40 protein-coding genes (1 of these 40 running past the window's edge) are annotated in these 44991 nt (G+C 64.9%); 31 read left to right on the forward strand and 9 right to left on the reverse strand.

The window, feature by feature from the left end; all coding sequences use genetic code 11:
* The 6 genes from HOP59_RS15040 to HOP59_RS15065 form a co-directional block, all read left to right on the forward strand.
* On the forward strand, positions 1-419 hold the 3' portion of the coding sequence (locus tag HOP59_RS15040; protein ID WP_010626989.1) for a GntR family transcriptional regulator. 328 nt of this gene lie to the left of the window's left edge; the window shows 419 of its 747 coding nt (coding positions 329-747); its start codon lies off the left edge, out of view; the stop codon is at positions 417-419.
* Positions 420-727: 308 nt separating this feature from the next.
* Positions 728-2356 carry an ABC transporter substrate-binding protein gene (locus HOP59_RS15045; RefSeq protein ID WP_234254497.1) on the forward strand — a complete coding sequence of 543 codons (1629 nt, stop codon included), beginning with the start codon at positions 728-730 and terminating at the stop codon, positions 2354-2356.
* A gap of 52 nt (positions 2357-2408) precedes the next feature.
* The gene (locus HOP59_RS15050; RefSeq protein WP_010626991.1) at positions 2409-3362 is read left to right on the forward strand and encodes an ABC transporter permease; all 954 of its coding nucleotides are present in this window, start codon (positions 2409-2411) and stop codon (positions 3360-3362) included.
* 18 nt (positions 3363-3380) lie between these two features.
* Positions 3381-4271 (forward strand): ABC transporter permease, encoded by an 891-nt coding sequence (locus tag HOP59_RS15055; protein ID WP_234254498.1) that lies wholly within the window; start codon positions 3381-3383, stop codon positions 4269-4271.
* A 26-nt stretch (positions 4272-4297) separates the two neighbouring features.
* Entirely contained in the window at positions 4298-5371 is a 1074-nt protein-coding gene (locus tag HOP59_RS15060) for an ABC transporter ATP-binding protein (RefSeq protein WP_234254499.1), read from the forward strand.
* Entirely contained in the window at positions 5368-6396 is a 1029-nt protein-coding gene (locus HOP59_RS15065; protein ID WP_234254500.1) for an ABC transporter ATP-binding protein, read from the forward strand. Before HOP59_RS15060 ends, HOP59_RS15065 begins: the two co-directional genes overlap by 4 nt.
* Before the next feature lie 7 nt (positions 6397-6403).
* On the opposite strand, the gene HOP59_RS15070 is transcribed toward HOP59_RS15065, so the two are convergent.
* From HOP59_RS15070 to HOP59_RS15080, 3 genes are all read right to left on the reverse strand, one after another.
* Positions 6404-8362, reverse strand: coding sequence for a tripartite tricarboxylate transporter permease (locus tag HOP59_RS15070; protein WP_234254501.1), 1959 nt, complete (start codon positions 8360-8362; stop codon positions 6404-6406).
* A gap of 68 nt (positions 8363-8430) precedes the next feature.
* Positions 8431-9525 (reverse strand): Bug family tripartite tricarboxylate transporter substrate binding protein, encoded by a 1095-nt coding sequence (locus HOP59_RS15075; RefSeq protein ID WP_234254502.1) that lies wholly within the window; start codon positions 9523-9525, stop codon positions 8431-8433.
* A gap of 71 nt (positions 9526-9596) precedes the next feature.
* Positions 9597-10481 carry a fumarylacetoacetate hydrolase family protein gene (locus HOP59_RS15080; RefSeq protein WP_010626997.1) on the reverse strand — a complete coding sequence of 295 codons (885 nt, stop codon included), beginning with the start codon at positions 10479-10481 and terminating at the stop codon, positions 9597-9599.
* Between the two features lie 190 nt (positions 10482-10671).
* On the opposite strand from HOP59_RS15080, the gene HOP59_RS15085 reads away from it, so the two are divergent.
* Positions 10672-11436 (forward strand): FadR/GntR family transcriptional regulator, encoded by a 765-nt coding sequence (locus HOP59_RS15085; protein WP_202949066.1) that lies wholly within the window; start codon positions 10672-10674, stop codon positions 11434-11436.
* A 155-nt stretch (positions 11437-11591) separates the two neighbouring features.
* Here HOP59_RS15085 and HOP59_RS15090 read toward each other — a convergent pair whose 3' ends face one another.
* Together HOP59_RS15090 and HOP59_RS15095 are read right to left on the reverse strand one after the other, a co-directional pair.
* Positions 11592-12983 (reverse strand): NCS1 family transporter, encoded by a 1392-nt coding sequence (locus HOP59_RS15090; RefSeq protein ID WP_234254503.1) that lies wholly within the window; start codon positions 12981-12983, stop codon positions 11592-11594.
* Positions 12984-13136: 153 nt separating this feature from the next.
* Positions 13137-13883 carry an aspartate/glutamate racemase family protein gene (locus tag HOP59_RS15095; protein WP_234254504.1) on the reverse strand — a complete coding sequence of 249 codons (747 nt, stop codon included), beginning with the start codon at positions 13881-13883 and terminating at the stop codon, positions 13137-13139.
* A gap of 592 nt (positions 13884-14475) precedes the next feature.
* Here HOP59_RS15095 and puuE point away from each other — a divergent pair.
* Positions 14476-15402, forward strand: coding sequence for an allantoinase PuuE (gene puuE / locus HOP59_RS15100; protein ID WP_010627001.1), 927 nt, complete (start codon positions 14476-14478; stop codon positions 15400-15402).
* Between the two features lie 126 nt (positions 15403-15528).
* Here the strand turns inward: puuE and HOP59_RS15105 are convergent, their stop codons facing one another.
* Positions 15529-16977 carry a YfcC family protein gene (locus HOP59_RS15105; RefSeq protein ID WP_026037944.1) on the reverse strand — a complete coding sequence of 483 codons (1449 nt, stop codon included), beginning with the start codon at positions 16975-16977 and terminating at the stop codon, positions 15529-15531.
* A gap of 220 nt (positions 16978-17197) precedes the next feature.
* Here HOP59_RS15105 and HOP59_RS15110 point away from each other — a divergent pair, with 220 nt between their 5' ends.
* The 16 genes from HOP59_RS15110 (at position 17198) to HOP59_RS15185 (ending at position 34304) form a co-directional block, all read left to right on the forward strand.
* The gene (locus tag HOP59_RS15110) at positions 17198-18040 is read left to right on the forward strand and encodes a MurR/RpiR family transcriptional regulator (RefSeq protein ID WP_026037945.1); all 843 of its coding nucleotides are present in this window, start codon (positions 17198-17200) and stop codon (positions 18038-18040) included.
* 199 nt (positions 18041-18239) lie between these two features.
* Positions 18240-19073 carry a bifunctional allantoicase/(S)-ureidoglycine aminohydrolase gene (locus HOP59_RS15115; RefSeq protein ID WP_234254505.1) on the forward strand — a complete coding sequence of 278 codons (834 nt, stop codon included), beginning with the start codon at positions 18240-18242 and terminating at the stop codon, positions 19071-19073.
* Positions 19074-19281: 208 nt separating this feature from the next.
* Positions 19282-19767 (forward strand): ureidoglycolate lyase, encoded by a 486-nt coding sequence (locus HOP59_RS15120; protein ID WP_010627005.1) that lies wholly within the window; start codon positions 19282-19284, stop codon positions 19765-19767.
* Positions 19768-19951: 184 nt separating this feature from the next.
* The gene (gene gcl, locus HOP59_RS15125; protein WP_234254506.1) at positions 19952-21727 is read left to right on the forward strand and encodes a glyoxylate carboligase; all 1776 of its coding nucleotides are present in this window, start codon (positions 19952-19954) and stop codon (positions 21725-21727) included.
* Positions 21728-21928: 201 nt separating this feature from the next.
* Positions 21929-22708 carry a hydroxypyruvate isomerase gene (hyi, locus tag HOP59_RS15130; RefSeq protein WP_010627007.1) on the forward strand — a complete coding sequence of 260 codons (780 nt, stop codon included), beginning with the start codon at positions 21929-21931 and terminating at the stop codon, positions 22706-22708.
* A gap of 207 nt (positions 22709-22915) precedes the next feature.
* Positions 22916-23803 (forward strand): 2-hydroxy-3-oxopropionate reductase, encoded by an 888-nt coding sequence (locus HOP59_RS15135; protein WP_234254507.1) that lies wholly within the window; start codon positions 22916-22918, stop codon positions 23801-23803.
* A 220-nt stretch (positions 23804-24023) separates the two neighbouring features.
* A complete protein-coding gene (locus tag HOP59_RS15140; RefSeq protein WP_141638539.1) occupies positions 24024-25328 on the forward strand; it encodes a glycerate kinase type-2 family protein in 1305 nt (434 codons plus the stop codon).
* A complete protein-coding gene (pyk, locus tag HOP59_RS15145) occupies positions 25325-26809 on the forward strand; it encodes a pyruvate kinase (protein WP_234254508.1) in 1485 nt (494 codons plus the stop codon). The genes HOP59_RS15140 and pyk overlap by 4 nt, the downstream gene beginning before the upstream one ends.
* A 101-nt stretch (positions 26810-26910) precedes the next feature.
* Entirely contained in the window at positions 26911-27645 is a 735-nt protein-coding gene (locus tag HOP59_RS15150) for a GntR family transcriptional regulator (RefSeq protein WP_010627012.1), read from the forward strand.
* Positions 27642-28187 (forward strand): DUF192 domain-containing protein, encoded by a 546-nt coding sequence (locus HOP59_RS15155; protein WP_234254509.1) that lies wholly within the window; start codon positions 27642-27644, stop codon positions 28185-28187. The genes HOP59_RS15150 and HOP59_RS15155 overlap by 4 nt, the downstream gene beginning before the upstream one ends.
* Before the next feature lie 365 nt (positions 28188-28552).
* Positions 28553-29551: a TRAP transporter substrate-binding protein gene (locus tag HOP59_RS15160; protein WP_234254510.1), complete on the forward strand. Its 999-nt coding sequence runs from the start codon at positions 28553-28555 to the stop codon at positions 29549-29551.
* A gap of 58 nt (positions 29552-29609) precedes the next feature.
* Positions 29610-30113, forward strand: a complete 504-nt coding sequence (locus HOP59_RS15165) for a TRAP transporter small permease (protein WP_010627015.1) — start codon at positions 29610-29612, stop codon at positions 30111-30113.
* Entirely contained in the window at positions 30113-31384 is a 1272-nt protein-coding gene (locus HOP59_RS15170; protein ID WP_010627016.1) for a TRAP transporter large permease, read from the forward strand. Before HOP59_RS15165 ends, HOP59_RS15170 begins: the two co-directional genes overlap by 1 nt.
* A gap of 39 nt (positions 31385-31423) precedes the next feature.
* Positions 31424-32197, forward strand: a complete 774-nt coding sequence (locus HOP59_RS15175; RefSeq protein ID WP_234254511.1) for an SDR family oxidoreductase — start codon at positions 31424-31426, stop codon at positions 32195-32197.
* Between the two features lie 57 nt (positions 32198-32254).
* Complete coding sequence (gene kce / locus HOP59_RS15180; RefSeq protein ID WP_086510165.1) at positions 32255-33187, forward strand: 3,5-dioxohexanoate:acetyl-CoA acetone transferase; 933 nt, start codon at positions 32255-32257, stop codon at positions 33185-33187.
* 76 nt (positions 33188-33263) lie between these two features.
* A complete protein-coding gene (locus HOP59_RS15185; RefSeq protein WP_234254512.1) occupies positions 33264-34304 on the forward strand; it encodes a LacI family DNA-binding transcriptional regulator in 1041 nt (346 codons plus the stop codon).
* Between the two features lie 21 nt (positions 34305-34325).
* Here the strand turns inward: HOP59_RS15185 and HOP59_RS15190 are convergent, their stop codons facing one another.
* A complete protein-coding gene (locus tag HOP59_RS15190; RefSeq protein ID WP_234254513.1) occupies positions 34326-35183 on the reverse strand; it encodes a DMT family transporter in 858 nt (285 codons plus the stop codon).
* 190 nt (positions 35184-35373) lie between these two features.
* On the opposite strand from HOP59_RS15190, the gene HOP59_RS15195 reads away from it, so the two are divergent.
* From HOP59_RS15195 to HOP59_RS15205, 3 genes are read left to right on the forward strand one after another with little or no spacing between them, the layout of a single operon-like run.
* Positions 35374-36384: a DctP family TRAP transporter solute-binding subunit gene (locus tag HOP59_RS15195; RefSeq protein WP_234254514.1), complete on the forward strand. Its 1011-nt coding sequence runs from the start codon at positions 35374-35376 to the stop codon at positions 36382-36384.
* 59 nt (positions 36385-36443) lie between these two features.
* Complete coding sequence (locus HOP59_RS15200) at positions 36444-36923, forward strand: TRAP transporter small permease (protein WP_010627022.1); 480 nt, start codon at positions 36444-36446, stop codon at positions 36921-36923.
* Positions 36913-38217 carry a TRAP transporter large permease gene (locus HOP59_RS15205; protein ID WP_086510160.1) on the forward strand — a complete coding sequence of 435 codons (1305 nt, stop codon included), beginning with the start codon at positions 36913-36915 and terminating at the stop codon, positions 38215-38217. The genes HOP59_RS15200 and HOP59_RS15205 overlap by 11 nt, the downstream gene beginning before the upstream one ends.
* Here the strand turns inward: HOP59_RS15205 and HOP59_RS15210 are convergent.
* On the reverse strand, positions 38205-38729 hold the full coding sequence (locus HOP59_RS15210; protein WP_010627024.1) for a macro domain-containing protein: 525 nt from the start codon (positions 38727-38729) through the stop codon (positions 38205-38207). The genes HOP59_RS15205 and HOP59_RS15210 overlap by 13 nt on opposite strands.
* A 279-nt stretch (positions 38730-39008) precedes the next feature.
* On the opposite strand from HOP59_RS15210, the gene HOP59_RS15215 reads away from it, so the two are divergent.
* From HOP59_RS15215 to HOP59_RS15230, 4 genes are all read left to right on the forward strand, one after another.
* Positions 39009-40397 carry a KamA family radical SAM protein gene (locus tag HOP59_RS15215; protein ID WP_234254515.1) on the forward strand — a complete coding sequence of 463 codons (1389 nt, stop codon included), beginning with the start codon at positions 39009-39011 and terminating at the stop codon, positions 40395-40397.
* Between the two features lie 279 nt (positions 40398-40676).
* Positions 40677-41657 (forward strand): TAXI family TRAP transporter solute-binding subunit, encoded by a 981-nt coding sequence (locus HOP59_RS15220; protein WP_010627026.1) that lies wholly within the window; start codon positions 40677-40679, stop codon positions 41655-41657.
* Between the two features lie 132 nt (positions 41658-41789).
* Positions 41790-44387 (forward strand): TRAP transporter permease, encoded by a 2598-nt coding sequence (locus tag HOP59_RS15225; RefSeq protein WP_010627027.1) that lies wholly within the window; start codon positions 41790-41792, stop codon positions 44385-44387.
* Between the two features lie 13 nt (positions 44388-44400).
* On the forward strand, positions 44401-44829 hold the full coding sequence (locus HOP59_RS15230; RefSeq protein ID WP_010627028.1) for a universal stress protein: 429 nt from the start codon (positions 44401-44403) through the stop codon (positions 44827-44829).
* A gap of 74 nt (positions 44830-44903) precedes the next feature.
* Here HOP59_RS15230 and HOP59_RS15235 read toward each other — a convergent pair.
* The coding region (locus HOP59_RS15235) for an IS3 family transposase (RefSeq protein ID WP_234254523.1) at positions 44904-44991 on the reverse strand (88 nt) is incomplete at its 5' end.

Genomic DNA, 44991 nt, shown 5'->3' on the forward strand with positions numbered 1-44991 from the left:
TGGAGTGCGGTCTGATGCCGGAGGTCGCCCGTCGCATCAAACCCGACGACGTGCGCGAACTGCGCGACATGGCCCGGCGTGAGCGCGAGGCGCTCAAGTCGGGCGAGCAGAGCCGCGCGATCAAGCTCTCCGCCGCCTTCCACGAGCGTCTGGCCCAGCTGTCGGGCAATGCCACCCTGGCGGCCTTCGTCGGCCAGCTATGCTCGCGCTCTTCCTTGATTCTCGCCGTCTACGGCAGCTCGGGGCACCTGGGCTGCGAGTCCCACGACCACGACGATCTCATCGGCTTTCTCGAAGCGGGCGATGGCGAGCGGGCTACTGCCTTCATGGGACGCCACTTGAAGGCCATCGCGGCCTCGCTGTCCATCGTCGAGGAGGAGCAGGAGGCACCCGACCTGCACCAGATATTCAATCTTTGATGCACGTTGCCGGTGCGTCTCGTTATTTTGCCTGCACCGACTCGGTGCGCTCCTATGCTCTCATTCCTTGCCTGTCAGCACCGTGCTTGATCGCAGCACGGTGTTTTGCCGTGTTCTCCCGAACGAGCGGAAAATTTCCATCACCATGTTTGTATACTAAATTTCAGTAGCTTGTATTTTTTATTCACGCGTCTCTTCGCATTCTTGCGCGAATATCGCTTCCTTTGGCCTCGTAATTGCATTGGTCAGGAGGAGCTGAGCATCGACGATGCCCGGCATTTCGACCAAGAAGAGGGGGAGCGTGAAAAATGGTATACAAAAAAATCGCAGCAGCCCTGCGCCAGGCTCGCCGTGCGGCAGCGGTCACCGTCAGTCTGACGGTACTCTCCATGTCGGCCATGGCCGACGGTCAGGTGCTGCGCATCGCCATGACCGCCTCGGACATTCCGTTGACCACCGGCCAGCCCGATAGCGGCTTCGAGGGTTATCGCTTCCTGGGCTATACGGTCTACGACGCGCTCATCAACTGGGATCTTTCGTCTGCCGATGAGATCAGCGGCTTGACCCCCGGCCTGGCCGAGTCCTGGGAGGTCGACGAGGAGGATACGAGGGTGTGGACCTTCACCCTGCGCCAGGGAGTGAGTTTCCATGATGGCAGCGAGTGGAACGCCGACGCTGCGATCTGGAACCTCGACAAGGTCTACGATGAGGACTCGCCGCAGTTCGATGCTCGTCAGGCGGGCAACGTGCGCGGCCGAATTCCGGCCATGGACCAGTACGAGAAAGTCGACGACCATACCATCCGCTTCACCACGCGGGAGCCGGACGCCTGGTTCCCGTATCAGCTCACCTTCCTGCTGTTCTCGAGCCCGGCGCAGTGGGAGGCGCTCGGTGGCGACTGGGATGCCTTCGCCCGCGAGCCTTCCGGTACCGGGCCGTTCCGGTTGACGCGTCTGGTGCCGCGGGAGCGGGCCGTGCTCGAACCCAACGCCGATTACTGGGACGCCGACCGCGTACCGCGCATCGAGCGTATCGAGCTGATCCCCATGCCCGAGTCGAGCACCCGCACCTCGGCGCTGCTGTCGGACCAGGTGGACTGGATCGAGACCCCGGCACCCGACGCGATTCCGCGCATGCAATCCCGGGGCATGACCATCACCAGCAACCCCTATCCGCACACCTGGCCCTACCAGTTCTCCATGCTCGAGGGCAGCCCGTGGCGTGACATCAACGTGCGCAAGGCGGCCAACCTGGCGGTGGACCGGGAAGGGCTCGAGGCCCTGCTGGGCGGTCTGATGGTGCCCGCGGCGGGTATCGTCACGCCGGATCACCCCTGGTACGGCGAGCCCGAGTTCGAGACCCGCTACGACCCGGAGGAGGCCATGCGCCTGCTGGCGGAGAGCGGCTATGGCCCGGACAACCCGGTTGAGATCAAGGTGCTGATCTCCACCTCCGGTTCCGGCCAGATGCAGCCCCTGGCCATGAACGAGTACATCCAGCAGAACCTGGCCGAGGTCGGCATCGCCCTCGACTTCGAGGTGCTCGACTGGGAGTCGCTGTTCCCCAACTGGCGGCGCGGCGCGGAAGACCCGAGCAGCCGCGGCGCCCATGCCACCAACATCACCTTCGGCTGGCTCGATCCGTTCGCCGCCTTCTATCGCTTCATGCATTCGAGCATGGCGCCGCCCAACGGCTTCAACTGGGGCTACATGGACGACCCCGAGTACGACCGCCTACTCGATGAGGCACGGGTGACCTTCGATCAGGAGGCGCAGGATGCCATCCTGGCCGAGTTCCACACCCGCATGGTCGACGACGCCGCCTGGCTGTGGGTGGCCCATGACGTGGGCCCCCGCGCCATGCAGCCGCGGGTCAAGGGCTTCGTCCAGGCCAAGAACTGGTTCCAGGACCTGACCCCGGTTTACATCGAGGAGTGAGTCGTAGCGCGGCAGGTGAGAGTTTGCCTGCCGCCGCCGGCCTGGAGGCAAGATGAGTACCTATTTCCTCAAGCGCATTCTCTATGTGGTGCCGATCACCCTGGCGGTGAGCTTCTTCTGCTTCTCGCTGGTGCACCTTTCGCCTGGCGATCCCATGGATGCGGTGGTGTCGGCCGATGCCCCGCGTGAGGTGGTGGCCATGGTGGAGCGCGCCTACGGCTTCGATCGTCCGCTGCCCGAGCAGTTTGCCCTGTGGGTGAGTCGTGCGTTGCAGGGCGACCTGGGGCTGTCGGCGGCCAACGGGCGGGCGGTTACCACGGAGGTGTTCGCCGCGCTCAAGAACACCCTGCTGCTGGCCCTGGCGGCCTCGCTGATCGGCTTCACCCTGGGGTGCACCTTCGGCCTGTTGGCCGGCTACTGGCAGGGTTCGCTGCTCGACCGTCTCGTCACCGGTTTTGCCGTGGGCGGGGTCAGCGTGCCCCATTACTGGCTGGGCATGCTGCTGGTGATCGTGTTCTCGGTGGAGCTCAATTGGCTGCCCTCCTCCGGGGCGGGGCCGGGAAGCTCGAACGACTGGGCCTTCGAGTGGGCCTACCTGCGCCATTTGATCCTGCCGGCCGTGACCCTGTCGGTGATCCCCATGGGGGTGGTGACCCGCACCGTGCGTGCCATGGTGGCCGAGATCCTGGCCCATGAGTTCGTCGAGGCGCTGCGGGCCAAGGGGCTGGCCGAGAAGCGCGTGTTCCTGCACGTGGTCAAGAACGTGGCGCCCACGGCGCTGGCGGTGATGGGGCTGCAGCTGGGTTACCTGCTCGGCGGCTCGATCCTGGTGGAGACGGTGTTCTCCTGGCCGGGCACGGGGCTTCTGCTCAACAACGCCATCTTTCAGCGCGACCTGCCGATCCTACAGGGGACCATCCTGGTGCTGGCGCTGTTCTTCGTGCTGCTCAACCTCATCGTCGATCTGGCCCAGGCCAGGCTGGACCCGCGCATTCAGCGCAGCTGATCGCAAGGAGACACGCCCATGTCGCTCACTCTCGATACCGCCGTGTCGCCCATGGCGGCACCGCCCGCGGAGCAAGGCTACTGGCGCAGCGTATTCGCCCGCCTGCGGCGCGACCCGGTGGCCATGATCGCCGGCCTGATACTGCTGGCCATCGTGCTGATGGCGATCTTCGCCCCCTGGCTCGCTCCGCAGAGTCCTTACAGCACCAGCATGCTGAGCCGCCTCCAGCCCATCGGCTCGCCGGGATTCCCGCTGGGCAGCGACGAGCTGGGGCGTGACGTGCTGTCGCGCTTGATTCACGGCGCGCGGCTGTCGCTGCTGATCGGCGTGATGCCGGTGATCAACGCCTTCGTCATCGGCAGCGCCATCGGCATCGTCGCCGGCTTCGTCGGTGGGCGTACCAATACCGTGATCATGCGCGTGATCGACGTGTTCTACGCCTTTCCCGCCGTGCTGCTGGCCATCGCCCTGGCCGGCGCCCTGGGGGCTGGGCTGGTCAACTCGCTGTTCTCGCTCACGGTGGTGTTCATCCCGCCCATCGCCCGGGTCGCCGAGAGCGTGACCACCCAGGTGCGCAACGTCGACTACATCGAAGCGGCGCGAGCCAGCGGCGCACGCAGCCTGACCATCATTCGGCGTCACGTGCTGGGCAACGTGCTGGGGCCGATCTTCGTCTACGCGACCTCGCTGATCAGCGTCAGCATGATCCTTGCCTCGGGGCTCTCCTTCCTCGGTCTCGGTGCGCGCCCGCCGATGCCGGAGTGGGGGCTGATGCTCAACACCATGCGCGATGCGATCTACGTCAATCCGTGGGTGACGGTGCTGCCCGGCATGATGATCTTCACCGTGTCGATCTGCTTCAACATGCTCAGCGACGGGCTGCGCTCTGCCATGGACGTCAAGCTATGAGTCACCAAGCCAGGAAAGACGACAGCATGAATGTCACGCCGATGGTGACGAGCGATCCCCGCGACCGCGGCGGCAAGGCCCAGCCGCTGTTGCGGGTCAAGGGGCTGCGCAAGCACTTCGTGATCAAGCGGGACCTGCTGGGGCGGCCGCTGAGCCGTGTGCATGCGGTGGACGGCATCGACTTCGAGGTGCGCAAGGGCGAGACCCTCGGTATCGTCGGCGAGTCGGGCTGCGGCAAGTCGACCACCGCGCGCCTGCTGATGCATCTGCTGCAGCCGGATGGCGGCGAGGTGATCTTCGACGGCGACCCGGTCGGCACGCGGGGCGGCCTGTCGCTGCGCGAGATGCGCCGCCAGATGCAGATGGTGTTCCAGAACTCCTACGCCTCGCTCAACCCGCGCATGACCATCGAGGAGTCGATTGCCTTCGGCCCGCAGGTGCACGGCGTCGGGCGGCGTGAGTCGCGCCAGCGCGCCCGACGGCTGCTCGATCAGGTAGGCCTGCTGCCGGAGCGCTTCGCGCAGCGTTACCCCCATGAGCTCTCCGGCGGCCAGCGGCAGCGGGTCAACATCGCCCGGGCGCTGGCGCTCGAGCCGCGCCTGCTGATTCTCGACGAGGCGGTATCGGCGCTGGACAAGTCGGTGGAGGCCCAGGTGCTCAATCTGCTCGGCGATCTCAAGCAGGAGTACGGGCTGACCTACCTGTTCATCTCCCACGACCTCAACGTGGTGCGCTACATCAGCGACCGGGTCATGGTGATGTATCTGGGCAAGGTGGCCGAGGTGGGTGACAGCGAGGCTCTCTACCGCGCCCCGGCCCATCCCTACACCCGGGCGCTGATGTCGGCCATGCCGTCGCTGGAACCTGGGCGGCGCACCCAAACGGCGCCGCTGGCCGGCGACCCACCCAATCCCATCGACCTGCCGCCGGGCTGTCGGTTCTGTCCGCGCTGCCCCCTGGCCGTGGACCTTTGCCGTGCCAGCGAGCCCGAGCTTGCGGCGCTGCCGGGCGGCGGGCACCTGTCGGCCTGCCACCGGGCCGGCGAGGTTCAAGCCGAGGTGTCGAACCCGCAGCCCAGCGTCGAGGAGAGCGTTCGATGAAATCCGATGTGATGACCCGCACGGCCGTTCAGGCGCCGATGGCAGCACCCGCCGAGCTCCTGGTTGAGATTCGTGACCTGCACGTGCACTTCGGCACGCCCCGGCGTCAGGTGCAGGCGGTCAACGGGGTCGACCTGACCCTGGCTCGCGGCGAAGTGCTGACCATTCTGGGCGAGAGCGGCTCGGGCAAGAGCGTCACGCTGCGCAGCCTCATGCGCCTGCTGCCGGAGCGCAAGACGCGCCTGACGGGGAGCGTTCGCGTCGACGGTCAGGACGTGCTGGCCATGTCGCGGCGTGAGCTGTCCCGCTTTCGCGGTCGCACGGCGGCGATGATCTTCCAGGAGCCGATGCTGGCCTTCGACCCGGTGTTCAGCGTGGGCGATCAGATCGCCGAGACCGTGTGTCGTCATGAAGGCGTGAGCCGGCGCGAGGGGCTGGCACGTGCCCTGGAGCTGTTCGACCGGGTGCGCATCCCCTCGGCCAAGCGGCGGCTGGCCAACTACCCTCACGAACTCTCAGGCGGCATGAGCCAGCGGGCGATGATCGCCCTGGCCCTGTCGTGCCGGCCCAAGCTGCTGCTGGCCGACGAGCCGACCACCGCGCTGGATGCCACGGTACAGATCCAGATCCTGCTGCTGCTTCGGGAGCTGCAGCGGGAGCTGGGTATGTCGGTGATCTTCGTGACCCACGACATGGGCGTGGCCAACGAGATATCGGATCGCATTGCCGTGATGTACGCCGGGCGGCTGGTGGAAACCGGCGCCGTCGACACCGTCATCGCCCAGCCGCGCCACCCCTATACCCTGGGTCTGATGCACTCGCGCGCCTCCGGCGAGCTGCGTGGGCAGCGTCTCAGCGCCATTCCCGGGGCGCCGCCGGACATGTCGGCGCCGCCGCCCGGCTGTGCCTTCGCCCCGCGCTGCCCCCATGCCGACGCGACATGCACCCAGGCCCTGCCCGGCATGAGTGAGCTGGGCAGCGGCCATCGCGCGGCCTGCTGGCGGCTCGGGGAGACGGCGAGCTGATGGCTCGTCACCATGGCATGGGCAGGTCCAACAGCGTGCCCCGCGGTGGCGTCAGGCGCATCAGCGTGAACATGCCCTGGGCGATGGCGTACACCGCCAGCCCGTAGAGCAGGGCGGCGTACCAGCGCATCCGCGCGCAGCCGAGCAGCAGCCAGCCCAGCAGCAGCGGCGTGGCAAGATTGAAGCCGATCAGCCACATGGCCAGGCCATAGCTCAGGATGCCGCCCAGGATCGGGAACTCGCGACGGCTGGCGAGGTTGGCGACGCGTCCCTGGCGGTGAATGCGGAACAGCTGACGGCCCAGTATGTAGAGGCTCAACAGCAGACCGGGCACGATGCCCAGACTCGGCATCAGCCGGGCGTTGGGGCGAAAGCCGAGCATCTCCACCAGCGCATAGCCGAAGGCCGCTACCATCAGCAGTGCAGTGAACAGCACGATGCCGCTGTCGTGGTTCGGCTGTTCCTCGCCGGGTACGGCGGTTTCCGTCCAAGGCGCGGCGGTGCGGCGCCGGCGCAGCCAGCGCACCGCGTTCAGCACCAGGGGAATGGCGATCAGCGAGGCGATGATCAGTACCCCGGGACGAGTCAGCCAGGTGAAGCCGTGGATCTGGGTGGTCAACCAGAAGTACTGCTCCATGGGCGTGGCCAGCACGAAGCCGACCAGCACGGGTGCCCGCGGAATGCCGGCATTCTTCATCAACCAGCCGAGCACGCCGAGTATCAGCAGGGCGAGAATGTCGCCGAAGGTCTGGGTGCCCTGGTAGGCGCCGGCCACCATGATCAACAGCAGCGGGGCGGCGATCAGGGCGAAGTTAACCCGGGTCAGCCGGGCGATGTAGGGCGTCACGGCGAAGCAGATGGCGGCCCCCAGTACCGAGGCCAGCGCCACGCTCCACACGATCATGTACATCAGGTCTGGCGATTCGCTGACCATACGCGGGCCGGGATAGAAGCCGAACGAGAACAGCGCGCCGAGGAAGATGGCTGCAGCGGGCCCACCCGGCACGCTGAACAGCATGGTGGGCACCAGGTCCGAGATCACCGTGGCGTTGTTGGCTCCTTCGGCGCTGGCCACGCCGCGAATCTCGCCCTTGCCGAAGCGTCGCTTGTCCTTGGTAGTACTCATGGCGTGGCCGTAGGCGATCCAGGTGGAGGCGCTGGCGCCCACCGCCGGGACGAAGCCGCCGAAGATGCCGATCACCGAAGCACGACAGACCAGCCAGCGGTTACGCCAGAACTCGCGAAAGCTCTCGCCCCACTTGCCCAGGGCCATGGGCTTGCCGGCGATGCCGCCACCCGAGGCGACCATGCTGATCAGCTCGGCCACGGCGAACAGCCCCAGCGCCACGATGGGTAGCGACAGGCCATCCATCAGGTAGGACTGACCGAAGATGAAGCGGTAGTTGGCGGCCGCCGGTGCGGCGCCGACCACGCCCAGCAGAATGCCGAAGCAGGCGGCAGCCAGCCCCAGGGTGATGTCCCTGCCGACCATGCTGGCGGCGAAGCACAGCCCTACCAGGGCGAACATGAACAGCTCCGGCGTGCCCAGGGCAAGCACCAGCGGGCCGGCTATGGGAATGGCGACGGAGAGAATCAGTGCGCCGAACAGCCCGCCGACCATGGAGGCCAGGAAGCCGACCCCGAGCGCCAGCGCTGCCTTGCCCTGCTTGGCCAGCGCGTGCCCCTCGATGGCGGTGGGCGCCGAGGCCGGGGAGCCGGGTGCGCCGAGCAGCACCGAGGTGATGGTGTCCGAGGTGTAGATCACCGAAATGGCGCCGAGCAGCATGGCCAGGCCGGCGTAGCCGTCCATCAGGTAGATGAACGGCAGCAGGATGGAAACGGCGGCCACGCCACCCAGCCCCGGCAGCATGCCGAAGACCATCCCGGCCAGCATGCCGGCGAAGAGCGCCAGCAGCCGCGCGGGCTGGAACAGGATGTCCAGAGCCGAAACGATATTCTCGAGCACGTTGCGATTCCTATGCGGGATCATCGAATGCGGCCAGCCGCCGAGGGCTGGCCGCATCGGTTGCGAGCCTACAGCTCGACGTCGTACTTCTCGTTGAGCAGGGTGCGCAGGTAGTCGCGCACTTCATCGGAGGGTTGCAGGGCCTCGCTCAGCGAATCGGTGACCGCCGATGCCGGCAGCAGGTCGTAGCCGCCGATGGCATCCTGGCTCTGCTCCTGGTACTCCGGGTCGTCGTTGATCGCCGCGATGGTCTCCTCGAAGATCTCGATGACCTCGTCCGGCGTGCCTTCCGGCAGATAGGCGGTGAGGCCGAAGTTGAAGGTGGTGGCGCCGATGGCCTGGAAGGCGTCCCACTCCACGCCGGAAGGCGGCTCGCCGTGAAGCTCCTCGTAGACTTCGTAGACCGAGGGGTAGTCGGGGAAGGCCAGATCGCGGGCGCTCAGCACGCCGTCGTCGCCCACCGAGCCGCCGGTCATGATCGGCACCGCGGAGCCCGCTTCGACCATGTCCACCACCTGCGACATGTAGGCCGGGGTGAACTGGAAGTCGATGTTGGTTTCCCCGCGCTCGAAGGCCAGGCGGGCCGGACCGCGGCCGTCGAAGCCGAGCACCGCGCGCAGGTCGAGGTCGAGCAACTCGAAGGCCAGCAGCACGGGCAGGTCGCTGGCGGCAGCGGCGATACCGCCGTAGATCAGCGGCATGTCCGGCGAGTGCAGGTCGGCCGGCGTCTCGATGCCGGTGCGCGGCGAGACGTAGATCACGGCGCCGAAGGGCAGGCTGTAGGCCGGTCTCATCGCGGCCAGGTCGTACTCCACCTCTTCCATGCCCAGCACGTAGGGGTTCGAGGTGGAAGAGGTGGTGAACAGGATCGTCTCGCCGTCGGGCTCGGCATTCTGCTGGAACCAGTTGGCCCCGAGGATCGAACCGCCGCCGGGGCGGGTGCGTACGTTGACCTGCGGGTTGCCCGGCAGATGCTTCTCGAGGAAGGGTTCGAGGAACTTGGCCGCCACGTAGGTGGCGCCGCCCTCGCCGAACGGCACCACCATCTCGATGGTCTTGCCGGCGTAGAAGTCATCGGCCATGGCGGGAGCCGCGGCGATTCCCCCGGCAGCGACCAGCACGGCGGCGGAGAGGGACTTGAGTGGAATATCGGGAAGGATCATGGCGTGCTCCTGGTATTGTTGTGGCGCGCGATGCGCGCGCTATGAACCTGGGATCGACGCGTTCAGGCCGGTCAGGGACCGACCCGGTTTTCCAGTATGCCCAGGCCTGCGACCTCGATACGCACGACGTCGCCGGTCTGCAGGAATCTGGGCGGGGTGAAGCCGATGCCGACGCCCACCGGCGTGCCGGTCAGGATCACGTCGCCGGGCTCGAGCGCGATGCCGGCCGAGATGGTCTCGATCAGCGTCGGCACGTCGAAGATCAGCTGGTCGAGGCGAGCGTCCTGACGCAGTTCGCCATTGACCCAGCACTTGATCGTGGCGGCGTCGCGGTCCATCTCGTTGGCAGTGACGAGCCACGGCCCCATGGGGCAAAGGCCATCGAGCGACTTGCCGAGGTGCCACTGCTTGTGGCGCTGCTGCAGATCGCGGGCGGTGACGTCGTTGGCGATGGTGTAACCCCAGACGTGATCGTAAGCGTCGGCCTTCTTGATGCCGCGGCCGCCCTTGCCGATGATGACGGCGAACTCCGCCTCGTAGTCGAGCTGCTCGGTGACCCCGGCATGGCGTGGAATCTCATCGCCATGGGCGATCAGGGTGTTCCAGGCCTTGGTGAAGACGATGGGGTGCTTGGGTACCACGTCGTCGGCGGTGGTACTGCTGTCGTAGCCGGAGCTGCTGAACTCCTCGGCATGCTCGAAGTAGTTCTTGCCGACGCAGAACATGTTGCGATGCGGGTGAAGCGGAGCTTCGAGGCGTGTACCGTCGAGAGGCTGGCCTTCGCCCTTGGGGGCGATGCGGTCGCCCAGCTCGGACCAGTCGCGAATCAGCTGCTGCATGTCGCCCTGAAAACCGGGAAGCAGTGCGCTCAACGACCAGTAGCGCTGGCCCGTGGCGTCGATCAGGGCGACGAGAGTGGGCTGGCCGGCCGCCGGCCGCAGAGTGGCGAATTTCATGTGAATTGGCTCTCCTTGGTTCTAGTTTGGTTCCGTAATGAACGAGCCTAGAAGGCAATTGGTACTCTTTCAAGGGCGTTTTCAGGATGTTTTAAGTACTGTGCCAGGCCCAAGTTTTGCCATGATGTACCAAATGGACTAGATTCAGCAGGAATTGGACCCGTAATGGTTGATGTGAAAAGGAAGCCAAGTGACCGATAGGCCCGTGAGTACCGCCGATGACAGCGATTTCCAGGAGTCCCTGGCCGAGAGCGGCATCCGCTCCGATGGCGCCCGAGCCCTGGCACGCTATGTACAAGCGGAGATCGCCAGCGGACGTTTTCCCCCCGGTCACCGCTTGCCTACCGAGCGTGAACTGAGCGAGCGCTTCGGGGCTTCACGCGGCGCGGTACGCAGAGTGCTGGGCCACTTCAAGTCCCTGGGGTTGATCACTCAGGTGGTGGGGAGCGGTACCTTCGTGGCGGAAGGGGAAGCGCAGCCCGGCTCTGCGACCAAAGCTCCCGGCTTGGCCGAGCCGGGCGGCATGGCTGGGCAGGTCAGCCCGGCTCAGCTGATGGACGCCCGCCTGCTGATCGAACCGCAGATGGTTTCGCTCATCGTGCGTTTCGCCACGGCCGCCGACTTCGAGCGAATGGAAGAGTGCCTGGTGCGCTCCGAGGCGGCCGGCAGCATCGAGGAGTTCGAGCACTGGGATGGCGCCTTGCACCAGGCCTTTGCCGAAGCCACGCACAACAACTTCTTCCTGCGTATCCTGGAGCTGACCAACGTGGTGCGTGAAGAGGGGGAGTGGGGGCGGCTCAAGCGGATCTCGCTGACGCCGGAGCGGCGTGAGCGCTACGAGATGCAGCATCGCGCCATCGTGGCCGCGCTGCGCGACCGCGACGAAGACACGGCGAGGGGCTTGCTGGAAGAGCACCTGCTGGAGGTGCAGCGCAACCTTTTCGGCCGACGCTGATATCGACGCGACACATGCCGGATAACCAAGCCGCCGGACGCCCAAGGGCGTCCGGCGGCTTGCGTTGTGGCCAGCGTGAGACCGCTTGCCGGGTCGATCCCACTTTTTTCTGGTAGTGGGCCATTACCTTGCCGGCCAGCTATCTTGCCGATGCTTCACTGGCGGAAGCGCTGGCAGGGCGCCCAGTGCTTCATCAGCAGGTAGTAGGTCAGGCCGGCCGGGATCAGGCTGGCGTACCAGGAGACGGCGGAGAAGGTGAGGGCGGCGGCGATACCCACCAGGGTGGCGATGAGCGCGGCGTAGTTGACGCCCTGATAGGGGCCAGTCTCGTCATACAGCTTGCCGAGATCCAGTGTGCGGCGGCGGATCAGGTAGTAGTCCACCACCAGGATGGCGAAGATCGGGCCGAGGAAGGCGGAGTAGGTCTGCACGAAGAGCTGCAGGCCGGCGGCGGATTCGGGCTGCACCAGCTTCCAGGGGAAGGTGGCGAAGGCCAGCAGGCCGACGATCACCGTGGAGGTGGCGAACTTGAGCTTGAACACGTCCATCAGCACGTAGGTCGGCGGTACCACGTTGTTGAGTACGTTGGTGGTGACCTGAGCGAAGGCGATGAACAGCAGCGTGGTCATCAGCAGCGGGGTGTTGTCCACCGCGTTGGCGAACACCTGGATGGGGTCGGCGGTGCCGGTGGCCTCGGAGACCATGTAGCCGATCAGGCCCATGAACAGGGTGCAGGGCAGGATCGACATGGCATAGATGGTGGTCAGGATGCTGGGGCGGGTACCGTGCTTGTGCTCCCGCGAATAGTCGCTGACGTTGAGCATCATGGTGCTGTAGATGCCTAGGAACAGCATGGTGGCACCCCAGAACGGCATGCCCCACGAGCCTTCCATGGTCAGCAGGTTGGCCGAGAGCTCGTCGCCGTAGCGCTGCACCGTGGCGTAGAACATGTAGGTCAGCGAGGCGAGAATGAACACGCTGCCGATGTTCTCTAGCCACTTGATGCCCTGGAAGCCCATCACCGACAGGCCGATCTGCAGGAACTGGAAGGCGATGAAGTAGAAGATCAGGTTGTCGAAGCCGAACAGGGTGGCCGACACCATGTTCAGGGCGCCGGCGCCGATCCAGCTCTGGAAGCCGTACCACACCACCGCCGGCACCGCGCGCACCAGGCCGGGAATGCGCGTGCCGGCGAAGCCGAACGCACTGCGGGCCTGAACCATGAAGGGAATGCCGTACTTGTAGCCGGCGGCGCCATTGATGGCCAGCGCGATACCGATCACGAAGCAGCCGATGGCGATGGCCAGAGTCGCCTGGATCAGGTTCAGCGTGCCGACCACGCTGGAGCCCATGGCGAAGGTGCCGATGGAGACACAGCCGCCGAACCAGGCCAGAAAGTAGGAGGTCCGTCCCATGATGCGGGTTTGCTGAGGGGCGAGCGATTCGGCCCCCGGGGCCTTGGTGGCCCCGGCGGTCGTTCCGGCAGTGGGCGGTGCCGGGGCAGTGGCGGGAGCGGCCGCCGTGCTGTGCGGGTTGTTGTTTTGCATGGGTCTATCCTCGCAGGTCATGGCTCTGTTGTGTTTGTGTCCAATGCTGCCAGCGGGCTTGGCGTGACGTGCTCAAGGTGCGGTGCGTGCGGTGATGCGTAGTCCTTAGGCGTAGTCCTTAGGCGTAGTTGTGATGAGTAGTCGTGATGCGTTTCAGCGGTCGTTGGAGAGCTGCGAATAACTTTCAAAGCGGCCGGTGAAGGGTTTGGGGCGCGGGAAGGCCAGGTCGCCGTGCTTGCTGGTGCCGAGGCCCAGCCCAACGAGCGCCTCGGCCAGCTTCACGGCAGCCGTGACGCCTTCGACCACCGGCAGCCCGACTTCCTGGGAAATGCGCTGGGTCAGGTCGGCCATGCCGCCGCAGCCCAGCACGATGGCACCGATGCCATCCTCGTCGCGGGCGCGGCGGCACTCGTCGATGATGCGACCCAGAGCCGCCGAGCCATCCTCCTCCAGATCGAGCACCGGTATCTCGGCGGCACGCACCCGGCGGCAGTGATGGCGAAAGCCGTACTGCTCCAGCAGGTGCTCGGCGATGATGCCGGTACGCGACAGGGTGGTGACGACCGAGAATCGGGTGCTGATCAGGCTGGCGGCATGGAAGGCCGCCTCGGCGATGCCGATCACCGGGGCGCGGGTCAGCTCACGAGCCGCCAGTAGGCCCGGATCGCCGAAACAGGCGATCACATAGGCATCGGTACCTTCCTGCTCTCCCGCCAGCACCTCTTCCAGCACGCCCACGGCGCTGATCGCCTCATCGAAATGACTCTCGATGGATACCGGCCCGTCGGCGGGCTGAGTGGCGACGACGGTCGTGCCGGGAGCGGCGATCCGCTGTGCCGCTTCGCCGATCTTTCGGGTCATGGCAGCCGTGGTGTTGGGGTTGATGACGCGAAGTCGCATGCGGTCTCTCTCTTTGTGAACAATAAAAAATAGCTTTGTACACAAAATAGGTGCTGCGACTCTTCAGCGCAAGAAATTTGTCACCCTCAAAGAATGCGAGGATTTTTTGTTTTATCTCAATGGGTTGGCGGTCAATCGATCAGGAGTGTCGGATAGCTTGACTGTTATACATAGGTCTAAGAGAGCGAAGAGCCCTGAGAATTTGGGTACCGAATTTGACTTGTATTGTGTACATAATGAATTTTTCCAGCTTCGCCTGCGGTTTGTCTCGGTATCGAGCAAGCGGATAGCCGGGGGGCTCGAAGCGCATGATGTGGACTTGTCAGTTGAATGATTTTTGTATACAAAAATATGGTGGTGGCGTCCGACCAAGCCAACCCCCGAACAATGCCTGCTGGCGCGAAGCGCCGTCGCTGCCGGCCCTGGACTCGAGGGCATCGCGCTAGCCTGCGAGGGCCGGTATGCTTGGTTGCAACACTGCTGGATACAGTCTATTTTCTATCCTGTATACATTTTGCTCGCGACGCCGCCTGGCCCGTATTCGAATAGCGGCATAGAACTGCGCGACACAGAACAAAGAGGAAGGTGCTAGATGAGCATTGATTACCCCCGTGACCTGATCGGCTACGGCCGTAACCCACCCCATGCCAACTGGCCGGGGCGGGCGAAGATCGCCGTGCAGTTCGTGCTCAACTACGAAGAGGGCGGCGAGAACTGCGTGCTGCATGGCGATGCCGGCTCCGAGCAGTTTCTCTCCGAGATCATCGGCGCGGCCGCCTATCCCGATCGTCACCTGAGCATGGAGTCGATCTACGAGTACGGCTCACGGGCCGGCGTGTGGCGCATCCTGCGGGAGTTCGAACGGCGCGGCTTGCCGCTCACGGTATTCGGCGTGGCCATGGCCCTGGAGCGTCACCCGGAGGTGGCGCAGGCGTTCAAGGAGCTGGGCCACGAGATCGCCTGTCATGGCTACCGCTGGATTCACTATCAAGAGATGCCCGAGCACGTCGAGCGCGAGCATCTGCAGCGCGCCATGGAGATCTTCCAACGCCTCTACGGTGAGAAGCCCCAAGGCTGGTACACCGGCCGCGACAGCCCCAATACTCGGCGGCTGGTCCTCGACGAGGGCGGCTTCCTCTACGACAGCGACTATTACGGAGACGATCTGCCATTCTGGACCCGTGAAGCCGACAGCCAGGGCGTCGAGCACGACCATCTGATCGTGCCCTACACCCTGGACAGCAACGACATGCGCTTCGCCGCACCCCAGGGCTTCAACACCGCCGATCACTTCTTCACCTACCTGCGCGACGCCTTCGACGTGCTCTACGCGGAGGGCGAGGAGTCGCCCAAGATGCTCTCGGTGGGCATGCACTGCCGGCTGCTCGGCCGCCCCGGTCGCTTCCGCGCCCTGCAGCGCTTCCTCGATCATATCGAGGCCCATGACCGGGTCTGGGTTACCCGTCGGGTGGACATCGCGCGGCATTGGGTGGAGCATCATCCGGCGCCGACGCGCTGAGCATCTGGCGAGCGCTGAGGCATGAATGCTGAGGTTCCGGTGAGGATGCCGGCTGTCATGACCAGACCCTGCCCGACAATGTCGGACAGGGCTTGGCAGGGTAGTGGGTGGGTAGAGCGAAGAGGCTCAGCCGGCCCACTGGATGGCTTGTGCGAAAGCCAGGAAGCCGATGGCGATTGCCACCCAGAGACAGAACAGCGGGAAGAAGAACTTCACCCACTTCTGCCAGGGAACGCCGGCAATGGCGAGAGTCGCCATGAAATAGCCGGAAGTGGGATAGAGGATGTTGCCCATGCCGTCACCGAGCTGGAAGGCCAGCACTGCAGTCTGGCGGGTCACGCCGATCAGATCGGAGAGAGGGGCCATGATGGGCATGGTGACCAGCGCCTGCCCGCTGCCCGAGGGCACCACGAAGTTGAAGGCAAGCTGTGCGAAGTACATGCCGATGGCCGACAGCATGGTCGGCAGTTCGCCAACCAGGCTGCCGAGTCCCATGACCAGGGTATCCATGATCTGGCCATCTTCCAGCACGACGGCCACGCCACGGGCCACGCCGGCAATCATGGCCCCCACCAGAACGTCGCGGAAGCCCTTGTTGAAGGCTTCGCTGATGGCCGTGGTGCTCAGGCCGGCGATGAGGCCGACGACGATACCCATGATGATGAACAGTCCGGCCATCTCCATCATGAACCAGCCCTGACGCAGCACGCCGTAGACCAGCAGACCGAAGAAGGCGAAGGTGGCGAGAGCCGCCAGTTTCTGGCGACCGTTGGCGGTCAGAGCTCCCTCATCGGTGGCATGTTGATAGAGCGAGCGCTTTTCCTCTTCCGTTTCGTCGCCTGCCATCAGGCTCGCTTCGGGATTGTCGCGAACCTGGCGCGCATAGCGCATGACGAAGTAGATGGCAGCGCCCAGGATGATGGCAAAGGCGGCCGCTCGCAGGCCGAAGCCGGAGTAGAGCGGCAGGTCGGAGAGCTGCTGACCGAGCCCGGTATTGATCGGATTGAGCACACCCGAAGCGAACCCAGCGGTGGTGGCACAGAGCGCGACGGCCGCAGCGGTTACCGAATCGAAACGCAGGGCAATCATCAACGGCAGAATGACTGGCACGTAAACCAGGGCCAGCTCTTGGGTACCGATGATCGTCGCGACCAGAGCGAAGACCGTCATCAAGACCGGAATCATCAACAGGCTTTGATTGGCGAAGCGTCGGCTGAGTTTGTCGACGCCGATTTCGATAATGCCGGTACGGCGCAGCACCATGAACATGCCGCCGATCATGAAGGTGAAGAACACCACTTCACCGGCACTCATCAGGCCATTGGGTATCGCCAGCATGAAATCGACGAGGCTCGTCGGGTTCTGCTCGACGTATTGGAACGATTCTGCGTCGATGGTGGTGCGGCCTTCGGGTCCGGGCACTCTCTCGTACTGGCCGGCGGGCACGAAATAGGTCGCAACGGCTGCCATGGCGATGAATACGAAGAGAATGACGTAGATATGCGGTATCTGCCAATGAGACCGCCTGGAGCCTTGGGCTCCTGTTGGGCTGTTTGAGGGAGTGGGTTTCGTCATGGGGGCACCTCGCGTTGTTGTTGATGATGTCGCTATAGTGATGCGGCGCTGCTTCGCTTCGAGAAGCGAGCGTCGCGGGGAGATGGCGGAGACGGTAAGGCCGAGTGTGGTGGCGATTCCTTCCGCTCATTGTGGGTACAGAATAATGACGCCTGAGGGCGCGCACTCGGCGCTGTGGCCGAGCTAGAGGAGAGCTTTTTTGCGGACGCATCAGACGGCCATGACGCCTCACATCGGTCAGCGAATATCGGCCCAATATGCCGAGCTGAGCGCTCAGGAGCAGCGTGTTGCGGCCTTCATTCTCGAGCATTTCGACGACTTGGCGGTATATAGCGCTGCCGATCTGGCGCGGGTTACCGGGGTGTCGAAATCGACAGTCAGCCGGTTGTTCAAGCGCCTTGGCTTCGAAAGCTTCCAGGCGGTGAAGCACCATGCTCGCCAGCTGCGCAATCTGGGAATGCCGCTGGTCACCGATGCTCAGGCGGCGAGCGGAGACGGCGAACGTTTCAAGCGTCATCTGGCACGGGAGCAGGAGAACCTGCGTAGAACGCTCGGTGCCATCGAGCCGCATACCTTCGAGGCGATCCTGCAGGCAATGGACCAGGCGCGACGGCTGCTGCTGGTGGGGTTTCGCAACAGCTATCCCCTGGCCATGCATTTCCGCCAGCAACTGATTCAGGCTCGTGCAGAAGTGAGCCTCGCGCCTCAGCCCAATCAGTCCCTGGCTGAGGAACTGGTCGGTTTGGGTGCGGAGGATCTGGTGATCCTGTTTGGTTTCCGTCGGCGTCCGCGATTGTTCGAGGAGCTGGTGGAGACCCTCGCGACACTGCCCTGCCGGGTGCTGTTGATCGGTGATGCCACCGCGGCGAGTCATGCCGAGCGGACCGACTGGTGGCTGGAGTGTTCGCTGGACAGTATCTCGGCCTTCGACAGTTATGCCAGCGCCATGAGCCTGATCAGCCTGCTGGCCAACGGTCTGCTGCACCAACGGCTGGCCCAGGGGCGCGCGCGCATCGATGCAGTCAGCGAGCTCTACCAGGGGTTGGACGAACTCTCTTCCTGATTCGGAAGCAGGGACGCTGCGAGCCGTTGCAACCTTCGGCGGGTGGGCATGGGGGAAGGACATGCCGATAGCCCTCTTGTGCCGTCGAATGAAACGAAAGTTGCTAGACACGTTACTTGTGAGACGTTAGTTTCACAAGTCATGAAAGGACGTTTTTTTGGCCTATGCCTAGGCCGATTTCGCCTATGAGGAGCCGCTCATGACCAACCGCACCTATTACGCCCCCCACGGCGGGCATCCGCCCCAGACCCAGTTGCTCTCCGACCGGGCGGTGTTCACCGAGGCCTACGCCTTCATTCCCAAGGGCGTGATGGGCGACATCGTGACCAGCAACCTGCCGTTCTGGGAGCAGACCCGGCTGTGGGTGCTGGCGCGTCCGCTCTCTGGCTTCGCCGAGACCTTCTCCCAGTACATCATGGAAGTGGGGTCGGGTGGTGGCAGCGAGAAGCCCGAGCTCGACCCCGCCGCCGAGGGTGTGCTGTTCGTGGTAGAAGGAGAGATGACTCTGACCATCGCCGGCGAGCGCCACCAGTTGGTGCCGGGCGGCTACGCCTTCCTGCCGCCGGGCTGCCACTGGCAGCTGCGCAACGAATCGGATGCGCCGGTGCGCTTCCACTGGGTGCGCAAGGCCTACGAATTCGTCGAGGGCATCGACGTACCGCAGGCCTTCGTGGTCAACGAGAACGACCTCGAACCCAACCCCATGCCGGGCACCGAGGGGCGCTGGGCCACCACCCGCTTCGTCGATCCCAACGACGTACGCCACGACATGCACGTCAACATCGTCACCTTCCAGCCCGGGGCGGTGATCCCCTTCGACGAGACCCATGTCATGGAGCACGGCCTCTACGTGCTCGAGGGCAAGGCGGTCTACCATCTCAACCAGGACTGGGTCGAGGTTGAGGCGGGCGATTTCATGTGGCTGCGCGCCTTCTGCCCGCAGGCATGCTACGCCGGGGGGCCGGGGCCGTTCCGCTATTTGCTCTATAAGGACGTGAACCGTCACGCGGCGCTGCGGCTGGGTACTCGCTAAGACACAGGGGGCTTGCAGTAACGTTGCCGCTCGAGGCTGATCCGGCGACAGGGTTTCGAGGGGGCGCTGTGAACCCATCCCTGGGCGCTACCGATGCCATCCATGGCATCGGACCCCCTCTCCACCCTGTCCCCGGCGCCTCTCGCTCGGATGGCTGCTTTGCTCCGCCATTCGAGGTTTTATCCAAGGCCTGGGAAATGGAGTCTATATGCTGGAACTCAAAGCCGAGCCGCTGACGCCTGAGGCCTTCGCGCCCTTCGGTGACGTCATCGACACCCGCACGGCGGACTACTTTCACATCAATGCCGGACGCACCCGGCGCTACCACGACCTGGCCAAGGTCGAGACTCTGGGCGAGCAGGCGAGGGCGCTGATCAGCATCTTCGTCAGTCAGCCGGTGTCGATCCCGCTGGAACTCGACTTCCTCGAACGTCACCCCCAGGGCAGCCAGGCCTTCATGCCGCTGCACGAGGAGCGCTTCGTGATCGTGGTGGCGCCGCCGGGCGACAGCATCGACCCGGCCGAGGTGCGCGCTTTCGTCACCGACGGCCGCCAGGGCGTGAACTATCGCGCCGGCACCTGGCACGCGATCCAGTCGGTGCTGGAGCGCGAAGGGGAGTTCTTGGTGGTGGATCGCGGCGGTGAGGGCAACAACTGCGACGAGCATCCGCTGGCGCTGCGCATCACGCTCTGACCCGACGGGAAAGAATGACCCAGGCTGCTGTTTTGGCCTGGGTTTTTTGTGCCTAAATGAATTTATGAAAATATTTTCCAGTATGTGTTGACGAGGCGGGTTGCGGCTTCTAATCTCGATATATAGAAATATTTTCCAAAAACAACTCTCCACAAGAACAAGGCCACCCACGGGAGGAACCGTCATGGCTCGAATGACCGCAGCAGAAGCCGCCGTTCACGTGCTCAGGAAGGAGGGCGTCGACGTGGCCTTTGGCGTGCCCGGCGCCGCCATCAATCCGTTCTACGCCGCCCTGCGCAAGGTCGGCGGTATCGATCACGTGCTGGCGCGTCACGTCGAGGGCGCCTCGCACATGGCCGAGGGCTACACCCGCACTCAGGCCGGCAACATCGGCGTTTGCATCGGCACCTCCGGCCCCGCCGGTACCGACATGATCACCGGACTCTATTCGGCCAGCGCGGACTCCATCCCGATCCTGTGCATCACCGGCCAGGCGCCTCGCTCCAGGCTGCACAAGGAGGACTTCCAGGCCGTCGACATCCAGGCCATCGCCGGGCCGGTGACCAAGTGGGCCGTCACCGTGCTCGAGCCGGCCCAGGTGCCGCGCGCCTTCCAGCAGGCTTTCCAACTGATGCGTTCGTCGCGCCCGGGCCCGGTGCTGATCGACCTGCCCATCGACGTACAGATGAGCGAGATCGAGTTCGACCCGGACACCTACGAGCCGCTGCCGGCCTACAAGCCGCGCGCTTCCCGCGCTCAGGCGGAGAAGGCCATGGCCATGCTCGACGAGGCCGAGCGGCCGTTGATAGTCGCCGGCGGCGGCATCATCAATGCCGACGCCAGCGAGCTGCTCCAGGAGTTCGCCGAGCTCACCGGTGTGCCGGTCATCCCCACCCTGATGGGCTGGGGCAGCATTGCCGACGACCACCCGCTGATGGCCGGCATGGTCGGGCTGCAGACCTCGCACCGTTATGGCAACGCCACGCTGCTCGAATCCGATTTTGTGATGGGTATCGGCAACCGCTGGGCCAACCGCCACACCGGCAACCTCGAGACCTACACCAAGGGACGGAAATTCGTTCACGTCGACATCGAGCCGACTCAGATCGGGCGCATCTTCGGTCCCGACTACGGCATCGTTTCCGACGCCAAGGCGGCGCTCGAGCTGTTCGTCGAGCTGGCCCGCGAGAGGAAGGCGGCGGGCACGCTCAAGGATCGCAGCGCCTGGGCCGAATCGTGCCAGGAGCGCAAGCGCACCCTGCTGCGCAAGACCCACTTCGACGAGGTGCCGGTGAAGCCGCAGCGGGTCTACGAGGAGATGAACAAGGTCTTCGGCAGGAACACCCGCTATATCAGCACCATCGGCCTGTCGCAGATCGCCGGCGCTCAGTTCCTGCACGTGTACAAGCCGCGTCACTGGATCAACTGCGGCCAGGCCGGCCCGCTGGGTTGGACCATTCCCGCCGCGCTCGGCGTGTGCAAGGCCGACCCCAGTGCGGAAGTGGTGGCGCTCTCCGGCGACTACGACTTCCAGTTCATGATCGAAGAGCTGGCCGTGGGGGCGCAGTTCAACCTGCCCTACATCCACGTGCTGGTGAACAACTCCTACCTGGGGCTGATCCGCCAGGCCCAGCGCGGCTTCGACATGGACTACTGCGTGCAGCTCTCGTTCGAGAACGTCAACTGCCCGGAGATCAACGAGTACGGCGTCGACCACGTCTCGGTGGTGGAGGGGCTCGGCTGCAAGGCCCTGCGCGTCACCCGGCCGGACGAGATCGTGCCCGCCCTGAAAGAGGCCCGCGAGCTGATGGCCCAATACCGGGTGCCGGTGGTGGTGGAGGTGATCCTCGAACGGGTGACCAACATCGCCATGGGGACCGATCTCGACGCCATCAACGAGTTCGAGGCGCTGGCCGACGAGGGGGCGGATGCGCCCACCTCGATTGCTCAGCTTACTTAATAAACGCTGCGAGAACTCATCGTTTCGATCGATTGGCAGGCCGCGCCGAGGGGCGCCGGGAACAGGACGTAGAGGAGGTTCTTCGCCATGGATGGCGAAGATAGCGCCCAGGGAAGGGTTCACAGCGCCTCCTCGCAGTTCTGTCGCCGGGTCAGCCCCGGACAGACACGCGAGTCCTGGCCACGAACCAAGGAGACAACCATGCCCAAGTTTGCCGCCAACCTCAGCATGCTGTTCACCGAGGAGGATTTCCTCGACCGCTTCAAGGCCGCCGCCGAGGCCGGTTTCAAGGGCGTCGAGTACCTCTTTCCCTACGACTATTCCGCCGTCGAGCTCAAGGCGCGGCTCGACGAGCATGGCCTGACCCAGGTACTGCACAACCTGCCCGCTGGCGACTGGGGCGCCGGTGAGCGTGGTATCGCCTGTCACCCGGATCGGATCGAGGAGTTTCGTGCCGGCGTGGAGAAGGCCATCGACTACGCCACGGTGCTTGGCTGCAAGCAGGTCAACTGCCTGGCCGGTATCCAGCCCCAGGGCGTGAGCCTGGAGCAGGCGCGGCGCACCCTGGTGGAGAACCTGCGCTACGCTGCGGAGAAGCTCGAAGCCGCCGGCATCCTGCTGCTGGCCGAACCGATCAACACTCGCGACATTCCGGGCTTCTTCCTCAACCGCACCGAGCAGGCCCTGGCGATCTTCGACGAGGTGGGCAGCAACAACCTCAAGCTTCAGTACGACATCTATCACATGCAGATCATGGAGGGCGATCTGGCGCCGACCATCGAGAAACACCTGGATAGCATCGCTCACGTGCAGCTGGCCGATAACCCGGGTCGCCATGAGCCGGGCACCGGCGAGATCCACTACCCGTTCCTGTTCGCCCATCTCGACCGGCTGGGCTACGACGGCTGGATCGGCTGCGAGTACAAGCCCAAGACGACGACCCGTGAAGGTCTGGGCTGGCTGGATCAGGCCCGCGGCTGAAAATTGCTGCAGCACTTTTGACGAGGGGCGCCGGGGACAGGCCGAAGAGGAGGTCTTTTGCCAGGGATGGCAAAAGTAGCGCCCAGGGATGGGTTCACAGCGCCTCCTCGCAGGCCTGTCGACGGATCAGCCCCGAGTGGCGACGTCATATGCGACAGCCGCCGGGCAAGGTTGCAACGACAAAGACAAGCTGAAAGGAGAATCATCATGAGCAAGATCGGTTTCATTGGCCTCGGCATCATGGGCCGTCCCATGGCGGGACATCTGCTGGATGCCGGCCACGAGATCATCACCGTCGAGCACGGCAGCGCCATTCCCCGCGAGCTGGCTGACAAGGGCGCTCGGGTGGCGGCCAACCCCAAGGCGGTGGCCGAGCAGGCCGAGGTCGTCATCACCATGGTGCCGGACACCCCCGACGTGGAACTGGTGCTGTTCGGTGAGAATGGCGTCGTCGAAGGGCTCAAGCCGGGCACCCTGGTGATCGACATGAGCTCCATCGCCCCCATCGCCACCCAGGGCTTCGCCAAGCGCATCCATGAAGCCGGCGGCGAGTACGTCGATGCGCCGGTCTCCGGCGGCGAGGGCGGTGCCATCAACGCCGCCCTGACCATCATGGTCGGTGCCACTCAGGAAGGCTTCGAGCGTGCCCGTCCGATCCTCGAAGTGATGGGCAAGACCATTACCCACATCGGCGGCCACGGCGCCGGCCAGACCTGCAAGGTGGCCAACCAGATCGTGGTGGCGCTCACCATCGAAGCGGTGGCCGAAGGCCTGCTGTTCGCCTCGAAGGCGGGTGCCGACGTGGCCAAGGTGCGCGAGTCGCTGCTCGGTGGCCTGGCCCAGTCGAAGATCCTCGACGTGCACGGCGAGCGCATGATCAAGCGCACCTTCGACCCGGGCTTCAAGATCAAGCTGCACCAGAAGGACCTCAACCTGGCCCTGGAAGGCGCGCGCAGCCTCAACCTGGCGCTGCCCGGCACCGCCAATGCCCAGCAGCTGTTCCAGGCCTGTGTTGCGCATGGCGGTGAAGACTGGGATCACGCCGGCATCCTGCGTGCCCTGGAGGCCCTGGCCGATCACGAGGTGGGCAGCTGATCCGTCCCACCTGAGGAGGCAGCACCCTGCCAGCCAGTCGCGCAGACGGAGAGCCGGTGTTCCCTCCTGGCAGGCGTCAGGCCGTCGCCTGCCAACCGGCCCCGCCAGCGGCCCTTGCACCCGGCGGCGGGATCCCCAGTTGGAACCCGCCCGCCGCCGGGCTTTTTTCCTGCCTACCCTGCTGTTACCGTCGTTGCTGTCATCCGTTCGAGGTGTGCCCATGTCACAACAACTTCCTTCCCTGGACCACACGACAGACATGGCGACATGGCTGCGTCGGCTTGCCGACGTGGCCGTGACTGCCGTGCATCCGGATTCTCTGGTCGCCGATCTGCTGCCCGATCCACCCCCCGGGCGCACCGTTGTGGTCGGTGCCGGCAAGGCGGCGGCTTCCATGGCCGCGGCTCTGGAGCGCGCCTGGCAGGAGCGTTGCCCCGATGCGCCGCTCACCGGCCTGGTGGTCACTCGCTACGGTCATGCTGAGGAGTGTGAGGTGATCGAGGTGCTCGAAGCCTCCCACCCGATGCCCGACGATCTGGGCGAGAAGGCGGCCCGGCGCATGCTCGAGGCGGTCGCGGAGCTGGGCAAGGACGACCGCGTGATCGCCTTGATCTCCGGCGGCGGCTCGGCGCTGATGACGCTGCCCGCCGAGGGCATATCGCTTGCCGACAAGCAGGCCATCAACCGCGAGCTGTTGCGCTGCGGCGCGCCGATCGGGCAGATGAACACCGTGCGCCGCCACCTTTCCGCGATCAAGGGTGGGCGCCTGGCGGCGGCGGCACACCCCGCCCAGGTGGTGACCTGGCTGATCTCCGACATTCCCGGCGACGTGGCCACGCAGATCGCCTCAGGGCCGACTCTGCCGGATCGCTCGACCCCGGCCGATGCGTTGGCGGTGCTCGAGCGCTACGCCATCGAGATACCAGACCACGTGCGCCGCCATCTGGAGCAGGCCCAGGGAGCGCCTTCCCCCGACGACGCGGCCTTCGCGCGTGACGACAGCGTGACCCTGGCCCGCGCTCATGATGCTCTGGAAGCTGCTCGGGCCGCGGCGGAAGCGGCCGGTGTGACGGTGAAGGTGCTGGGCGACGACCTGGAAGGCGAGGCCCGCGAGCTGGGCCGTGCCCAGGCGCGCCTGGCGCTGGAGGCACGCGATGAGATCGAAGCGCCGTTGCTGATTCTCTCCGGCGGCGAGACCAGCGTCACCGTGCACGGCGACGGGCGCGGTGGGCGCAACGTGGAGTACTTGCTGGGGCTGTTCGAGGCCCTGGCCGGCGCCGAGGGGATTCATGCCCTGGCCATCGACACCGACGGTATCGACGGCTCGGAGGACAACGCCGGTGCGCTGTTCTCGCCCGACGACTGGGCCCATGCCCGTGAGCAGGGGCTGCAGCCGGCCGATTACCTGTCACGCAACGACGCGTATACTTTCTTCCAGGCATTGGATCGACTGATCGTCACCGGTCCGACCCGCACCAATGTCAACGACTTCCGTGCCATCCTGGTCTTGCCGAGGACACCATGACGCTTCCGCCACACGCTCCCATTCATGCCCCCATCCGCCGCACCAAGATCGTTGCCACCCTTGGCCCGGCCAGCGACCGCGAGGGTGTGCTGGAAGCCATGATCCGCACCGGCGTCGACGTGGTGCGCCTCAACTTCTCCCACGGCAGCGCCGCCGACCACCGCCGCCGGCTGATCGCCGTGCGTCAGATCGCCGATCGCCTGGGGCGCAGCGTGGCCGCCCTCGGCGACCTGCAGGGGCCCAAGATCCGCATCGCCCGCTTTCGTGACGGCGCCGTGACCCTCGAGGTGGGCCAGCCCTTCGTGCTCGACATGGCGCTGGACAGCGATGCCGGCGACGCCAGCCGCGTCGGCTGCGACTACAAGCAGCTGATCGACGACGTCGCCCCCGGCGACCGCCTGCTGCTCGACGACGGCCGCCTGGTGCTCGACGTCGAGCGCATCGAGGGGCAGCAGGTCCATACCGTCGTGGTCACCGGCGGCAAGCTCTCCAACAACAAGGGCATCAACAAGCAGGGCGGCGGGCTCTCGGCCCCGGCCCTCACTGACAAGGACAAGGCCGATCTCGAAACCGCCATCGAGATCGGCGTCGACTATCTTGCCGTCTCCTTCCCGCGCCACGCCGAAGACATGCGCGAAGCCCGTCGCCTGCTCGGCGAAGCGGGCAAGGAGATCGGCCTGGTCGCCAAGCTCGAACGCGCCGAGGCGGTGGCCGACGACGAAACGCTCAACGGTATCATCGAGGCCAGCGAGGCGGTGATGGTGGCCCGCGGCGATCTCGGCGTGGAGATCGGCGACGAGAAGCTGATCGGCATGCAGAAGCGCATCATCAAGCGCGCCCGCACCCTCAACCGTGCGGTGATCACCGCCACCCAGATGATGGAGTCGATGATCACCTCGCCGCTGCCCACCCGGGCCGAGGTGTTCGACGTCGCCAACGCCGTGCTCGACGGCACCGACGCGGTGATGCTCTCCGCCGAGACCGCCGCCGGCGACTACCCCGTGGAGACCCTCGAAGCGATACGTCGGGTGTGCCTCGGTGCCGAGCGCGAGCGTGTGGCCCAGGAGTCGGGGCACCGCATTCACGAGGGCTTCTCGCGCATCGACGAGACCATCGCGCTCTCCGCGATGTACGCCGCCAACCACCTCACCGGGGTGGCCGCCATCGCCTGCATGACCTCCACCGGTTACACGCCGCTGATCGCCTCGCGCATCCGCTCGGGGCTACCCATCGTCGGGCTGGCCCACAGCCCCATCGCCCAGCGGCGCATGGCGCTCTACCGCGGGGTGGTCTCGCTGCCGTTCGACACCAGTGCGATGGCGGCCAGTGAGCTCAATGACCGGGCGCTGGCGCTGCTGGTGCAACAGGGGATTGCCGAACCGGGGGATCATGTCATCCTGACCCGGGGCGATCACATGAACGCCCACGGTGGAACCAATACCCTGAAGATTCTCGACGTTTCCGAGAAGCATCAGGCTTGATTTTGTACGGCTTGGTTTTGTATACAGAAAACCTGCTTTCCTGTGGCCAGAATGGAGGAAACGTGCGAAGGTAAGCCCATGACAAGGCGAGAGGGCAAGCCATGAGCACCACCTGGCAGGACGAGGTTGCCGCCGAAACCCGGGCAGGCGGCAGGATCAGTGATCGTTTCATCGTCGACAAGGTGCGCGCGGCGGTGCTGACTCAGCGCCTGCCGCCGGGCACGCGTCTGCCCGAGGTGGCGCTGGGCGAGATCTTCGGCGTCAGCCGCTCGGTGGTACGCAAGGCGCTGACCCGGCTGGCTGCCGACCACGTCGTCAGCCAGCAGCCCAACCAGGTGGCCCGGGTGCGCGCACCGAGCATCGAGGAGACCCGCGAGACCTTCGCTGCACGGCGCCTGGTGGAGGGCGAGGTGGCGGCCCTGTTGGCGGGCCGGCTCGACGCCGAGTTGCTGAGGGAAGTTGCCACGCGTGTCGAGCGAGAGGCCGAGGCCCATGCCCGCGGCGACGAGGCGGCCCGCATCGAGCACTCCCTGGCGATCCACCACCTGCTTGCCGAGCATTCTCCCAACCGGGTGCTCGGCGTCATGCTCACCGACCTGATCCTGCGTACTTCCATCGTCATCGCCCTGTACAAGCGGGCCGGCCTGGCGAGCTGCTACCTGGCCGAGGATCATCCGGCGCTGCTCTCGCACCTGCGTGACGGCGACGGTGAGGCGGCACGGCGCTGCATCCACGAGCACCTTCAGGCGCTCGAAGGGCTGCTGGACCTCAGCACACGAGAGACTCGCATCGACCTGATGGCGATTCTCGGTCAGCGCGAGGGTGCGATGCCTTGAAACGCCCGGCAGGCCTGACGCTCGGCACCCGCGGGACCCAGGCTGTCGTTCTGGCCCTGCTTGTCGGCTTGCTGCTCGTCTGGCAGTGGCCGGCCGGGGCCGGGGAGTCGTTCACGCTCGAACGTGCGCCGCTGGAGATCGTGACCGAGGGCGAGCGCCATCGGCTCGAGGTGGAGCTGGCCCGTAGCTCGGCCGAGCGCCAGAAGGGGCTGATGGATCGCGACCATCTCGCGGCGGACGCCGGCATGCTGTTTCTCTACACGGAGCCCCAGTCGCCCCAGGGCGGCTTCTGGATGTACCGCACCCGCATCCCGCTGGACATTGCCTTCCTCGACGCCGAAGGGCGTATCGCGGCCAAGGCCACCATGCAGCCTTGCCCCTCGCAGAATCCCTACGACTGCCCGGTCACCCTGGCGGGCGTGACCTATCATGCGGCGCTGGAGGTCAATGCCGGCTATTTCGAGGCACACGATATCGAAGTGGGCGACTGCGTGACCTGGTCAGGCAGCGCCTCGGAGTGCGCCCGGCCTCGCGACCCCTGACATCGATCGCGCCCCCTGACATCGATCGCGCCCCCCTGACATCAATCGCTACGCCGTCGCTAACGTTGCAGCGCATCTGCATTGCAGTGCGTCGCTCGATGCGAGCCTGCGCTGCGCATGCGCGCATATTCGCGGCACGACGATGCCTGCAATTTTTGGCATACGTATTCTATACATAATACTAAAGTATATTTTCTTTTTGATCATAGGCTTGTGAATGAGTTTCGATGGATTTCTTCCAATTAATTTGCATACGTAGTCCATCTTGATCTAAACGTTACGCAGCTCGCTTTTGATAGCGGGAGCGAAAGGAGATGCATACGAATTCCTGGAAGACCACAACGACAACTCGAAAGGAGCGCAACATGAGTCGCAATACCCACCCCGTTTTCCTCAAGGCGCCGTTGGCGATGGGGCTGTCGCTTGCCATGGCTGCCGCTGCCCAGGCCGGCACAGAGCGCGTCATCGACGTCAGCCTGCCCCTGGGGCCCGACTCGCAGCAGGGCATCGGCGTGCTGAAGTTCGGTGAGGAGCTGGAGCGCCTCTCCGAGGGTCGCCTCTCCATCGACCCCCACTATGACAATGCCCTCGGTGCCGAGCGCGAGGTCGTCGAGGGCATGGGGTTCGGCATCGTCGACGCCGGCATCTCCTCGACCGGGCCCATGGGCGGCTTCGTCGACGAGTACCTGCTCTTCGATCTCCCCTACATTTTCGAGAACCACGACCACGCCTATGCCTTTCTCGACAGCGAGCACGGCGAGCATCTCGCTCAGCTGGCCGAGGAGGGCATGAACGTCAAGATCCTGGCCTGGATGGAGAACGGCTTCCGCCACAACACCAATTCGGTGCGGGAGCTGAATCACCCGGACGATCTGCGCGGCATCAATCACCGCACCCAGGAGAGCCGCGTCCAGGTGGATACCTGGGAGGCGCTGGGCGCCAATGCCACGCCGATGGCCTGGACCGAGGTCTACACCGCCTTGCAGCAGGGGGTCATGGACAGCCAGGAGAACCCGCTGCCGACCATCTACGACGTCAATTTCTACGAGGTTCAGGATTACCTGAACATGACCCAGCACGTCTATTCGCCGGCACCGCTGATGATGGGGCTGGACCTGTTCAATTCGTTCAGCGAAGAGGACCAGGCGATCATCCTGGAAGCGGCGCAGCTTGCCCTGCCAGTGCAGCGTGAGGCCAGCCAGGAGCTCGAGCAGCGCTACCTGGTCCAGCTGGCGGAGCTGGGCATGACCGTCACCGAGCCCGAACTGGACCCCTTCCGCGAGGCGGTGCAGCCGGTCATCGAGAAGTGGGCTCCCACCGTGGGCGAGGACCTCGTCGAGGCTGCCATCAATTTCGAGTATTGATGTGGCCCGCGGGCGGCGGTCTGCCGCCCGCGCCGTCAACTAGCGACACGAGGCAGTCATGAAGACGTTACTGCGGCAAACCAACAGGGGCATCGACCTGTTCAATCGCCTGGTCGGCTGGGGGCTCGCCGGGCTGTTGCTGGTCATGACCGTGCTGATCTTCTGGCAGGTCTTCGCGCGATTCGTGGTGGGAAGACCGCTTTATTTCTCGGACGAGATCGCCCGCTTCGCCATGATCTGGCTCACCTTCATCGGTGCCGGTTATGCCTATCGCAAAGGGCTGATGATCTCGGTCGATATCGTACTCGAATTCGCCGGGCCGAGGCTGGCGCGAGTCATGCGCGTCCTGGTCGTGCTGGCCTCGGCGCTGTTCGCCTTCATCCTGGTCAAGTACGGCTTCGAGATGGTGGGCCGGGTTTCCAATCAGACGGCGCCCAGTACCCGGGTGTCGATGATGTGGCCCTACCTGGCCGTACCTCTGGGCGGGATCGTCATCCTGGTCAATTCGGTGGCGCTGCTGATCGATGAGGTCGTAGGCAACGACAAAGAGGAGAGAAGCTGATGGCGCTGCTGCTTTTCCTGCTGCTGATCGTGTTGTTCGTCATCGGCGTGCCCATCGCCTTCTCGCTGGGCCTGGCCTCGGCCATCACGGTATGGCAGGGCGAGCTGATGCCGATGTTGATCGTGGCCCAGCAGTACATCACCTCGGTCAACTCCTTCCCGCTGATGGCGATCCCGTTCTTTATCCTGGCGGGCTACCTGATGCAGAGCGGCGGTATCTCCCGGCGGCTGGTGGATTTCTCCAATACCATGGTGGGGAGCATGACCGGCGGGCTGGCCATGGTGGCCATCATCACCTCGCTGTTCTTCGCCGCCATCTCGGGCTCCGGGGCGGCCACCACGGCCGCCATCGGCTCGATCCTGATACCGGCGATGATCGCCAAGGGCTATGCCTCCGGCTACGCGGCGGCCAATCAGGCGGCTTCCGGGGCGCTGGGGGTGATCATTCCGCCGAGCATACCGCTGATCCTCTACGGTATTGCCGCCAACGTCTCGGTGGGCGACATGTTCGTCGCCGGCGTCCTGCCGGGCCTCATGATCACCCTGAGCCTGCTGCTCTTCGCCTACGGCTACGCCCGCTATCACGGTCATGGCGGCGGCGAGCGCAGCTCCTGGCGCGAGATGTTCACGGCAGGGCGCAAGGCACTGTTGGCGATCCTGATGCCGGTCATCATCCTCGGCGGCATCTACGGCGGCATCTTCACGCCAACGGAGGCGGCGGTGATCGCCGTGGTCTACTCCTTCCTCGTCGGCTTCGTGATCTACCGCGAAATAACGCTCAAGGACATCGTCGGCATCCTTCAGGAGGCTGCCGTCACCACCGCCGTGGTGCTCAGCATCATCGGCGCCGCCGGGCTGTACGGCAGGATCCTGCAGAGCCTGCGGGTGCCGTCGATGCTGTCCAACTTCGTCATCGGCGCCATCGACAGCCCGCTGCTGTTCATCGTGCTGGTCAACGTGCTGCTGTTGATGGCCGGCATGTTCATCGAAGCCGCTGCGGCGATCCTGATCTTCGTGCCGATCCTGCTGCCGATCGCGGTGAGCTTCGGCTTCGACCCGGTACATTTCGGCATCATCATGGTGGTCAACCTGGCCATGGGCATGTTCACGCCGCCGGTGGGCCTCAACCTGTTCGTGGCGTCGCAGATATCCAAGGTCGGCGTGGCCCGGTTGACCTGGTCGATCCTGCCCTTCGTCGCCATCGTACTGGTCAATCTCTTCATCATCAGCGTGGTGCCATTCCTCTCCACCTGGCTGCCGTCGCTGCGCTAGCGGGGCGACGACCGTTCCACCCATCCGGGAGACACGACAATGAAAGTGGTAGACAGCCTGATTCCGCGGCAGGGCCTGAGAGTGCTGGTAACGGCGGGCGCCAACGGCATCGGCCTGGCCATTGCCCAGGCCTTCCATGAGGCCGGTGCGCGCGTGCACGTGTGCGACGTCGACGAGGCCGCCCTGGCGGCGCTGCCCGAGGGCATCGCGGCAACCCGGGCGGACGTCAGCCGCGAGGCGGACGTGGTGCGTCTGTTCGACGAGGCGGTCGGCCTGGGCGGGCTGGACGTGGTGGTCAACAACGCCGGCATCGCGGGGCCGACGGCCGGGATCGACGAGATCGAGAGCGAAGCGTGGCGTCAGACCATCGACATCAATCTCAACGGCCAATATTACGTGGCCAAGCGGGCCGCCGGCGCACTGCGTGAGAGCCGAGGCGTGCTGCTCAACATGGCGTCGGTGGCGGGGCGCCTCGGCTTCGCCTATCGCACCCCCTATGCCGCCAGCAAATGGGGCGTGGTGGGGCTGACCAAGAGCCTGGCCTGCGAGCTCGGCCCGGCGGGGGTCAGGGTCAACGCGATCCTGCCGGGTATCGTGCGCGGTCCGCGCATCGAGCGGGTGATCGCCGACCGTGCCGCGCAGCGCGGCATCGGTCGCGACGAGATGGAGCAGGAGAACCTGGCCAAGGTGTCGATGCGCAAGATGGTCGAGCCCAACGACATCGCGGCCATGGCCCTGTTCCTGGCCTCTCCCGGGGGCGCCAACATTTCCGGTCAGGCGCTCAGCGTCTGCGCCAACGTCGAGTCGCTGTAAGGGCTTGGCGTGTGGCGCGGCTGCCACGATTCCTGAATCACAACAGCGAGGTCTTTCATGGCGACGCAACGTAAAGTCATCATCACCTGTGCCGTCACCGGCGCCATCCATACGCCTTCCATGTCGCCCCATCTGCCGGTGACGCCCGAGGAGATCGCCGAGGCGGCCATCGCCGCCGCCGAGGCGGGTGCCGCCATTCTGCACCTGCATGCCCGCGACCCCCGCACCGGCAGGCCGACACAGGATCCTGCGGTGTTCGAGAAGTTCCTGCCGCGGATCAAGGCGTCGACCGATGCGGTGATCAACCTCACCACGGGCGGCAGCCCGCACATGACGGTGGAGGAGCGCATGCGCCCCGCCATCGAGTTCCAGCCTGAGCTGGCCTCGATGAACATGGGCTCGATGAACTTCGGGCTGTTCCCGATGCTGGAGCGTTTCCAGGCGTTCGAGCACGAGTGGGAGCGCGAGCACCTGGAGAACAGCCGCGACCTGGTGTTCAAGAACACCTTTGCCGATATCGAGAAGACCATGACTCTAGGGGCGCGCAACGGCACGCGTTTCGAATGCGAGTGCTACGACATCGGCCATCTCTACAATCTGCGCAACCTGGTGGATCGCGGCGTCGTCGGTGGGCGGCTCTTCGTGCAGAGCGTGTTCGGCATTCTGGGCGGCATCGGCCCCCACGCCGAGGACGTCATGCACATGCGTCGCACCGCCGACAGGCTGTTCGGCGACGGCTATGCCTGGTCCGTGCTGGGAGCGGGCAGCAATCAGATGCGCATCGCGGCCCAGGCTGCCGCCATGGGCGGGCACGTACGGGTGGGGCTGGAGGACTCCCTGTGGCTCGGGCCGGGCCGGCTGGCGGAGAGCAATGCCAGCCAGGTGCGCAAGGTGCGCGAGCTGCTGGAAGGGCTCTCGCTGGCCGTGGCGACAGCGGACGAGGCGCGCGAGATCCTGGAATTGAAAGGCGGCGACCGGGTCGGCTTCTGAGCCGCTACCGGCGTCTGCCGTGGCAAAGTGGTACGATTCCCGTCATTTCGGTATCCGCCCGCTGCGAGCTCCATGCATGAAAAGGAAATCCGTAACGTCCCGTGATGTGGCCCGACTGGCCGGCGTGTCGCAGTCGGCCGTCAGTCGCAGCTTTTCGCCCAATGCCAGTGTTTCTGACAAGACCCGCAAGAAGGTGATGGAAGCGGCGCGCGAGCTGGGTTATCGCCCCAATACCATCGCCCGCTCGCTCATCACACGCTCGAGCCGCACCATCGCGGTGGTGACCTACAGCCTCGAGAACCCGTTCTATACCTTCGTGCTGGAGCGCGCGTCGCGCTTCTTCCAGAAGCAGGGGTATCACCTGCTGCTGTTCTTCGCTCCCTCCGACCGGGGCTTCGACTCGGTGATCGAGGAGATCATCAGAAGCCAGGTCGAGGGGGTGCTCATGCTCGCCATCACCCTGGATACCGAGCAGGCAGAAACGGTGGCGGACTTCGGCATTCCCGTAGTGATCGTCAACCGTACCGTCAACTACGCCGGCATCAGCCAGGTCGGCTGCGACAATCACCGCGGCGGGTTCTGGGCGGGCAGCTACCTGGCCAGCCTGGGGCATCGGCGCATCGCCTACCTGGCCGGTCTGGAGGATTCCTCGACCAACCAGCAGCGTTACGAGGGGTTCGTGGCGGGCCTGGCGTCGCGGGGGCAGGAGTGCCATGCCGTCGAGGTCGGCAACTATCGCTACCTCGACGCCAGCCAGGCCACGCGGCGCCTGTTCGCTGCGCCCAGCGTGCCCGACGCGCTGTTTGCCGCCAACGATCTCATGGCCATTGCGGCCATGGAGACGCTGCGCCACGAGCTCGGCCTCGCGGTGCCGGAAGAGGTGTCGGTCATCGGTTTCGACGACATCCCCATGTCGACCTGGCCAAGCCATTCGCTGACGACGCTGCAGCAGCCGGTCGAGCAGATGGTGGTCAAGGCCACGGAGCTGTTGCTCGAGCAGATCGCTCACGCCGATACCGAGCCCGAGCACATCATGCTGCCGGTGACACCGATGCTGCGAGGAAGTACGCGCAGGCCGGGCGGTGCCGGTGCGGAAGCGGCGCCGGAGACGGATTGAAAAGGGCCGCCGTCTCGACCATCAGCGACCGAGCAGGGCGCGGAAGCGAATCACGATCAGTGCCACGCCGGCGATGACCATGACGCCGCCGATCAGCACATGGGCGTTGAGGCTCTCGCCCAGCAGTACGATGCCCAGCACCACCGCGCCCATCGGCACCATCAGGCTCAGCGGGGCCAGCCGGCTCACCGGATGGCGCCGCAGCAGGCCGTACCAGATGCCGTAAGCGACGATCGACGACATTACCGCGGTATAGAACACCGCGCCCCAGCCGAACCAGCCGGCGGAGGCCATGGCGCTCATCTGGCCGCTTTCGAACCACCAGGAACCGATGGCCACCTGGGGCACGGCGAGCAGGGCCGTCCAGCCGGCCAGTGCCAACGGCGGGATATTGGGTCCCATCTTGATCAGCAGCTGCGACACGGCCCAGCCGAAGGCGCTGAGCAGCAGCAGCGTCATGGGTAGCGCCGAGGGCAGGCTGGGGCCGCCGGCCAGTACCACTACCCCACCAAACGACAGCGCGAGGCCGACCACGCGCTTGACGCTCAGGCGCTCGCCCAGGAACAGCACCGCCAGCAGCGTGGCGAAGGGCGTGCCCATCTGCACCAGCAGGGCGCCGGTGCCGGCCTCCGCCTGACCCAGACCGATGAACAGCAGGGCGAAGTGCAGCGTACCGAAGGTCGCCGAGAGCAGTAGCAGGAAGGGCAGATGATGACGCGCCACCGGATGGAAGGGCACCAGCAGTGCCGCCACCAGAATGAAGCGCAGGGTGGTGAGCAGCAGCGGCGGTAGTTCCGTTACCCCCCATTTGATGACGATGATGTTCAAGGCCCAGATCACCACGATCGAGAGGCCCAACAGCAGGTCGCGCAGTGGCACGGCTGGCTCCTTGTCGTATTCGCCCTGGCGAGATGGTAGCCCGGTGCCGTGCGTCGCCGACATCGTTAACGGACTACCATTCAACGCCCGACATCGTAGAATGTCGAGGCGAGGCGAAATTGTCGATGCCCGCCAGAACGATAATCACGGCTGGCCCTGTCGGAGCCGGCCCCTGCTGCAAGGACACGTCATGAATTCACCAAGTCGTATCACCCGTATCGCCGCGGCCCTGGCCGGTGCCGCCGTGCTCACGGCCTCGCTCTCTGCCCAGGCGCGGGAGCTTTCCGTTTCCACCGTTCTCTCCGACGCCTTTCCCTGGGGCCAGGCGGCGGAGAAATGGGCCGAACTGGTGGAGGAGCGCACGGAGGGCGAGTTGACCCTGCGCGTCTACCCCAATTCGCAGCTGGTGGCCGGCGACCAGACCCGTGAATTCTCCGCCATGCGCTCCGGCCTGATCGACATGGCCGTGGGCTCGACCATCAACTGGTCGCCCCAGGTGCCCGAGCTCAACCTCTTCTCGCTGCCCTTCTTCATGCCCGACGAGGCGGCGGTCGATGCGGTGACTGGCGGCGAGGCCGGCGAGATGGTCTTCGCAGCCATCGAATCCCGCGGTGTGATTCCGCTGGCCTGGGGCGAGAACGGCTTCCGCCAGCTCTCCAACTCCCGCGGTCCGATCAGCGAGCCTGGCGACCTCAACGGCTTGAAGATCCGCGTGGTGGGCTCGCCGCTGTTCCAGGACACCTTTACCGCACTGGGGGCCGACCCCACCCAGATGAGCTGGACCGATGCCCAGCCGGCGCTGACCACCGGTGCCGTGGACGGTCAGGAGAACCCGCTGTCGGTGTTCGACGTGGCGCGCATCGACCAGGTGGGCCAGGAGCACCTGACCCTGTGGAACTACATGAACGATCCGCTGATCTTCGCCGTCAACCAGCGCGTATGGGATTCGCTCTCGGAAGAGCATCGCGAGATCCTGCGTGAGACCGCCGTCGAGGCCGGCGAGTGGGAGATCGCCATGACCCGCGAGCAGGAGAGCGAGCGGCTGGCCGACATCCAGGAACGCGGCGTGCAGGTCACCGAGCTGACCGAAGAGCAGCATGCCGCCTTCGTCAATGCCACCCGCAGCGTGCACGACAAGTGGATTCCGCGGATCGGCCCGGAGCTGGTCGAAGCTGCGCGTCAGGCCATCGAGGCTCGCTGAGCCCCATCAAAGCCTAGGTCCGGTTCTATCGGAGCCGGACCTTCAATTGCGAGGCTTCCATGAAGTTCTCTCCCGATGCCAGGCCCGAGCGTTGGCTGGGCTCGCTGGCGCTGGCGATCATTTCACTGATCAGCCTGGGCAACGTCATCACCCGCTACGTGACTGGTGGCTCGCTGGCCTTCACCGAGGAGTTCTCGGTGTTCCTGCTGGTGGTGCTCACCTTCGCCGGTGCCTCGGTGGCGCTACGGCGCAACGGCCACATTCGTATCGGCCTGCTCGAGCGGGCCCTGCCGGCTGCGCCGCGGCGTGCACTTATCCTCTTTCAGGGGCTTTGCGGCGCCATCGTGCTGGGGCTGATCACCTGGTTCGGCGCCAAGCTCACCTGGGAGGAGTACCAGTGGGAGTCGCTGTCACCGGGGCTCGGCCTGCCGCAGTGGTGGTACCTGCTGTGGCTGCCGCTGCTGTCGGCGGCAATGTTGGTGCGTCTGGTGCAGCAAACCGTCGATCGTCTGCGCGGGAGGCTCGACGATGAGCCCTGACCTGTGGATGATCCTGGCCTTCGCCGGGCTGCTGATCGCCGGCGTGCCGGTGGCCTTCTCCCTGGCACTGGCCGGCGCGGTGGGTATCCTCGTCGGCCTCACCCCGGAAATGCTGGCCACCCTCGGTACCAACACCTACAACAGCATCGCCAAGTACCCGCTGATCGCCATCCCGCTGTTCATCATGACCGGCTTGATCTTCGAGCGCGCCGGGGTCGCGCTGCGTCTGGTGCGTTTCGCTCAGGCGCTGATCGGCCCTCGTCATGGCGGCCTGGCGCTGGTGGCGGTGCTGGTGTGCATGATCATGGGCGGCATGAGCGGCTCCGGGCCGGCAGACGCCGCGGCAGTGGCCATGGTAATGCTGCCGAGCATGACCAAGGCCGGCTACCCCAAGCCCTTCTCGGCCACGCTGATCGCTGCGTCCGCCTCCACTGCCATTCTGATCCCGCCCTCGGTGGCGCTGATCCTCTATTCCATCGTGGTGCCCGGGGTCGACCTGCGGGCGCTGTTCGCGGCCGGGTTGTTTCCCGGCATCCTGGCCGGTCTGGCGCTGCTGGTGCCGGCGCTGCTGGTCTCGAAGCGCTATGGTTGGGAGGGCGGCACGCCGGTGGAGGGAGCGGAACGGCTCAAGGTGGGCGAGACCTTCAAGCAGGCGCTGCCGGCGCTGTTCGCCCCGGTGCTGATCCTGGGCGGGCTGCGCTCGGGTCTGTTCACGCCCACCGAGGCGGCCGTGGTGGCCGTGGCCTACGGTGCCCTGGTCGGGCTGTTCCTGACTCGCGAGATCGGCTGGCGCGATCTGTGGAGCCTGCTCGGTGAGGCGGCAGTGATCTCCGGTGTGGTCATGCTGATCATCGCCCTGGCCGGTATCTTCGCCTGGGCCGGCACCATGCTCGGTACTTTCCGCCACCTGGCGGAGTGGATCATCGGGCTCACCGACAACGGCGTGCTGCTGCTGATCCTGATCATGCTGGCGGTGCTGCTGGCCGGCATGCTGCTCGACGCCATCTCGATCTACCTGATCATGATGCCGATCCTGCTCCCGGTAATGCAGCACTTCGGCTGGAACCCGGTGTGGTTCGGCATCCTGCTGGCGATGAACATCGCCATCGGCCAGTTCACGCCACCGGTGGCGGTCAATCTGATGGTGACCACCAACATTGCCAGGATACGGCTGGAGCAGACCGTGGGCTGGGCGCTGCTGTTCGTGCTGGCCATGGCCAGCGCCCTGGCGCTGGTGGCGATCTTCCCGGAAATTGCCTTGTGGTTGCCGCGCACACTCGGCTACAACGTCTGATCGAGCGATTCCAGCGTGTCCTGGAAGAGCGTGGCGCTACCGGCGTCGAACAGCACGAAGCGCACCCGTTCGATGCCGGGGCAGCGAGGCAACGTCTCCTGCACCGTGGTGAGGGCGACCCGGGCGGCCTCCGCGAGGGGGTAGCCGAAGGCGCCGGCCGAAAGGGCAGGGAAGGCGATGCTGGCAAGGCCGTGCCGCTCGGCCAGCTCCAGCGCGTTGCGATAGCAGTCCGCCAGCAGCTCCGCTTCCGGCCTGTCGTGACCGTAGACCGGCCCCAGGCAGTGGATGACGTGGCGGTTGGGCAGGCCGAAGGCCTCGGTGATCACTGCCTGACCGGGCGCGATCGGCGCCAGCGGCCGACAGGCGCGCTCGAGTTCCGGGCCGGCTGCCCGGTGCAGCGCACCGGCCACGCCGCCGCCAGTTCGCAGCTGCGCATTGGCGGCGTTGACCACGACGTCGATATCCGGCTGATTGGCGATGTCTCCCTGCTGGCACTCCAGGCGAGCGGACATGTTCGCTATCTCCTCTGCTATGTCATTCCAGTCTGGTGGTAAGGGCCACAAGCCGACAAGTTCCCACGCTGTTCGGCGTAAAAGAATGGATCGTTGCGTATTCGCTCTGTTTTCGTGACATTCGTTGCAAATGGACGCAAAAACTTGCAAGTCGCCCGCCTGAACGGTACCAATGTGCTCCCCCGATAAGTCACGGCTCGCCGGCCTCAGGTCGACGTGACGGCGTGTTTGCGCCGTCGCGCAGGGCGTCGCCGTGACCCACGACAACAGGAGGAGACGATGAACCAGCGTGTGAACATCGAGCTCGGCGATGCAGGGGCCGAGGTCATCGAGGCCCGCCAATTCAAGGTCTACACCCACCGTCAACTGGACAAGATCGAGGCGATTCAGAATCTGCCTGAAGACCTGCGTTTCGACATGCGGGTCGTCAGCCAGGTGCTGCCGTTTCGGGTCAACGAGTACGTCATCGATGAGCTGATCGACTGGAACGACGTGCCGGGCGACCCCGTTTTCCAGCTCACCTTTCCCCAGCGCGGCATGCTCAGGCCGGAGCACTATGACGCCGTGGCCGAACTGGTTCGCCGCGACGCCGACGCCGCCGAGATGACGCCGGTGATCGAGCGCATTCGTGCCGAACTCAACCCGCACCCGGCGGGCCAGATGGATCTCAATCTGCCGCTGCTCGACGGCGAACCGCTGCCCGGCATGCAGCACAAGTACCGTGAGACAGTGCTGTTCTTTCCCAGTCAGGGGCAGGTGTGCCACAGCTACTGCACCTTCTGCTTCCGCTGGGCGCAGTTCGTCGGTGACAAGGATCTCAAGTTCGCCGCCAGCGAAGCCGATTCGCTGCATCGCTATCTGGCCGAGCATACCGAGGTGACCGACCTGCTGATGACCGGCGGCGACCCCATGGTGATGAAGGCCAAGCACCTGCGCATGTACCTGGAGGGCTTGATGGCCCCCGAGCTGGACCATGTCCAGGACATTCGCATCGGCTCCAAGAGCCTGACCTTCTGGCCTTACCGCTTCGTCACCGACCCGGACGCCGAGGATATCCTCGCGCTGTTCCGTGAGCTGACCGCCGCCGGCAAGCACGTCGCCTTCATGGCGCACTTCAACCACTGGAAGGAGATGGATACCCCCATCTGCCGCGAGGCGATCCGCCGCATCCGCGCCACCGGCGCCGAGATCCGCACCCAGGCGCCTCTGCTTCGCCACATCAACGACGATGCCGACCAGTGGGCGAGGATGTGGACGACGCAGGTGCGCCTGGGGATGATTCCCTACTACATGTTCGTCGAGCGCGACACCGGTGCCCGCCACTACTTCGAGGTGCCGCTGGTGCGTGCCTGGGAGATCTACCGCGAGGCCATGCAGCGGGTGCCGGGACTGGCGCGCACCGCCCGGGGGCCATCCATGTCCGCCGACCCGGGCAAGGTGGAGATACAAGGAGTCACCGAGATCCACGGCGAAAAGGTCTTCGTGCTGCGCTTCATCCAGGGCCGGGAAGCCAGCTGGGTGCAGCGGCCGTTCTTCGCCAAGTACGACGAGCGTGCCACCTGGCTCAATCATCTCGAGCCCGCGCTGGGCGCGAACGAGTTCTTCTATGAGGCGGATTTCGCCGCCATGAAGCGTGCCAAGCGGGAACTGATCGCCAGTGCGACCTGACCGTTTGCTCATGCCATTTCTACGCTGCCCCTGGCAAGGAGCAGACCCCTATTTCATGAGTCATGCAATTTAGGAATTAACGTACACTTAACGTAAATCCCTACTAGAATTAGGTCAGTTGAAAAAGACCATCATGACGGCGTTTTTTTCGCTAAAGTAGATGAGAGCGGTAGAAACCGCTGGCCAAGGTTCATGCGCCTTGGCCACACCAGGGATCTTGCTTCAGCCAAAGCAGCTGGTGAAAACCGGCTAGCCAATAACGTCTAAAGAGGTGTGTTAATGAAACGTCATGCTTTTTCCGCAGCCGCCTTCTCGGGAGCCCTGTTGGGCGCTGCCATGTTCTCTGCCCCGGCCGTGGCGCAGGACCGTTTCATCACCATCGGCACCGGCGGTCAGACCGGGGTCTACTACGTGGTGGGCCAGTCGGTATGCCGCATGGTGAATCGCGGCAGCGACGAGCACAACATCCGCTGTAACGCCCCCTCCACCGGTGGCTCCGTGGCTAACGTCAACGGCATGAAGAGCGGTGAGCTCGACATGGGCGTGGTGCAGTCCGACGTGCAGTACCGCGCCTACCACGGTGAGGCCAACTTCGAGTCCGATGGCGCCTGGGAAGAGATGCGTGCCGTCTTCACCATGCACGGCGAGCCGCTGACCGTGGTCGCGCGTGCCGACTCCGGCATCGAGCACTTCTCCGATTTCCCCGGCAAGCGCGTCAACATCGGCAACCCGGGCTCCGGCCAGCGCAACACCATGAACGTGGTGATGGAGGCCATGGGCTGGGATACCGGTACCTTCTCGCTGGCGTCGCAGTTGGATGCCGCCGAGCAGGCCGCGGCTCTGTCCGACAACAACATCGATGCCATGGTTTACGTGGTCGGTCATCCCAACGGTTCCATCCAGGAAGCCACCACCACCATCGACGCGCGCATCATCCCGGTGACCGGCGATGAAATCGATGCCCTGATCGAGGAGTATCCCTACTACACCCGTTCGGTGATCCCCGGCGGCCTCTACCGTGGCAACGACGAAGACGTCGAAACCTTCGGCGTTGCGGCCACCTTCGTGACCTCCACTGCCGTGGATGAAGAAGTCGTCTACGAAACCGTCAAGGCGGTGTTCGAAAACTTCGACCGCTTCAAGCGTCTGCATCCGGCCTTCGAGAACCTCAACGAAGAGGACATGATCTCCGAAGGTCTGACTGCACCGCTGCATGATGGCGCCGCTCGCTACTATCGTGAGCGTGGCTGGATCGAGTGAGAGGTAGGGGGTAACCACTCCCTTCGGTAAAAATGCGCGGACCCTCGGGGTCCGCGCATCTGTTTGGGTCAGCTGCTGAGGCGACATCTGCAACGGCAGCGCCCAGGGTCAAGCCAATGGGGCACGACGGTAATGACTGACGAAAAGACGAATCCACGAAACCCCGAGGCCGACCTGGAGGACATGGTCGCCTCCAGCGATACCGGAGCGCGCAAGCCGCTGGGGGCACCCGGCAAGCTACTGGTCGGTGTGGCTGCCGCCTGGTCGCTGTTCCAGCTCTGGATCGCCTCGCCGCTGCCCTATATCTTTCGCATCGGGGTATTCAATGCCACCGAGGCGCGCTCCATTCACCTGGCATTTGCCATGTTCCTGGCCTTCATGGCCTACCCGGCGCTGAAGCGTTCGCCGCGCGACCGCATACCGCTGCAGGACTGGCTGCTGGCGCTGGTGGGGGCTTTCTGTGCTGCCTACATCTTTCTCTTCTATGCGGAGCTCTCCGACCGGCCCGGGTCGCCCATACTGCGCGACGTGATCGTCGGTGTGGTCGGCATCGTGGTGCTGCTCGAGGCGACCCGGCGCGCCTTGGGGCCGCCGCTGGCCATCGTCGCTTCTATATTCCTTCTCTACTCGCTGTTCGGACCCTACATGCCGGGCATCCTGGCCCATCGTGGGGTCAGCCTGTATGGCCTGGTCAACCATCAGTGGCTCACGGCCCAGGGGGTGTTCGGTATCGCCCTGGGGGTGTCGACCAGTTTCGTATTCCTCTTCGTTCTGTTCGGTGCCCTGCTCGACAAGGCCGGTGCCGGCAACTACTTCATCAAGGTCGCCTTCTCGCTGCTCGGCCATTACAAGGGTGGGCCGGCCAAGGCCGCCGTGGTGGCTTCGGGGATGACCGGCCTGATTTCCGGCTCCTCCATCGCCAATACCGTGACCACCGGCACCTTCACCATTCCCATGATGAAGCGAGTGGGCTTCTCTGCCGAAAAGGCCGGGGCGGTCGAGGTCTCCTCATCGGTGAACGGACAGATCATGCCACCGGTCATGGGAGCGGCGGCCTTCCTGATGGTCGAATACGTCGGTATACCCTACGTGGAGGTGATCAAGCACGCCTTCCTGCCGGCGGTGATCTCCTATATCGCGCTGATCTATATCGTGCATCTGGAAGCACTCAAGGCCGACATGAAGGGGCTGCCTTCGAGCAACCCGATGCGTCCGCTGCTCAACAAGGTGATCGGTTTCCTGACCGGCCTGATCCTGCTGATGGCGCTGTCGTTTGCCGTCTACTACGGCCTGGGCTGGCTCAAGCCGGTGCTGGGCGACGCCACTCCCTGGGTCGTAGGGTTGGGCCTTGCCGCCATCTATGTAGGGCTGCTGAAGCTCGGCTCTTACTATCCCGAGCTCGAGCTCGACGATCCGACTTCCAAGGTCGTCACGTTGCCCCGCACCAAGCCCACGGTGATGGTGGGGCTGCACTACATCCTGCCGGTGATCGTGCTGGTGTGGTGCCTGATGGTGGAGCGCCTCTCGCCCGGGCTGTCGGCCTTCTGGGCTACGGTGTTCATGATCTGCATCATGATCACACAGCGTCCCATCACCGCCTTCTTCCGTGGTCGAAGCCGTCTCGCTGCCGACATCAAGGAGGGCTTCCTCGACCTGTGGGACGGTCTGGTCGCCGGTGCCCGCAACATGATCGGCATCGGTATCGCCACGGCTACCGCTGGCATCGTGGTGGGCGCGGTCTCTCAGACCGGTGTCGGCCTGGTGCTGGCCGACGTGGTCGAGATACTGGCCATGGGCAACCTGATGCTGATCCTGCTGCTCACTGCCGTGCTCAGCCTGATCCTCGGCATGGGGCTGCCCACCACCGCCAACTACATCGTGGTGTCGGCGCTGATGGCGCCGGTCATCGTGATGCTGGGGCAGCAGAACGGTCTGATCGTGCCGCTGATCGCGGTGCATCTGTTCGTGTTCTACTTCGGCATCATGGCCGACGTGACGCCGCCGGTGGGGCTGGCCTCGTTCGCCGCGGCCGCGGTATCGGGCGGCGATCCGCTGCGCACCGGTTTCCAGGCGTTCTACTACAGCCTGCGTACTGCGGCGCTGCCATTCCTGTTCATCTTCAACACTGACCTGCTGTTGATCGACGTCGGTTGGCTCCAGGGCATCGTGATATTCATCATAGCGACCATCGCCATGTTGATATTCGCTGCCGGGACCCAGGGCTATATGCTGGTACGCAGCCGCTGGTACGAATCGGTTCTGCTGCTGCTGGTGGCCTTCACCCTGTTCCGTCCCGGTTACTGGATGGATCGTATCCATGATCCCTATCAGTCGATCCCGCCGGCCGAGTTCGCCCAAGCGCTGGGCCAGGTGGAGGATGGTAGCCAGCTGCGCGTGCAGATCGCCGGCGAGGATGCCTTCGGCGATCCCATGACCACCTACCTGCTGGTGCCGGTGCCACGCGGTGACAGCGCCGAGGAGCGCATGGAGCGGCTGGGCATGGAGCTGTGGGTCGATGGCGATCAGGCTACGGTCGACTTCGTCGAGTTCGGTAGCCTGGCGGCGGACATCGGCTTCGACTTCGATCAGGAGATCATCGAGGTACTGGCGCCGGTGGATCGCTGGGCCAAGGAGTGGATGTGGATCCCCGGCTTCCTGTTGTTCGGCCTGGTGGTGCTGTTGCAGCGTCGGCGCAAGCTTCAGCAGCCGTCGTCGACCGCCCACGCCTGAGGAGGGTGCAGAGATGTACGACAAGATTCTGCTGGCTGTGGATCTCAACGAGGAGTCGTCGTGGGCCAAGGCGTTGCCCACGGCGGTGACCCTGTGCCGCACCTTCGGTGCATCGTTGCACGTGGTCACGGTGCTGCCGGATTACCACATGCCGTTGGTGGGTTCCTACTTCCCGCGCGATTTCGCCAAGAAGGCCCACGAGGCAATTTCCCAGGCCCAGCACCGTTTCATCGAGGAGCACGTGCCCGATGACATCAAGGTGCAGTCGGTGATCGTCGACGGCTCGCCCTGGGAGGCGATCGTCAAGTCGGCCAAGAAGCTCGAGGTCGACCTGATCGTCATGGCCTCGCACAACAAGCGCAAGTTCGCCGACTACGTACTGGGCCCCAACGCCGAGCACGTGGTCCATCACACCAAGATGTCGGTGATGATCGTGCGCTGAGTGCGTGAGTCGTCATGCAGGAAATGCAGAAGCCCCGGCCACTTGAACTGACCCCCAATAGTTGGACGGTTCATTCAGCCGGCGCCCACGGCCTGAGTCCTGTACTGTACGGGGCTCAGGCCTTTTAGTCTCTGCTTCATCCGGTGATGGTTGTAATAGTGG

The sequence above is a fragment of the Billgrantia aerodenitrificans genome (assembly GCF_021404405.1).
GTDB lineage: Bacteria > Pseudomonadota > Gammaproteobacteria > Pseudomonadales > Halomonadaceae > Halomonas > Halomonas aerodenitrificans.

Coding starts and splice junctions, on each gene's coding strand:
- puuE (WP_010627001.1), top strand. CDS start 14,476: ATGAGCATTGATTACCCCCGTGACCTGATCGGCTACGGCCGTAACCCA.
- HOP59_RS15205 (WP_086510160.1), top strand. CDS start 36,913: ATGAGCCCTGACCTGTGGATGATCCTGGCCTTCGCCGGGCTGCTGATC.
- HOP59_RS15150 (WP_010627012.1), top strand. CDS start 26,911: ATGAGCACCACCTGGCAGGACGAGGTTGCCGCCGAAACCCGGGCAGGC.
- HOP59_RS15195 (WP_234254514.1), top strand. CDS start 35,374: ATGAATTCACCAAGTCGTATCACCCGTATCGCCGCGGCCCTGGCCGGT.
- HOP59_RS15210 (WP_010627024.1), bottom strand. CDS start 38,729: ATGTCCGCTCGCCTGGAGTGCCAGCAGGGAGACATCGCCAATCAGCCG.
- HOP59_RS15075 (WP_234254502.1), bottom strand. CDS start 9,525: ATGATCCTTCCCGATATTCCACTCAAGTCCCTCTCCGCCGCCGTGCTG.
- HOP59_RS15105 (WP_026037944.1), bottom strand. CDS start 16,977: ATGACGAAACCCACTCCCTCAAACAGCCCAACAGGAGCCCAAGGCTCC.
- HOP59_RS15045 (WP_234254497.1), top strand. CDS start 728: ATGGTATACAAAAAAATCGCAGCAGCCCTGCGCCAGGCTCGCCGTGCG.
- HOP59_RS15050 (WP_010626991.1), top strand. CDS start 2,409: ATGAGTACCTATTTCCTCAAGCGCATTCTCTATGTGGTGCCGATCACC.
- HOP59_RS15160 (WP_234254510.1), top strand. CDS start 28,553: ATGAGTCGCAATACCCACCCCGTTTTCCTCAAGGCGCCGTTGGCGATG.
- HOP59_RS15200 (WP_010627022.1), top strand. CDS start 36,444: ATGAAGTTCTCTCCCGATGCCAGGCCCGAGCGTTGGCTGGGCTCGCTG.
- HOP59_RS15215 (WP_234254515.1), top strand. CDS start 39,009: ATGAACCAGCGTGTGAACATCGAGCTCGGCGATGCAGGGGCCGAGGTC.
- pyk (WP_234254508.1), top strand. CDS start 25,325: ATGACGCTTCCGCCACACGCTCCCATTCATGCCCCCATCCGCCGCACC.
- HOP59_RS15165 (WP_010627015.1), top strand. CDS start 29,610: ATGAAGACGTTACTGCGGCAAACCAACAGGGGCATCGACCTGTTCAAT.
- HOP59_RS15220 (WP_010627026.1), top strand. CDS start 40,677: ATGAAACGTCATGCTTTTTCCGCAGCCGCCTTCTCGGGAGCCCTGTTG.
- gcl (WP_234254506.1), top strand. CDS start 19,952: ATGGCTCGAATGACCGCAGCAGAAGCCGCCGTTCACGTGCTCAGGAAG.
- HOP59_RS15175 (WP_234254511.1), top strand. CDS start 31,424: ATGAAAGTGGTAGACAGCCTGATTCCGCGGCAGGGCCTGAGAGTGCTG.
- HOP59_RS15095 (WP_234254504.1), bottom strand. CDS start 13,883: ATGCGACTTCGCGTCATCAACCCCAACACCACGGCTGCCATGACCCGA.
- hyi (WP_010627007.1), top strand. CDS start 21,929: ATGCCCAAGTTTGCCGCCAACCTCAGCATGCTGTTCACCGAGGAGGAT.
- kce (WP_086510165.1), top strand. CDS start 32,255: ATGGCGACGCAACGTAAAGTCATCATCACCTGTGCCGTCACCGGCGCC.
- HOP59_RS15135 (WP_234254507.1), top strand. CDS start 22,916: ATGAGCAAGATCGGTTTCATTGGCCTCGGCATCATGGGCCGTCCCATG.
- HOP59_RS15110 (WP_026037945.1), top strand. CDS start 17,198: ATGACGCCTCACATCGGTCAGCGAATATCGGCCCAATATGCCGAGCTG.
- HOP59_RS15055 (WP_234254498.1), top strand. CDS start 3,381: ATGTCGCTCACTCTCGATACCGCCGTGTCGCCCATGGCGGCACCGCCC.
- HOP59_RS15185 (WP_234254512.1), top strand. CDS start 33,264: ATGAAAAGGAAATCCGTAACGTCCCGTGATGTGGCCCGACTGGCCGGC.
- HOP59_RS15090 (WP_234254503.1), bottom strand. CDS start 12,983: ATGCAAAACAACAACCCGCACAGCACGGCGGCCGCTCCCGCCACTGCC.
- HOP59_RS15115 (WP_234254505.1), top strand. CDS start 18,240: ATGACCAACCGCACCTATTACGCCCCCCACGGCGGGCATCCGCCCCAG.
- HOP59_RS15060 (WP_234254499.1), top strand. CDS start 4,298: ATGAATGTCACGCCGATGGTGACGAGCGATCCCCGCGACCGCGGCGGC.
- HOP59_RS15230 (WP_010627028.1), top strand. CDS start 44,401: ATGTACGACAAGATTCTGCTGGCTGTGGATCTCAACGAGGAGTCGTCG.
- HOP59_RS15225 (WP_010627027.1), top strand. CDS start 41,790: ATGACTGACGAAAAGACGAATCCACGAAACCCCGAGGCCGACCTGGAG.
- HOP59_RS15080 (WP_010626997.1), bottom strand. CDS start 10,481: ATGAAATTCGCCACTCTGCGGCCGGCGGCCGGCCAGCCCACTCTCGTC.
- HOP59_RS15065 (WP_234254500.1), top strand. CDS start 5,368: ATGAAATCCGATGTGATGACCCGCACGGCCGTTCAGGCGCCGATGGCA.
- HOP59_RS15120 (WP_010627005.1), top strand. CDS start 19,282: ATGCTGGAACTCAAAGCCGAGCCGCTGACGCCTGAGGCCTTCGCGCCC.
- HOP59_RS15140 (WP_141638539.1), top strand. CDS start 24,024: ATGTCACAACAACTTCCTTCCCTGGACCACACGACAGACATGGCGACA.
- HOP59_RS15170 (WP_010627016.1), top strand. CDS start 30,113: ATGGCGCTGCTGCTTTTCCTGCTGCTGATCGTGTTGTTCGTCATCGGC.